Genomic DNA, 57383 nt, shown 5'->3' with positions numbered 1-57383 from the left:
GTCCCCTCATCGAGCGGGCACTCGCCCACGACGGCTTCGCGGGACTCATGTGCTACGCCGTCCGTGAGGCGCTCTGGTGGGCCGGCGCGGGCCGCACGGACGTGCTCGTCGCCTACCCGAGCGTCGACGTCCCGGCGCTGGCACGGCTCGCGACCGACCGGTCCCTGACGCCGTCCGTCACCGTCATGGTCGACAGCGTCGAGCTCGTGGACTTCATCGCCCGCGAGGTACCGGGCCACCGGGGTATGCGTGTGGCCGTCGACGTCGACGCCTCCCTGCGGCTCGGGCCGGCGCACCTCGGGGTCCGCCGCTCACCGACCCGCACCCCGGCCGACGTCGAGACCGTCATCCGGCGCGCGCAGGAGCACGGTCTGGTGGTCACCGGGCTGATGTTCTACGACGCGCAGATCGCCGGCCTGCCCGACTCCTCACCGGTCGTCCGCCGGATGAAGCGGGCCTCCGACGCCGAGCTGCGCAGCCGACGGGCCGAGGTCGTCGCCGCCGCCAGGGCGCTGGCCGACCTCGATCTCGTCAACGGCGGCGGCACGGGCAGCCTGCACGTCACCCACCACGACCCCTCGCTCACCGAGCTCGCCGCCGGGTCGGGCCTCTTCGCCCCCACCCTCTTCGACGGCTACGACGACCTCTCGCTGCGCCCGGCCGCCTACTTCGCCGCCCCGGTCGTCCGGCGTCCCGGCGACGGGTTCGTGACGGCATACGGCGGCGGCTACGTCGCGTCAGGCCCTCCCGGCTGGTCGCGGGTCCCCAGCCCGCTGCCGGAGCAGCAGCTCGCGCTGCTGCGGCAGGAGGCGGCGGGGGAGGTGCAGACGCCGCTGAAGGGTCCCGGCGCCGACCGGCTCTCACTGGGGGATCGGATATGGTTCCGGCACGCCAAGGCGGGGGAGCTGGCCGAGCGGTTCGCGGAGTTCGTGCTCGTCAGCAGCGACGGAGGCGACCGGGTCGTCGGACGGGCCGCGACCTATCGTGGGGAAGGGCAGTGTTTTGGCTGACAGCGTCAGCGGCACCACCAGCAGCATCGTGCGGGGCGTCGAGTGGTCCAACTGGGCCGGGACCGAGAGCTCGAGGCTGGCCCGCGTGGCCACTCCCCGGAGCGAGGTCGAGGTCGTCGACGAGATCCGGCGAGCGGCCCGGAAGGGCTTGCGCGTCAAGGCGATCGGCGCCGGCCACTCGTTCACCGGCGCGGCGGTCACCGACGGGCTGCAGCTGAGGCTCGGCGCCCTGACCGGGGTGACCTCGATCGACTCCACCCGCGGGGAGGCGACGGTCCGTGCGGGCACGCCCCTGCACGTCCTCAGCGAGGAGCTGGCCGCCTTCGGTCACGCGCTGCCCAACCTCGGCGACATCGACCGGCAGAGCCTCGCCGGCGCGACCGCGACGGGGACGCACGGCACCGGCCTGCGCCTTCCCGGCCTGTCGGCAGGCGTCCGGGCGCTGCGCATCGTCCTTGCCGACGGCTCGGTCGTCGACTGCTCCCGGACGCGTGAGCCGGACCTGTTCCAGGCGGCGCGCCTGGGGCTCGGCGCCCTCGGGGTCGTCACCGAGATCACCCTCGGCGTCGTGCCGGCCTTCCTGCTCCACGCCTCCGAACGGCCCGAGCGCCTGTCGGAGGTGCTCGCGCACGCCGCTGCGTCGGCCGAGGCGAACGACCATTTCGAGTTCTACTGGTTCCCGCACACCGACCGGGCCCTGACCAAGCGCACCAACCGCGTCCCCGAGGGCACGCCCAGGCGCCCGCTGCGCGCCTGGCGCGAGCGACTCGACGACGACCTGCTGAGCAACCGCGTGTTCGAGCTGACCAACCGCGTCGCGACGCGGGTGCCCCGCTCGACGAGGGGCATCAACGCCGTCGCGGCGCGGGCCCTCAGCAGCCGCCAGTACACCGACAGCTCACACCGGGTCTTCGTGACGGCGCGCGAGGTGCGGTTCGTCGAGTCCGAGTGGGCGTTCCCCCGGGCGGCGCTCGGAGACGTCCTGCAGGAGCTGCGCGAGTGGATCGACACCCACGACGAGCGGATCTCCTTCCCGGTGGAGTGCCGGGTCGCGGCGGCCGACGACGTGTGGCTCTCGACGGCATACGAGCAGGAGAGCTGCTATGTCGCGGTCCACCGCTACCACCGGCAGCCGCGCGGCGCGTACTTCGACGCGTTCGAGGCCATCGCGGTCAACCACCGCGGCCGCCCGCACTGGGGCAAGCTGCACACCCGCGACGCCGACTACCTCCGCAGCGTGTATCCGCGCTTCGACGACTTCGTCGCGGTGCGCGACCGCGTCGACCCCGAGCGCCGTTTCGCCAACCCCTACCTCGACCGGGTCCTGGGCGCCTAGACCCGAGCCGTATGCCGTGTGCCCGGGGCGCGTCTCTCAGGCCCGGGCCGAGCGCTGGCGCTCCCAGGCCAGCCGCAGGGCGCCTCGGACCGCCTCGGCGTCACCCTCGAGGTCGGCCTGCACCTTGGCGTGCGCCTCCCAGCGCGGCGGGACCCCGAACGTCTCCGGATGCGCGGACACGAGCCGCTCGCGGTCGGTCCCGCCGAGGCGCACGAGCAGCGTCCCGGGCGCGTCCGCCCGGGCCACGAGCAGGCCGTCGACGTACCACGCCGGCCGGCCGCCGGCGCGTCGGGCGCGGACGCCGTCGAGCGTGAGCAGGTACGCCTCGACCTCCTCGAGCGTCATCGCCGAGCACCGAGTCGGGAGCGCGCCGCCACGGCGGTCGTCCGCGCCGAGGCTCAGCGGGCGCCGTCGGGGCGCGTCATCGACAGGACGTCGAGGGCCTCGTCGAGCTGCTGCTCGGTCAGCCTGCCGCTCGCGACGTGCCCCTGGTCGAGAACGACCTCGCGGATCGTGCGGCGCTCCCTGACGGCCTGCTTGACCACCGCTGCCGCGGCCTCGTAGCCGATGAAGCGGTTGAGCGGGGTGGCGATCGAGGGGGAGCCCTCGGCCAGGGCCCGGGCGTGCTCGACCTCGGCCGTGATCCCGTCGATGCACCGGTCGGCGAGCAGCCGGCTCGTCGCGGTCAGCAGGCCGATCGACTCGAGGACGTTCTTGGCGAGCACCGGCAGCATCACGTTCAGCTCGAAGTTGCCCGCGGCGCCGGCGGTGGTGATGACGACGTCGTTGCCGATGACCTGGGCGCACGCCATGAGGGTCGCCTCGGGCACAACGGGGTTGACCTTGCCCGGCATGATGCTCGAGCCGGGCTGCAGGTCGGGCAGGTGGATCTCGCCGAGGCCCGTGCGCGGGCCGGAGCTCATCCAGCGCAGGTCGTTGCAGATCTTGGTGAGGCTGACGGCGACCACCTTGAGCGCCCCGGACAGCTCGACGACGGCGTCCTGCGCCGACTGGGCCTCGAAGTGGTCTGCAGCCTCGCGGAAGGTGATCCCGGTCTCCCGGGACACGCGCTCGATGACGGCGCTCGCGAAGCCCGGGGCGGCGTTGAGGCCGGTGCCCGCCGCCGTGCCGCCGAGGGGCAGCTCACTCGTCGCCTCCGCGGCCCGTCGCACCCGGCCAGCGCCCAGCTCGACCTGCCGCCGGTAGCCACCGAACTCCTGACCGAGCGTCACGGGCACCGCGTCCATGAGGTGGGTGCGCCCGGCCTTGACGACGTCGGCGAACTCGGCCTCCTTGCGCCCCAGCGCGGCGGCGAGGTGCTCGAGTGCGGGCACGAGCTCGAGCACGGCAGCGGTGGTGGCGGCGATGCGCAGCGCGCTGGGGAAGGTGTCGTTGCTCGACTGGCCGGCGTTGACGTGGTCGTTGGGGTGCACGTCGAGCCCGGTCTCGAGGTGGGCGAGCCGCGCCACCACCTCGTTGACGTTCATGTTCGTCGACGTGCCCGACCCGGTCTGGAAGACGTCGATCGGGAACTGGTCGTCGTGCCGCCCCTGCGCGACCTGCGCGGCAGCGGCCGCGATGGCCCGCGCGCGGTCCGCGTCGAGCACCCCGAGGTCGGCGTTGACCTCGGCCGCGGCCGCCTTGAGGCGCGCCAGCGCGTGCACCACCCCGGCCGGGACGGGCCGGCCGCTGATCGGGAAGTTCTCGACCGCCCGCGCGGTCTGCGCCCCCCACAGGGCGTCGGCAGGGACCTGCACCTCGCCCATGGAGTCGTGCTCGGTCCGGAACGTCTGCTTCGCGGCGTCGGTCATGTCCCCATCATCCCCACTGAGGGCGTCGTTTCACCCGAAAGCCCGTCGTATGCCGTTGCGCGAGCGCACGCTTGGAGGGCGCGGCGCCGACGCGACCCGTACCCATGCAGCACCAAAGGAGATGCCCATGGCTCATCGCCCCGTTCTCACCGCGGCCCTTGTCTCCGTCGCGACTGCCCTCGCCGGAGCCGCGGTCGCGGTGGCCACCCCGACCGACACTCGCGTGTCGTTGGGGAGCCCGTCCACCCCGTTCTCGCAGAACAAGCAGAACGAGCCGGCCGTGGCCATCGACGCGGCCCATCCCAACGTCGTCGTGGCCGGCGCGAACGACGAGATCGACATGGAGTCGTGCGCCGCCGGCGCGCCGAACGACTGTCCCTTCACTCCCGGCGTCGGGGTCTCGGGCGTCTACTTCTCGTTCGACGGCGGCACCGGCTGGAAGCAGCCGACCTACACCGGACTGACCGCGCGCGACTGCGCGGCAGGGCAACCGTGCACGGCACACGTCGGCCCGATCGGCACCCTTCCCGGCTACTACGAGCGGGGCCTGGTCTCCGACGGTGACCCGGCGGTCGCCTTCGGGCCACGGCGCGGCGCCAACGGGGCGTTCTCCTGGGCCAACGGCTCGCGTCTCTACTACGCCAACCTCACCTCGAACGTCGGGACGACCAAGCGCTCCGAGACCTTCAAGGGCTTCGAGGCCATCGCGGTCTCGCGCACCGACGACGTCGCGGGGGCTGCGGCCAACGACGCGAGCGCCTGGATGAGCCCGGTCCTGATCTCCAAGCAGTCCTCCACGACGTTCTCCGACAAGGAGCAGATCTGGGCCGACAACGCCTCGAGCAGCCGCTTCTTCGGGAACGTCTACGTCTGCTGGGCCTCCTTCCGGGGCAACAGCACGACCGGCCAGGCGATCGCGACGCCGCTGATCGTGGCGCGGTCCGTGGACGGCGGGTCCACGTGGACGAGCAAGCAGGTCGGCCCTGCGACGAGCAACGCCAACAACGCCCAGCCGGACGGTTGCACGGTCCGCACCGACAGCCAGGGCAACGTGTACGTCTTCGGCATCGGCGCCCGCAACGGCGTCAGCTACCAGATGATGTACAAGTCGGCGGACGGCGGCGTCCACTTCGCCGGCCCGCTGCTGATCACCTCGGTGAAGCAGCCCGGCGTCCCCGACCCGGTCCTCGGCCGTCCGGTGATGGACGGGATCGCGGGCGCTCGCGTCGACCTGGCGGCCGCGCCGAGCGTCGACATCGCCAACGGTGCACCGACCGGGGCCGGCGCGACGAACGAGATCGTCATGACCTGGTCCGACGGTCGGAACGGCCTCGACAACGAGCAGCTCCTGCTGACGCGCTCCGTGAACGGTGGAGCCTCCTGGGCGAGCCCGACCGCCGTCCCGCTGCAGGCGGGCGACCGGCCGGTCTACACTGCGCCGGCGCTGTCGCCCGACGGCACGGACCTCTACGTCACGGTGAACGCCTTCACGACGCCGTACCGCAACGACACGACGTCACCGCGCAACCTCGTCGGTGAGGTGCTCCACGCGAACGTGGCAGCAGGGGTGCCCACCGGCTGGACGACCCTGCACCGCGGCGCCGACGGCGACCCGCGCGGCACGTCGCAGAACGGCCTCACGGCGGAGTTCCTGGGCGACTACGTCTACGCGGCGGCGACCAACACCGGAGCCGTGGGCGTGTGGAACGACGCGAGGAACGCCGCCGACTGCCCGGCGATCGACGCGTACCGCGCGTCGCTCTACACGAGCAGCCCGATGGCGGCCCCCGACGTGCTGGGGTCCTGCCCGGCCACCTTCGGCAACAGCGACATCTACGGGAGCCACGTGTCGGACCCGACACCGTGACCCCCGGAGCCGACGGGTGACCGGCTGACCGGCCCGACCGCAGCGCGGCCGGGCCGGTCAGGCGTCCCGGGCCGGGGCCGGCTCCGCGACGCCGGTCCCGGGGCAGCCCTCGGAGCCGGCGCACGACCACCCGGCAGGGGCCGTGGGCCGGGTGCCGGCCCGAGCCGCCGACGTGACGTCCCGCTCGGGAGAGAGCTGGGGAAGGACGGCCCCGTCGGGCGTTCCGCCCGCCTCGAGCGCCGCCTCGCGGCCCGCTACGGCGGCCGGTTCGCGTGCGGGGTTGCGGATGAGCAGCCAGGAGACCAGCCCACCGAGGGCGAGGAGGCCGGCGCAGAGCAGCATCGCCATTCGGTACCCCTCCGAGAAGGCCTGCGGCACGGCATACGCGGCGCCGGTGAGCCCGACGACCGCCGGGAGGGCGGCGACGGCGAGCAGGCTGCCCGCGCGGGCCACGGCGTTGTTGACACCGCTCGCCACGCCGGCGTAGCGGTCGGGGGCGGCGGCGAGCACGGTCGCCGTCAGCGGCGCGACGAGCAGCGTCAACCCCAGCCCGAAGACGGTGACGCCGGGGAGCACGCCGGTCCAGTAGCTCGAGCCCGCGCCGACGCCGGCGAGCAGGAGGGTGCCGACACCGCACACGACCGGACCCACGGTCATCGGCAGCCGCGGGCCGATGCGCGAGGCGAGCTCGCCGCCGCGGGCGGCGAGCAGCAGCATCAAGACGGTGATCGGCAGGGTCGCCAGCCCCGCCTGCAGGGGGCCGTAGCCGAGGACCGTCTGCAGCTGCAGGGTGAGGAAGAAGAACACGGCGCCGAGCGCGGCGTAGACGAGCAGCGTCATGGCGTTCGCGGCGCTGAACTGGCGGGAGCGGAAGAGCGCCGGCGGCACCATCGGGTGGGAGCTGCGGTGCTCGACGACGACGAAGGCGACGCCGAGGGAGACCCCGAGGCCGCCGACGAGCAGCGACCCCGACAGGCCCAGGCTCTCGTGCTGGATGAGCGCAAGGGTCACCGTCCCGAGGGACAGGGTGGCGAGGACGGCGCCGGCGACGTCGAAGCGGTGGTCGGCCATCGGGTCGCGGGTCTCGGGGACGTGCCGCAGCGCGACCCAGACCGTGGCGGCGCCGAGCGGGACGTTGACGAGGAAGGCCCACCGCCAGCTGGCGTACTGCACGAGCCAGCCCCCGACGAACGGCCCCACCGCCGAGGCGACGCCGCCGAGACCCGACCACGCGCCGATCGCCCTGCCCCGGTCGGCATGGCGGAAGGAGCCCTGGATCATCGCCAGGCTCCCCGGCGTCAGCAGGGCGCCGCCGACCCCCTGGAGGACCCGGGCGACGACGAGCTGGCCGGGGGACTGCGCCAGGCCGCACGCGGCGGAGGCGACCGTGAACCAGGCGACGCCGACGACGAAGATCCTGCGCCTGCCGTAGCGGTCACCGAGCGAGCCGCCCAGCAGGATGAGCGAGGCGAGCGCGAGCAGGTAGCCGTTGGTGATCCACTGCAGGTCCGCGAGGCTGGCCGACAGCTCGTCGCCGATGCGCACGAGCGCCACGTTGACGACCGTGCCGTCGAGCAGCGCCATGCCGGAGCCGAGCACCGCAGCCGCGATGACGAAGCGGCCGGTCCGGGACGCGAGGGCGACGTCGCTCATCCCGGCAGTCTGTCACCCGGGACGACGCGCGCCCATGGGGCTGTCCAGCGTAGAGGGCTCAGCGCGGGCAGTCGTCGACGGGCAGCGCGTCGCGGCGGGCGGCCCGCGCGCCGCGCATCGACACGAGCGAGTCGACGGTCAGCACGAGCAGGGCGACCCACACGATGCCGAAGCCGATCCAGCGCTCGGCCGGCATGTGCTCGTGGAGCAGCAGCACCGCACAGAGCAGCTGCATGACGGGGGTGACGAACTGGATGAGCCCGACCGTGACCAGCGGGATGCGCCGGGCGGCAGCCGCGAAGCACAGCAGCGGCAGGGCCGTCACCACGCCCGAGAGCACGAGGAGGGAGGTGTGCCAGGCGCCGTGGTGCCCGAACTGCAGGTCGCTCTGGCTGCCGACGACGAGGAGGAGCACGACGGCGACCGGGGCGAGCACGACGGTCTCGACGGTGAGGCCGTGGACGGCGTCCAGGCTGACGCCGACCTTCTTCTTCGTCAGGCCGTAGAGCGCGAACGACACCGCCAGGGTGAGCGCCACCCACGGCACCCGTCCGCCGCTGACGCCGAGGTAGACACCGGCCGCGACACCGATGCCGACGGCCACCCACTGGAGGACGCGCAGGCGCTCGCGCAGGACGACGACACCGAGCGCCACCGTGACGAGCGGGTTGAGGAAGTAGCCGAGCGCGGCCTCGGAGGTGTTGCCGGAGGTCACGGCCGCGACGTAGACGACCCAGTTGACGGCGATGAGAATGGCCGCGACCGCCGTCCCGGCGAGCAGCTTGGGTCGCCTCAGCAGCGGGCGGACCCAGGCGAAGTCGCGCACGACGAGGAGCACGACGACGCAGAAGAGCAGCGTCCACAGGATGCGGTTGGCCAGGATCTCCCACGGCCCGGCGGGCCTGAGCGCGTCGAAGTAGAGCGGGAAGAGCCCCCAGATGCCGTATGCCGCGAAGCCGAGGAGGGTGCCCCGACCCACCTCTCCCGTAGGCGCGGTCGAGGGAGTGGTGACCGGCGCGACGGTCTGCCGGGAGCTCACGCCCCGACGGTCCAGGTGTCCCGGCCGGCCAGCAGCGCGTCGATGTCGGCGTCGGTGACCTCACCGGTGCGGGCCGAGGCGATCTGCTCGCGCAGCGAGTCGTCGTAGGTGGGTCGCTGCACGTTGCGGAAGACGCCCATCGGGACGTGGCCGAGGTCGGGGCTGTCGAGCCGCGAGAGGGCGAACGCTGCCGACGGGTCCGCGGCGGCGACGTCGTGCCGGACGATCCGGGCCGGGTCGGCCTCGGTGCGGGGGACCACGGCGAGCGAGCCGCGGTCGTCACGGACCACGACGTTGTCGCCGGCGGCGACCTCCTCGCCGTCGCTGAGGTGCAGGATGCGCGCGGCCGCCTCGGTGCGGTCCTTGAGGACGTCGAAGACGCCGTCGTTGAAGATCGGGCAGTTCTGGTAGATCTCGACGAGCGCCGACCCGCGGTGCTCGGCGGCTGCACGCAGCACCGACGTGAGGTGCTGCCGGTCCGAGTCCATCGTCCGCGCGACGAAGCTCGCCTCGGCCCCCAGCGCCAGCGACACCGGGTTGAACGGCCGGTCGAGCGAGCCGAGCGGGCTCGACTTGGTCACCTGGCCGACGTGCGAGGTGGGGGAGTACTGCCCCTTGGTCAGGCCGTAGATCTCGTTGTTGAACAGCAGGATCTTGAGGTTGACGTTGCGGCGCAGCGCGTGGATGAGGTGGTTGCCGCCGATCGACAGGGCGTCGCCGTCGCCGGTGACGACCCACACCGACAGGTCCTCGCGGGTCGCGGCGAGGCCGGTCGCGATGGCCGGGGCGCGGCCGTGGATCGAGTGCATGCCGTAGGTGTCGAGGTAGTACGGGAAGCGCGAGCTGCACCCGATGCCCGAGACGAAGACGATGTTCTCGCGCTTGAGCCCGAGCTCGGGAAGGAAGCCCTGCACCGCCGCGAGGATCGCGTAGTCGCCGCAGCCGGGGCACCAGCGCACCTCCTGGTCGGAGGTGAAGTCCCTCTTCGTCAGCGCGGTGCCGTCGCCGAGGCGGGGGACGCCCGCGGTGCCGGTGGCACCCGGCGCGGCGGACGGCATACCGAGGTCGACGGGCAGGTCGATGCTCACTTGGCGGCCTCCTTCAGGGGCGCGTCGGTCAGGGAGGTCGCGGCGGTCGCGATGACGTCGGCGAGCTCGCCCGCCTGGAAGGGCAGGCCGCGCACCGACGTGTGCGACTCGACGTCGACGAGGTACTTGGCGCGCAGCAGCATCGCGAGCTGGCCGAGGTTCATCTCGGGCAGGATGACGCGCGAGTAGGCGCGCAGCACCTCGCCGGTGTTGGCGGGGAAGGGGTTGAGGTGGCGCAGGTGCGCCTGGGCCACGCGGGCGCCGGTGGCCCGCGCCAGGCGTACGGCCGCGGCGATGGGACCGAAGGTCGAGCCCCAGCCCAGCACGAGCACGTCGGCGTCGCCCGTGGGGTCGTCGACGGTGAGCGGCTCGATCGTGTCGGCGATCCCGTCGATCTTCGCCTGGCGCAGCCGCGTCATGTGGTCGTGGTTGTCGGGGTCGTAGGAGATGTTGCCCGTGACGTCGGCCTTCTCGATGCCGCCGACGCGGTGCTCGAGGCCGGGCGTGCCCGGGATAGCCCACGGGCGCGCGAGCGTCTCGGGGTCGCGCAGGTAGGGGTGGAAGGTCGGCTGCCCCTTGTCGTCCACGGCGTTGGGCTCGGTCGCGAACTCGACGGTGAGGTCGGGCAGCTCGGCCGTGCGCGGCAGCCGCCACGGCTCCGAGCCGTTGGCGAGGTAGCCGTCGGACAGGACGATGACGGGGGTGCGGTAGGTCGTCGCGATGCGCACGGCCTCGACGGCGATGTCGAAGCAGTCGGCCGGGGTCGCCGGCGCCACGACGGCCACCGGCGACTCGCCGTTGCGGCCGAAGAGGGCCTGCAGGAGGTCGGCCTGCTCGGTCTTGGTCGGCAGGCCGGTCGACGGGCCGCCGCGCTGGATGTCGCACACGACGAGCGGCAGCTCGAGCGAGACGGCCAGGCCGATGGTCTCGGCCTTGAGCGCCAGCCCGGGGCCAGAGGTCGTCGTGACGCCGAGGGCGCCACCGAAGGAGGCGCCGAGCGCGGCACCGACGCCGGCGATCTCGTCCTCGGCCTGCATCGTCGCGACCCCGTAGCGCTTGAGCCCGGCCAGCGTGTGGAGGATGTCGGAGGCCGGGGTGATGGGATAGCTGCCGAGGAAGAGCGGCAGGTGCGCCCGGTGCGCCGCGGCCACGAGGCCGAGCGACAGCGCGACGTTCCCCGTGACGTTGCGGTAGGTGCCGGCGGCCATCGCCGCCGGAGCGACCTCGTAGGAGACGGCGAAGTCCTCGGTGGTCTCGCCGTAGTTGTAGCCGGCGCGCAGGGCGGTGAGGTTGGCCTCGAGGATCTGCGGCTTGTCGGCGAACTTCGACTTGAGGAACGCCTCGGTGCCGTCCATCGGACGCGTGTAGAGCCAGGAGAGCAGGCCGAGCGCGAACATGTTCTTCGCGCGCTCCTTCTCCTTGCGGGTCAGGTCGGTGAACTGGGCCAGGGCCTCGACCGCGATGGAGGTCAGGGCCACCGGGTGCACATCGTAGCTCTCGAGGGAGCCGTCCTCGAGGGGGTTGGTCAGGTAGCCGACCTTGGCGAGGCTGCGCTTGGTGAACTCGTCGGTGTTGACGATGACGGTCGCGCCGCGGGGCAGGTCACGCAGGTTGGCCTTCAGGGCGGCCGGGTTCATGGCGACGAGCACGTCGGGGGCGTCGCCGGGGGTCAGGACGTTGTGGTCGGCGAAGTGCAGCTGGAAGCTCGAGACGCCGGGCAGCGTGCCCTGGGGTGCCCGGATCTCGGCAGGGAAGTTCGGCAGCGTCGACAGGTCGTTGCCCAGCAGGGCGGTCTGCGACGTGAACCGGTCGCCGGTGAGCTGCATGCCGTCGCCGGAGTCCCCGGCGAACCGGATGACCACGCGGTCGAGCTTCTGGACCAGTTTGGTGCTCATGCTCAGCGACGTCCTCGAACTTCTCTGCGAAGTGCCCGTAGCCCGGTGCGGCGAGCACCTTTACATCGTAGTTCGAGTGCTATTGACATTTACGCCGGTTGCCAGGTCGTGGACAGGCGGCACGGGCGCCCGCGCCACCGTGGCGGCGACCCGCACAGCGGCCGCGCGTCTGGATAGGCTGGCGGACATGTCCGGGTACCTAGCCGTCGCAGCCGTGCTGGGAGCGGGCGTCCTGCTCGTCACGGCGGCGATGCTGGCGCGGCGCCTGCTGGCGCCCCGCGCCCCGCACCCGGCCAAGCTGACGACCTACGAGTCGGGTGTCGACCCGGTCGGGGAGGGCTGGGCCCAGACGAAGGTGCGCTACTTCGTCTTCTCCTTCCTCTACGTCATCTTCGCCGTCGACGCCGTCTACCTCTTCCCGTGGGCCAGCGTCATCCGCGACGTCGACCTCGGCCGCGCGAGCCTCGTCGAGATGGGCCTGTTCCTCGGCGTCCTGGTGCTCGGGCTCGGACACGCGGCCCGCCGCGGCCTGCTGAGGTGGGTGTGATGGCGAGCGAGCCCACCCACCAGCCGGTCAGCCTGCCGATGCCCACGGTCGGGCCGGCGTCGATGGGCGTCCTCGGCGGCCACGCGCCCAAGCCGATCAAGGTCGTGCTCAACTGGGGGCGGCGCTACTCCCTCTGGGTCTTCAACTTCGGGCTCGCCTGCTGCGCCATCGAGTTCATCGCCGCGTCGATGGGCCGGCACGACTTCATCCGCCTGGGCGTGATCCCCTTCGCGCCGGGTCCCCGGCAGGCCGACCTCATGGTCGTCTCGGGCACCGTCACCGACAAGATGGCGCCGGCGATCCGCCGCCTCTACGACCAGATGCCCGAGCCGAAGTACGTCATCTCCTTCGGCGCCTGCTCCAACTCCGGCGGCCCCTACTGGGACTCCTACTCCGTCACCAAGGGCGTCGACCAGGTCGTGCCCGTCGACGTCTACGTGCCCGGCTGCCCGCCGCGCCCCGAGGCCCTGCTGCACGGCATCATCCGCCTGCAGGAGCAGATCGCGAGCGAGCGCCTCTCGACCGCCAAGCTCAAGGGGAGGTATGCCGGCAACCGCGTCGCCAGCGCCGGCGACGTCCGACGCCCCCTCCTGCGCCGACCCGCAGCCTCCGCAGCGCCCGCAGCGCCCGCCGCGCCTGCCCGGTCGGCGGCTCCGACGGAGGCCGGCCGGTGAAGGTCACCGACGTGCGCGACGTGCCCTTCGGGGAGTGGGTCGCGACGGTGGACGCGCTCCGCGAGGAGGGCTACGCGTACTTCGACTGGCTGACCGCCGTCGACCAGACGGACGCCCCCGGCGAGGAACCCGGCAGCGAGGCCGGCTTCGACATCGTGTGCCACCTGCTCGACACGCGCGAGCCCCGGGCGCTGCGCTCTGTCCTGGTGCGCACCCGGGCGCCCGAGGGACGGGCGGTCCCGTCGCTGACCGGCGTCTTCCGCGGCGCGGCGTGGCACGAGCGCGAGACGCACGAGATGTTCGGCATCGGGTTCGACGGCTTCGACGACGGCAGCGGCCTCGGCCTGCGCCCGCTCCTGCTGCCCGACGGGTTCGAGGGCACGCCGCTGCGCAAGTCGTTCGTCCTCGCCGCCCGGGCCTCCAAGCCGTGGCCCGGCGCCAAGGAGCCGGGCGAGGGCCACGACTCCGCGCGCGCACCGGGTCGCCGCCGCGTCCAGGCACCTGGCGTGCCCGGCCCGGAGTGGGGTCCGCGGTGACCCTGCACCTGGCGCCCTGGCTCGAGGTGGTGCTGCGCGCCGCCGCGGTGCTGGCCGCCTTCCTCGTGCTGCCGCTGCTCGTCGGGCAGACCGAGCACAAGGTCATGGCGCACATGCAGGGCCGTCTCGGGCCGATGTATGCCGGCGGCTTCCACGGCTGGGCGCAGCTCGTCGCCGACGGGGTGAAGTTCGTCCAGAAGGAAGACGTCACTCCCGCCCGGGCCGACCGGTGGGCGTTCCGGCTCGCCCCGTTCGTCGCGCTGATCCCCTACCTCGTGGCGCTCGCCGTCATCCCGCTCTCGCCGCGGGTCGTCGGGGCCGACGTCGACGCGAGCGTCGTGCTCGTGCTCGCCGTCATCGGCGTCGGCATCATCGGCACGCTGATGGCCGGGTGGGCCTCGGCCAACAAGTACTCCCTGCTCGGGGCGATGCGCGCGGCCGCCCAGCTCGTCTCCTACGAGCTGCCGATGGTCCTCGCCGTCGCCTCGGTCGCGCTCGCCGCCGGCACCCTCTCGCTCGTCGGCATCGCCACCGCCTGGAACCCGTGGTGGCTGCTGTGGCAGGCGCCGGGCGCGGTCGTCTTCCTCGTCGCGGCCCTCGCCGAGCTGCAGCGGCCGCCCTTCGACATGCCGCTCGCCGACTCCGAGATCGTCTTCGGCGCCTTCACCGAGTACACCGGGCTGCGCTTCGCGTTCTTCCTGCTCGCCGAGTACGCCGGCATCGTCGTCATGTCGCTGCTCTTCGCCGTGCTCTACCTCGGCGGCTGGGCCGGGCCCCTCGAGTCGTGGCTCGGCTGGGTCTGGACGCTGCTCAAGGGCTTCCTCGTCGCCGTCGTCGTGATCTGGCTGCGCGTGTCGTGGCCCCGCATGCGCGAGGACCAGCTCCAGCGCCTGGCCTGGGTGTGGCTGGTGCCGCTCGCGCTGCTGCAGCTGGCCATCACGGCCGTCGGGGTGGTGCTCACCTCATGACAACCCCCCACCCCACACCGTCGAGAGGCCACGTTCGGCCGCCTCTCCACCGTCGAGAGGCCACGTTCGGCCGCCTCTCCACCGTCGAGAGGCCAGCGGTGGCCGCGTCGTGCGACTCGACAGGCCGGGCGTGGCCGGTCCGGGCCATCCGGACCGGTGCCACTCGACCAGCCGGAGGCGGCCACACGTGGCCTCTCGACGGGTTGGGGTGGGCCATACGTGGCCTCTCGACGGTTGAGGGTTTCGGGGACAGGTACGGGGAGCGAGCGGAGGAGGGGGTGACGGGACGTGGCTGACGGCATACTCCCGGGGCTCGTCAAGGGGCTCGCGACGACGGCGCGGTCGCTGACGCGGCACACGCACACCGCCGAGTACCCCGACGTCGCGCCGGCCCTGCCGCCGCGCTCCCGGGGCGTCATCGCGCTGACCGAGGAGAACTGCACCTCGTGCATGCTCTGCGCGCGCGAGTGCCCCGACTGGTGCATCTACATCGACTCCCACAAGGAGGAGCTGCCCCCGACGACCCCGGGCGGCCGCGCTCGCCAGCGCAACGTGCTCGACCGGTTCGCGATCGACTTCTCGCTCTGCATGTACTGCGGCATCTGCATCGAGGTCTGCCCGTTCGACGCGCTGCACTGGAGCCCCGAGTTCGAGTACGCCGAGCTCGACATCCGCGACCTGCTCCACGAGAAGGACCGCCTCGGCGCGTGGATGGCGACCGTGCCCCCGCCGCCGGCGCTCGACCCCGGCAGCGTCGACCCGGCCGAGGTCGCTGCCGCCGCCCGGCCCCCTCGCGGCCCCGCCGGTGGGAGTACGCGTGCAGCCGGCGCCGCTGCCCGCCCGACCCGGGTGCGCCGCCAGCCCGAGACCACCCCGCTCACCGAGCAGGCCGGCCCGCCGCCCGTGGAGCGGACGAAGGTGATGCCCGCCGTGGAGGCTCCGGAGCCGGCCGCCACCGGGACCGTGGCACCACCGTCCGACCCGGAGCAGACGGTGGCGCTCCCGGTCGCCGAGGCTGCCGACGCCGCTGCCGCACAAGGGAACTCGACGCAGGTCCTGCCCACGGTGTCCACCGACGAGGGCGCCGCCGACGAGGCCGACAGGCCGGATGACCCTCGCGGCACGGGCGGTGGCGAGTGACCACTCGCGACATCGTCTTCAGCGCCGTCGGGGCCATCACCGCCCTCTCGGCGCTGCTCTCGGTCACGACGAAGCACGTCGTGCACGCCGCCCTCTGGTTGCTCGTGTCGCTCGGCTCGCTCGCCGGCGCCTACCTCGTCCTGGGACAGGAGCTCGTCGGTCTCGTCCAGCTGCTCGTCTACGTCGGCGCCATCGTCGTGCTCGTGCTCTTCGCCCTGATGCTGACCCGGGCGCCGATCGGCCCGCACGCCGAGATCGACACCCCGTGGTGGCAGCGGGTGGCGGGCGCCCTGCTCGGGGCCGCGACGACCGCTTTGCTCGCATCGCTGCTCCTGCCGTTCTTCTCCGGCGCGACGGCCGACCTCGACCGCCGACCGAGCGCCACGCCGCAGATCGCCGAGGCCGTCTTCGGGACGTGGGTGTGGCCCTTCGAGCTGCTGTCGGTGCTGCTGCTCGTCGCGCTCATCGGCGCCTTCGCCGTGTCGCGCCTGGTCCTGGGCGAGCGCGGCCCCCAGAGCGTCGTCGCCGCCCGGCGAGTGGTCGACGGTGGCAGGCCGGCCGGCGACGCAGGCACTCCCGCAGCGGCTCCGGCGCCGACGGCAGGGGAGCGCGCATGATCCACCTCTCCCTCCCGGCCGCCCTCGCCGCGCTGCTCGCCGGGATCGGCGTCTACGGCGTCCTCGCGCGGCGCAACGCGGTGCTCGTGCTCATCGGCGTCGAGCTGATCCTCAACGCCGCCAACCTGCTGCTCGTCACGGCCGGCACCCGGGCCACGGGCGCCTACGCCGCCGGGCCGGTGCTCACCCTCTTCGTCATCACGATCGCCGCCGCCGAGATCACCGTGGCGCTGGCGATCATCCTGGTCATGTTCCGCCGGGCAGGGCACATCGACCTCACCGCGGTGCCCGACCTCACCGACGACCTCACCGACGACCCCGCAGACGGGCGGCAGCCGGCATCGGCGGGGGAGGGCGCCTCGTGAGCTGGGTCGTGCGACTGGTCGTGGCTCTCCCGGCGCTCGCGGCCCTGGCCGGTCTGCTCACGCGAGGCCGGCGGGTCGTGGCGGCGGGGATCGCCGTCGCCGCCTCGGCCGTCGTCACGGTGCTGGCCTTCGTCGAGTGGGTCGCACCGACGCGCAGCGCCGACATCGCCACCATCGGGCGCCTGCCCCTCGGTGACCTGTCCGTCCCGCTGCACCTGCTCTCCGACCAGCTCTCGGGCCTGACGGCGTTCGTCGTCGCCCTCGTCGTGCTCGCCATCCAGGTCTTCACGACGTGGTACCTCCACGACGACCCCCGCTACTCCCGGTTCGCCGCCACGGTGTCCCTCTTCGCCGCCGGCATGCTGCTCGTGGTCCAGTCGAGCGACCTCGTCCTGACCCTGGTCGGCTGGGAGGTCATGGGCTGGTGCTCGTGGCTGCTCATCGGGCACGACAGCGAGCGCGCGGCGGCGCGCCGGGCCGCTTACAAGGCGTTCCTCGTCACGCGGGTGGCCGACATCGGCATGGTGGTCGGCATCGTCTCCCTCTCGGTGCGGGCCCGCTCGACCGACCTCGTGGCCGTGCTGACGGCGCCGGGCAACCACACCCTGCTGACCGTCGGGCTCGTCGGTGTGGCCATCGGTGTGGCCGGCAAGTCGGGCCTCGTCCCGTTCCACGACTGGCTGCCCGACGCCATGGAGGGCCCCACCCCGGCGTCCGCGCTGATCCACGCCGCCACCATGGTGGCTGCCGGCACGTACGTCATCGCCCGGCTCTTCCCGCTCTATGCAGGGCACGACGGCGCCCGCACGCTGCTCGCGGTCCTCACCGCCGTGACGATGGTCTACGCCGCCCTGCTCGCGCTGGCCCAGACCGACCTCAAGCGGATGCTCGCCTACTCCACCCTGAGCCAGGTCGCGATCATGCTCTCGGCCCTGGCCGCGGCACCGGCCGAGATCGGACCCGACCCCGGCGTCGGGCACCTCATCGCGCACGCGTTCTTCAAGGCGCTGCTCTTCCTCGGCGCCGGCTGGCTCTCGGTCCTCGCCGGGGCGACCGCGCTCGTGGCGCTACGAGGGCGCCTGCGCCCGACCGGTGCGCTGCGCTGGGCGATGGGGATCGGTCTGGCCTCCCTCGCCGGGGTGCCGCCGCTGGTCGGCTTCTTCTCCAAGGACACCGTCGTGGGTGCCGCCATCGACGGCGCCACCAGCGGGGGCGGCCTGCGGGCCTGGCTCGTGGTCCTGGCGCTCTTCGTGACCGTCGTGCTCACCGCCGCCTACTGCACCCGCGCCTGGCTGCTGCTCGACACCCCGGTCACCGCCACCGGCATCGCGCCCCAGACCGGACCGGCCATCGTCGCCGAGGAGGACCTCGCCCTCGTGACCAGCGCCGACAGCGCCGACGACGCCGAGGTCGAGCGCGTCCACGCCCACGGCCACCCCACCATCACGCTGTCCGCGGCGCTCGTCGTCTCGGTCCTCGCCGCCCTGACCGTCGTCGGGGTCCTGCTGCTGCTCAGCCTGCCGGGCGCGGTCCACCTCGGGCTCGTCAGCGCGCTGCTGTCCGTCCTGCTCGTCGTCGGGGCCGCGTATGCCGTGTGGTCCCTCAGCGACCGCGGCCGCGTCGACGTCGCCGAGCGGATACCGGCCGGCGTGCGGGACCCGGCGGTGCGCGGCTTCGGCGCCGACACGGCATACGTGGCCTTCGGTCGGGCGGTGACCGCCCTGGCGCGCCTGGTGGTGGCCCTCGACCGTGACGTCGTCGACGCCTACCCGCGGGCGACGGCCGTCGTCGCGCGCGCCGCCGGCCGTGCCGGGGAGCGCGGCCACCGCGCCGTGCCCTCGCTCTCGGTCCTCGGCCTGCTCGTCGGCGCGGTCGTCGTCGCGATCCTGGGTGTGACCGCATGGCGGTGACCCTCATGCTCCTGCTGCCGCTGCTCGGCGCCATCGCGTGCATCGCGATCCCCGGCGAGTCGCAGGTCGAGCGCGGCATCGCCCACGGCTGCACCCTGGTGACCGCGGTGCTGGCGGTGGTCGTCGTCGCGGACCGGCAGCAGGTCGACGTGCCGTGGATCCGTTCCCTCGGGATCCGGTGGCACTTCGGCGTCGACGGCATCTCGGCTGCGCTCGTGCTGCTCACCGCGGTGCTCGCCGTTGCCGTCGTCGCGCACGCCCTCTCCGGGCCGATCCCCAAGGGAGGCACCGGCTCGACCTTCCTCGGCTGCATACTGCTCGTCGAGACGGGCGCGCTCGCGACGTTCATGGCCCGCGACGCCATCCTCTTCTTCATCGCGTTCGAGGTCGTCCTCGTGCCGATGTGGGTGCTCGTGCGCCGCTTCGGCGACGACCACGTGCCCGACGAGACGCGGGCCGACGCCGCGGGGCGCTTCGTGCTCTTCACCGCGCTCGGGTCGACGCTCATGCTCCTGGGCATCCTGCTGCTCGTGCACGAGCAGGGCACGAGCGACCTCACGCTGCTGGCCGCCCAGCACGGCGCCGGCCTGTCCCGTTCGCTGCAGGTGACGATCGCGGCGCTGCTGCTGCTCGGGCTCGGCATCAAGGTGCCGCTGTGGCCCCTGCACACGTGGCTGCCCTCCGCCCACACGATCGCGCCCACCGCCGGCTCGGTGCTGCTCGCCGCCGTGCTGCTCAAGATGGGCACCTACGGCATCGTCCGGCTCGCCGTCGGCACGGTGCCCCGGGGAGTCGCCGAGCTGAGCCCCCTGCTCGCGGTCCTCGGCGTCGTCGGCATCCTCTGGGGAGGTCTGGCCTGCCTCGTCGAACGCGACCTCAAGCGCCTCATCGCCTACAGCTCGGTGGCGCACATGGGCTTCGTCGCCCTCGCCATCGCCTCGGGCAGCGAGACCGGCCTGCAGGCCGCGCTCTTCGGCAACATCGCGCACGGCGTCGTGTCGGCCCTGCTCTTCTTCGTCGTCGGCGACCTCAAGGAGCAGTGGGGCTCGGCCGACCTGCGGGTGGCCCGGGCCGCGCTGCGCGACAAGGCTCCCCGGTTCGGGCTCGCGCTCGTCGTGGGGCTCGCCGCAGCCCTCGGTCTCCCCGGCCTCGTCAGCTTCTGGGGAGAATTCCTCGCGCTGTACGCCGCCTGGTCGCCCGCGCCCGGCCGTCCCGTCGGGCTCATGCGTGCGTGCGTCGTGCTCGGCGCCGTCGGCCTCGCCCTGGCTGCCGGCTACTCGCTGCGGGTGGCCCGCATCGTCTGGGCGGGGGAGGGCAGCGACGCGGCCGAGGGCGCCGCGGCCGAGCCGGTCGCCGACGCACGCGGCGTGCGCTGGGCCGTCGTGATGACCCTCGTCGTCGTCATCGTCACCCTCGGGGTGCTGCCGCACCTGCTGCTCGGCCTGTCCGACGCCGCGACGACCGGGCTGCTGTCCGGGATGGGGGTGGGCCGGTGAAGGGCCTGACCATCGACTACGTCACGCTGCTGCCTGCGCTCGTGCCGGTCGTCGGCCTCGTCGTGGTGCTCGTCGCCGACCTCGTCGACCCCCGGCTGCGCCGTACGCCGTATGCCGTCGCCGCCCTCGCCGCTCTCGGCTCGGCGGTCGCCACCGTCCCCGGCCTGGCCCTCGGCGGTGGCTCCGCACGGCAGACCTTCTGCCTGGCGGCCCGACCGGCCGCGGCCGGGCGGCCGGCCGGCCCCGGGCTGCAGCAGGTGTGCCTGTGGCAGGCCGACGCCCTCGCCAGCACGCTGCAGCTTGCCGCCGCCCTCTCGGCGCTGGTGTGCATCGCCCTCGCCTGGCCGAGCGCCCGGCGATCCCGTCCGGCCGACAGCACCCGCGAACCGGTGGAGGCGGTGCTGCTCCTCGCCGCACTCGCCGGCACCGTCGTCGTCGCTGCCAGCCGCGATGTCGGCACCTGGCTCATCGCGCTCGAGCTCGCGACGCTGCCGGTCATCGCGCTCGTGGCGCTCTCCGGTCGCCGTTCCGCGGTCGCCGGCGCGACGCAGCTGCTCGTGACCTCTCTCGTGTCGTTCGCCCTGCTCGTGCTCGGCACGGCCCTGTGGTTCACCGCGACGGGCAGCCCGTTCCTGACCCCCGACGCCGCGCTCTCCTCGGGCGGCGCGTTCGCGGCCGCGGGCGCCGGCGCGGGGACGACCCCCGTCGTGGCCGCTTCCGTCGCGAGCGGCCTCGTCGCCCTGGCCACCGTGCTCGTCGTCGCGGGGGTCGGTTTCAAGCTCTCGCTGGTGCCGTTCCACGCGTGGACCCCCACGGCATACTCCGGCTCGTCGGTGCCGATCGCGACGTTCCTGGCCACGGTGTCGAAGGTGGCAGCGCTCGCGGCGCTGCTCGTCGTGCTGCGCGCCGTCGCGGTGCTCGGCACCCCGGCCGTGCTGTCGATCGCGATCCTTGCGGCCCTCAGCATGACGCTCGGCAACGTCATGGCCCTGAGGCAGGACGACGTCGTGCGGCTGCTCGCCTGGTCCACGGTGGCGCAGGCCGGCTGGGTCGTCATGCCGCTCGTCAGCATCTCCGCGCTCGGCGTCGGGGCGAGCGCGACCTACCTGCTCACCTACGTCGTCGCGACGCTGGTGGCCTTCGCCGTCGTGGCGGTCACGCTGCGCGACCAGCCGGGTGACGGGCGGCGCCTCACGGCATACGAAGGCCTCTGGCAGCGCAGCCCGTGGCGGGCGGGGGCGCTCGCCCTGGCGCTCACCTCGCTCGCGGGGCTGCCTCCGGGCGTCATCGGCCTCGTCGGCAAGATCACGGCCCTGCGCCCCGTGATGGCACAGGGGTGGGTGTGGCTCGCCGTCATCGCCGCGGCCAACGCGGTGATCGGCGTGGCCGTCTACCTCCGCTGGTTCCGGGCGGTCATCACGGCGCCCACCGGGGCTGCGCCCGCAACCGGCGTGCCGACACGCGACCCCGCTGCGGCGCTCGCCGCGGCGAGGCGGCGCCCCGGGCTGGTCCTCGGCCTCGTGCTCGCGTCCGCGGTGCTCGTCGTCGTCAGCGTGCAGCCCGACCTGCTGCTGGGCCTGCTCGGCTGACCCCACGAGGCGCCGTCCCGCAAGCGATGACGGAGCGGCTGGGCAGCCGAAGAGCCCCGAGGCGGTGCTTCGGGGCTCTCGCTCCGGCCGGAGCGGCTCGCTGTTGAACCGCCGGCCTGCTCGTGGTGTCAGGCGGTCTGCGGGACCCGGCCCGACTCGGCGGTGCTGACCCGGACGTCCTCCGCGGTCTTCGCGTGGCGCAGGCCCAGGAGGCCGAGGACCAGCAGGAGTGCCCCGGAGGCGAAGGCGGCGATCGCGGCGTAGAGGGCGATGGTGCCCATGGTGCCGAAGGCGTAGGCGTTGAGGAGCAGGCCCCGGAGCGTGTTGCCCATGAAGAGCGTCTGGCGCAGCTGGCCGAGCTGGGCGACCTTGGCCTGGTCGGCGTTCGGGTCCTTCGAGAGCGTCAGGAACTCACCGGAGACGTCCTCGTAGGTCCGGCCCTTCGACGCCGCGTTCATGTGGACGAGGATGTAGCTGTCCGCGAAGGCCTTGGCCTGGTCGCCGGTCGTCATCTTCTGTCCGGCGTACTGCAGGAGCGCGTCCTTCTGCGCCTGCGTCTCGAGCGCCTTGGCACCCGGCATCGTGATGTCCTGCTGGCTCAGCTGCTGCTCGACCTGGTCGGTGATGAAGCTGTGGGCGTAGGTGAGCAGGCCGCCTGCGAGGAGGAGGACCACGGCGACGGTGATGCCGGTCCAGGAGATCAGCTTGTCGAGTGTCTTGCGCATCGTTCGCTTCCTTCGTTCCGGTGGGTTGTCGGGTTCCCCAACACCGTCAAAGTACTACCGGGCGTAGTAGACGAGTTGCGCTTTCAACGAGTCCGCGATGAGGCGTGTGTCACAGATGTCGCGGACGCCCGACCCTGGGGGCACTCCCAGCCGGCTCCCAGCGGGAACACGCGCCCACGACCACTCGTTCAACCGGCATGCACAAGCACTTCAACGGGCTCAAGACCGCCGCCCTCTTCGGCGGCATCTGGGCCCTGCTGCTCGGGCTGGGCGCCCTCGTCGGCGGCGGCCGCTACATCTGGGTGTTCGCGCTCATCGGCGTGGCGACGACCTTCTACGGCTACTGGAACAGCGACAAGCTCGCCATCCGCGCCATGCACGCGTACCCGGTCTCCGAGGCCCAGGCCCCGGCGATGTACCGCATCGTCCGCGAGCTCTCCACGGCCGCGGGCAAGCCGATGCCCCGCCTCTACATCAGCCCCACCGAGGCGCCCAACGCCTTCGCCACCGGGCGCAACCCGCAGAACGCCGCGGTCTGCTGCACCGAGGGCATCCTCGGCCTGCTCGACGAGCGCGAGCTGCGCGGCGTGCTCGGCCACGAGCTCATGCACGTCTACAACCGCGACATCCTCACCAGCTCGGTCGCTGCCGCCATCGCCGGTGTCATCACCTCGATCGGCCAGATGCTGATGTTCACGAGCATGTTCGGCGGCGGCTCCGACGACGACCGCCCCAACCCGCTCGCCCTGCTCGCCATGAGCCTGCTCGCCCCGATGGCGGCCATGATGATCCAGATGGCGATCAGCCGCACCCGCGAGTACGACGCCGACGAGGACGGCGCGAAGCTCACCGGCGACCCGCTCGCCCTCGCCTCGGCGCTGCGCAAGCTCGAGGCCGGCGTCGCCCGGGCCCCGCTCGCACCGTCCCAGGACATCGTCAACGCCAGCCACATGATGATCGCCAGCCCCTTCCGGGCCCAGGACGTCACCCGGTTCCTCTCCACCCACCCCCCGATGGACCAGCGGATCGCGCGCCTCGAGGGCATGGCCGGCGGGCCGCTGCAGCGCTGAGCAGGACGCTCCGACCCGCTCCGGGCGGGCGGTCCTGCAACCCCGACGACGGGGCGGCCGTCCATCTGGCAGGCTCGCTCCCATGCGCAGTCTCACCCTGGCCGAAGCCCGCGAGCGATCCTCGCTGATCACCGTCACGTCGTATGCCGTCACGCTCGACCTCGACCAGGGTCCCGAGGTCTTCGGTTCGCGCACCGTCATCCGGTTCACGAGCGAGACCCCCGGCGCCGGCTCGTGGGTGGACCTCAAGGCGGTCCTCGTGGACAGCGTCGAGCTCAACGGCGAGAGCCTCGACCCCGACGCCGTGTCGGACGGCCGGTTGCACCTGCCCGACCTGGCGGCCGACAACGAGCTCACCGTCGTCGCGACCATGGCCTACAGCCACGACGGCCAGGGTCTGCACCGCGCCACCGACCCGGCCGACGGGCGCGACTACGTCTACGGACACCTCTTCCTCGACGCCGCCCCCAGCGTCTACGCGTGCTTCGACCAGCCCGACCTCAAGGCTCCCTACGACGTCACCGTGCGGGCGCCGGAGGAGTGGACCGTCATCGGCAACGGCGCAGCCACCCGTGGCGACGACGGCACCTGGACGCTGGCCACGACCAAGCCGCTCGCCACCTACTTCGTGACGGTGTGCGCGGGCCCGTACGTCTCCGTGCATGACGAGCACGACGGCATACCCCTGGGCATCCACGCGCGCGCGTCGCTCCGTGAGCCGCTCGAGCGGCACGCCGCCGAGCTCTTCGACGTGACCAGGCGCTCCTTCGACTACTTCCACGGCCTCTTCGGCATCCGCTACCCGTTCGGGGAGTACCACCAGGTGTTCGTGCCGGAGTTCAACGCCGGGGCGATGGAGAACCCAGGGTGCGTCACCTTCCGGGACCAGTACCTCTACCGGGGTGCCGCCACCCGCGACGAGCTGCTCACCCGCGCCAACACGGTCAGCCACGAGATGTCGCACATGTGGTTCGGCGACCTCGTGACGATGAAGTGGTGGGACGACCTCTGGCTCAACGAGTCGTTCGCCGAGTACATGTCGCACCGCTGCCTCGTCGACGCGACCGAGTACACCGACGCCTGGGTCGACTCCTCGATCGTGCGCAAGGTGTGGGGCTACGGCGCCGAGCGCTCGCCCTCGACGCACCCGGTCGCCGGCGTCGAGGCGCTCGACGCGCAGAGCGCGCTGCAGAACTTCGACGGCATCTCGTACGCCAAGGGCGCGGCCGCGCTGCGCCAGCTCATCGCGTACGTCGGGGACGACCGCTTCATCGCGGGGGTCCGTGCGTACCTGACGGACAAGTCCTTCGGCAACGGCACCCTCGCCGACTTCCTCGGCGCGATCGAGGCGGCGAGCGGCAAGGACCTCGAGACCTGGTCGCGCGCCTGGCTGCTGACGGCCGACCGCGACACCCTCTCGGTGGAGCTCGACGAGCAGAACGGCGTGGTGGAGCGTGCCGTGGTGATCCGGGAGTCGCCGGTCGACCGGCCCGCCGACCGGCCGCACGCCTTCGACGTCGCCGGCTGGACCGACGGGCGTGAGCTGGGCCGGGTCTCGGTCACCGTCACCGACCCGATGACGCCGCTGGCCGAGCTCGAGGGCACGCCGGAGCCGGCGGTCCTCGTGCCGAACGCCTCCGACCTCACCTGGGCCCGCGTGCGCCTCTCGGACACCACCGTCGCATCGCTGCCGGCGCAGCTGCCGCAGGTGCCCGACGAGCAGGCGCGCGCCGTCGTGTGGTCCGCGCTCATCGACGGGGTCCACGGGGCGACCGTCTCCCCGGACTCCTTCCTCGACGTCTTCGACACCGCCTGGCCGCACGAGTCCAACTCCTCGATCCTGACCCGGGTGGCCGCCTACGCCGAGCACCGGATCGTGCCGTACTTCGTCCCCCGGGCCGGGCAGGACGCGGCGCTGGCGCGCCTCAACCGTGCCGGGGTCGGGCTGCTCGAGGGAGCGGCCCCCGGCACGACCGAGTCGCTCGCCGCGGCCCGCCTCGTCGCCGGCACCAGTGACGACGAGGCCCTGCTGCGTGCCTGGGCCGACGGTGAGGGACTGCCCTCGGGCCTGGAGGACGACGGCGACTTCCGCTGGATCGTGGTGCGCAACCTCGCCACGCGTGGCCTCATCGGCGCGGCGGAGGTCGACCGGTTCCGCGCCAAGGACGACACCCTGCAGGGCGGTCTCAACGCGCTGATGTGCCGGGCGAGCCTGCCGGACCCCGAGGCCAAGGCATGGGCCTGGCAGCAGCTGACGGGCCGCGAGGGGCGCTCCAACTACGAGATGGTGCACCTGGCCCGAGGCATGTGGGCCGCACCCGACGACGACCTCGTCGTCGACTACGTCCCGCGCTTCTTCACCGACGTGCCGGCGATGTCGGCGTGGGTCGGCGAGGACGCCCTCTCCCGGGTGGTGCTCGTCGCCTTCCCGCGGGTGTTCACCGAGCAGACGGCCACGCTGAGCGCCGAGACCATCGGCCGGGACGACCTCACCCCGGCCGTACGCCGCTCGCTCGTCGACGCCGACGCGGAGCTGCGCGAGGCTCTCACCTCCCTCCAGACGTTCGGCGCCGCGGTCTGAGCGGCGACGCGGTGGTGGGCCGGGTGGAGCTGCCGGACGTGGTCGTGGCGGTGTGCCACGGCCACGCGTCGCTGCTCGACGAGCAGGTGCCGGGGCTGCTGGACGGGCTCTACCTGCACGGGTCGCTCGGGTTCGGCGGTGAGTTCCACGGGGGCAGCGACATCGACTTCGTGGCGGTGACGAGCCGCCGGCCGACGGCGTCCGACGTCGAGGTGCTGCGCGGCGTCCACGCCGAGCTGGCCAGACGGTGGCCAGAGCCGCACTACGACGGCTTCTACGTCACGGCCGCCGACCTGGCGGGCAGCCCCGACGTCGTGCCCGACGTGCCCGGGGTGCTGCACCAGTGGTTCGACGTCGGCACGCACAGCGACGTCAAGCGCATCACCTGGCGTGAGCTGCGCGACCACGGGATCACGGTGCGGGGCACGCCGCTCGACGACCTCGCCGTCTGGAGCGACGACGCCGCCCTGCACGAGGCCACCCGCCAGGACCTGCTGACCTACTGGCGTTCCCAGCTCGAGGCCATGGAGCACCATCCCCGCGAGGCGTCGCTCCCGCAGGCCGCCGAGTGGGGAGCCCTCGGTGCTGCGAGGCTGGTCCACCTGCTCCGCACGGGGCGACCGACGTCGAAGTCGGGCGCCGGACGCTGGGCGCTCGAGGCCTATCCCGCCCACCGCGAGCTCCTCGAGGAGGCGCTGCGCGTGCGTGAGCAGCCCGACGCCCCGACGACGTATGCCGCCGACCCGGGGCGCCGTCGACGTGACCTCGTCGCCTTCATGACCGAGGTCATCGACGACGGCCTCGCGGCCGGTCCGGCCGCGACGTCCGGAGGAGAGCTGCGAACGTGAGTGGCCTCGACGGCATGGACGCAGCGCCCGGTCCGGACGGCTCGCCGGTCGCTGGGTGGGTCATCGAGCTGGGCGACGTCCGCGACCCCGCGTGCGAAGAGCTGCTGCGCGCGTACTACGTCGAGGTGAGCGACCGCTACCACCGGTTGCACGAGGGCCGGGACTCCACGCCCGAGGAGATCGAGACCGGCTACCCGCAGATGCGCAGCGACGACCTCGCGCCGCCGACGGGCGAGTTCCTCGTGGCACGGCGGTCGGACGACCCCACCGTCCTGGGCGGGTGCGTGGGCCTGCGCCGCCTGCGGGACGCGTCGGGGGCGCGGGTGGCCGAGCTGCGCCGGCTCTACGTGCGGCCGGACCTGCGTGGGGCCGGCCTCGGCACCAGCCTGCTGCTCTGCGCTGAGGAGGTGGCGCGCGTCTGGGGTGTCGGTGCGATGCGGCTCGACACCCGGCTCGACCTCGTCGAGGCGCGCTCGCTCTACCTGGCGCAAGGGTGGGTCGAGGTGCCCGCGTTCTCGCACGAGCCCTACGCCGAGGCGTGGTACGCCAAGAGGCTCGACTGACCGGTCGAGGGCCACGCGCCCGACGGCCTCTCCCGACGAGCCGAGACCGGGCGAGTCACCAGGGGCTGGGCTCGTAGTCCTTGACGAAGCAGCCGTAGAGGTCCTCGCCGGCCTCGCCCCGCACGATGGGGTCGTAGACCCGGGCCGCTCCGTCGACGAGGTCGAGTGGGGCGTGCCAGCCCTCGGCCGCGATGCGGAGCTTCTCGTCGTGCGGCCGCTCGTCGGTGATCCAGCCGGTGTCGACGGCCGTCATGAGGATCCGGTCGGTCTCGAACATCTCGCCCGCGCTGGTGCGGGTCATCATGTTGAGCGCCGCCTTGGCCATGTTGGTGTGCGGGTGGCCGGGGCCCTTGTAGCGGCGGGAGAACTGGCCCTCCATGGCCGACACGTTGACGACGTAGGCCCGGCGCGCGCCCGCCGCGACCGCCGCCCGCATCGCCGGGCGCAGGCGCGAGACGAGCAGGAACGGGGCCGTCGAGTTGCACAGCTGCACCTCGAGCAGCTCGAGCGGGTCGACCTCCTCGACCTTCTGCGTCCACGAGTTGGTGCGCTGCAGGTCGGGCAGCAGGCCACCGGCGTCGACGGCGGTGCCGGCCCGGTGGGCCTCGAGGCTGGCGTGGCCGGCTGTCAGGGCCAGCGCGGTCATCGAGGCGGCGGTCTGGGCGGCCAGGGCGTGCTCGACCGACTCGCCGTCGTGGTGCGCGACGGCGTGCTCACGCAGGGCGCCGGCGATGGAGGCGGGGTGCGCCTCGCTGACCCTGTCGAAGGTCACCATCTCGGGCAGGGCGACGCCGTCGGGCAGCGGCGCCGACTCGAGTTCGACGAGCTGGCTGTAGGCGCCGGGGGAGCGGCGCACGGTCTGGGCGGCGTTGTTGACGAGGATGTCGAGGGGGCCTGCGGCGGCCACCTCGTCGGCGAGGGCGATGACCTGGGTGGGGTCGCGCAGGTCGATACCGACCACCTTGAGCCGGTGGATCCAGTCGGCGCTGTCCTCCATGGCCGCGAAGCGGCGCATCGCGTCCTTGGGGAAGCGGGTCGTGATGGTGGTGTGGGCCCCGTCGCGCAGGAGGCGCAGGGCGATGTACATCCCGATCTTGGCGCGGCCTCCGGTGAGCAGCGCCCGCCTGCCGGTCAGGTCGGTGCGCTGGTCACGCTTGGCGTGGCTCTTGCTCGCGCAGGCGGGGCACAGCCAGTGGTAGAACGCGTCGACCAGCGTGTAGTCGTGCTTGCAGATGTAGCAGCCGCGCGGGTTGACGAGCTCGCCGGCGAAGGCGCCGGTCGCGGTGGAGACCAAGGGGATCCCCTTGGTCTCGTCGTCGATCCGCATCGGTGAGCCGGTGGCGGTCGACTCGATGACCTGCCGGTCGGCCTTGCGCTCGGCCCACGTCTTGGCGTTGCGCCGGTCCTTCTTCAGCCGCTTGTACATCAGCGACGCCGCCCGCTTGAGCGTCTCGAAGTCGGGGTCGTCCAGGTCGAGCGAGGGGGCCAGGGCGAGCACGCGCACGGCCGTCGCCACGTCCTCGGGGTCGAGGCGCACGACGGCGGAGGGGTCGAGCTCGGTTTCGGTCAGACTCACCGCGCAAGGGTACGGGCGAGCACCGCCGGCGCCCCAATCGCCGGAGTCCTCCCGGAGACGAGGTATGCCGCCGGGCCGGCGACCGCCCGAGCCACCGGGAGCGTGGTGGCGGGGACGGCCGCGAGCCCGACGGCATACGCGGGGAGGCGGAGGTCAGCTTGCGGGCTTGACGGCGAGGGTCACCGAGACGTCCTTGCGGGCGCCGTCGCGGATGATCGTCAGCGTGGTCTTGTCGCCGGCCTTCATCTCGCGGATCTGGCCGACGAGGGCGATGGCGGAGTCGACGCGCTGGCCGTCGACGGCGATGACGACGTCGCCGTTCTGGAGTCCGGCGTTGGCGGCCGGGGTGCCGCCGCTGACGGACATGACCTGGGCTCCTGCTCGCTTGGCGTTGCCGTCGGTGACCACGGTGTCGCGGGTGCCGACGCCGAGGAAGGCGTGCTGCGCCTTGCCGCTGTCGATCAGCTGCTCGGCGATGGACTTGGCCTCCTTGACGGGGATGGCGAAGCCGATGCCGATGTTGCCGCTCTGGCTGCCGCTGCTCTGGCCGAGCGAGGCGATCGAGCTGTTGATGCCGACGAGTTCGCCCTTGGCGTTGACGAGGGCGCCACCGGAGTTGCCGGGGTTGATCGCGGCCGAGGTCTGGATGGCGTTGGTCACGACCTCGTCACTGGGGGACTGCTGCCCCGAGGGCGACTCGCTGGAGCCGGTGCTGACCGGGCGGTTGAGCGCCGAGACGATGCCGGTGGTCACGGTGCCCGACAGGCCGAGCGGGTTGCCGACCGCCATGACCGGGGCGCCCACCTTGAGCGCGTCGGAGTTGCCGAGGCTGATCGGCACCAGGTCCTTGGGGGCGCCGGTCAGCTTGACCACCGCGAGGTCGGTCGACGGGTCGGTGCCGACGACCGTGGCGGGGTAGGTGCGCCCGTCGCTGAGCGTCACCGTGATCGAGCCGCCGCCCCCGGCGCCCTCGACGACGTGGTTGTTGGTGAGCACGTGGCCCTGGTCGTCGAAGACGACGCCCGACCCGGCGCCGGCTCCCTGCGCGGTGGTGACGTCGATGCTGACGACGCTCGGTGCGACCGCGCCCGCGACGGTGGTCCAGTCGGGGGCGGAGGCGCTGCCCTGGGTGACCGTGGGGGAGGTGTTCTGGTTGCTGTTGGTCGTCGCGGTCGCGGTGGGCGTCGTGGAGGTGGAGCTGCCCGACTCACCCGCGTGGGTGAACGCATACGTCCCACCGCTCGCGAGGACCGCGGCGAGCAGGGCTGCACCGAGCGTCTGGCCCAGGTGGCTGTCGCGCCGGGGCTCGGGGCGCGGCTCCGTGCGGGTCGCCGTGCCGAGGGGCGTCGTCGGCTCCGACGGGGGCTCCGGCGTCGCCGGACGGCTGTAGTAGTCGGCCTGCGGGATCTGCTGGGTCTCGTTCTCAGGTGCCATGGGACTGGCTCCTCCTTGCTCTGGTGTCTTGATTCCATGACACCTACCCAGCATTGGTCGCTGTTGTGGCGTTCCTAAGAATCGGCTGTGCCTTGGGCCGGGGTCCGGCGGGGGCCGGCGAGCCGTTTCCCGGGAGCCACCGGCAGCTCGACGACGAACGTCGCACCCCCACCGGGGGTCTCCCGGACGGTGACCGTCCCGCCGTGCGCCTCGACGATGGCGTGCACGATGGCGAGGCCCAGGCCGTTGCCGCCGCCGCTGCCGCGGCTGCGTGACCGGTCGGCGCGGTAGAAGCGCTCGAAGACGTCCGCCCGCTCCTGAGGGGGTATGCCGTGCCCGTGGTCGCGCACGTGCAGCGCGACGTGCTCGTCGTCGGTGCGGCCGACGAGGATCTCGACCGGCGTGCCGGCGGGGGTGTGGACGCGGGCGTTGGTGACCAGGTTGGTGACGACCTGGCGCAGCTGCTGCTCGTCGGCCTGCAGCTCGGTCGGCTCGATCGGGCCGTGGATGCCGCTCGCCACGATGTGCCGGTCCGGGGCGATGGTCCGGGCGTCCTGCGCCGCGTCGGCCGCGAGGACGGCCAGGTCGACGGGCTGGAGCTCGAGCGGGCGCTCGCCGTCGAGACGCGCCAGCGTCAGCAGGTCCTCGACGAGCCCGCTCATCCGGTGCGCCTCGGACTCGATGCGTCCCATGGCGCCCGTGACCGCCTCACCGGTGGGCAGCGCCCCCTGGCGGTAGAGCTCGGCGTAGCCGCCGACCGCGGCCAGCGGGGTGCGCAGCTCGTGTGAGGCGTCCGCGATGAAGCGCCGCATCTTCGCCTCGTTGGCCTCGCGCACGGCGAAGCTCTGCTCGATGCGCGCGAGCATCGCGTTGAGCGACCGGGACAGCGACGCGACCTCGTCGTCGGAGTCGGGCACGTCGATGCGCTGCGTCAGGTCACCGACGGCGATCTGGGCCGCGGTGTCCTCGATCCGGGTGAGCGGACGGAAGGTGCGGCGCACGAGGAACCAGCCCACCACGCCGGTGACGAGCAGCGTGATGGCCCCGATGCCGGCGGCGTAGAGAAGGAAGGTGTCGACGGTGCGGTCGAGCGGGCCCAGAGGAAGGGCCAGGACGTAGATCTCGGTGCGCGGCTCGTTGAGCTGGGCGATGGCGAGCCACTGTGCGTCACCGTCGGACGAGCCGATCTCGAAGGGAGTGTGCTTCACGACCACGGCGCTGGCGGGCGTCAGCGGCGGCGGCTCGGCCTGGTTGTTCTCCGTCGCAGCCTCGCCGAGCGACCGGCTCCTACCGGTGCGGACGTCGATCACCCGTGTGGTGAAGTTCGTCGGCAGCTGGGGCCGGGCAGCGTGCAGCTCCGTCGGGTCGATCGAGCTGAGGCTCGCGGAGTAGACCTGCAGCTCCTGCTTCGTCTGGTTGAGCAGGTAGACACGCAGCAGGGCGCTGACGACGAGCGAGGTGACGGCGAGCGCGACGGCGATGAGCCCGAGCGTGACCACGAGCAGACGCCAGCGCAGCGGCATGGCCTGCAGGCGGGTCGCCGCAGGCTGCCGACCGGCCCGTCTGGGGTCCGGCTGCACGGTCGGGTCGACCATGCGGTCAGGTCGTGGTCAGCTCAGGGGGCACGCGCAGAACGTAACCCACACCGCGCTTGGTGTGGATGAGCGAGGGCCCGTCGGCGTCGATCTTGCGCCGCAGGTAGGAGATGTAGGACTCGACGATGCCGGACTCGCCGCGGAAGTCGTAGTCCCAGACGTGGTCGAGGATCTGCAGCTTGGACAGCACCCGGTTGGGGTTGAGCAGCAGGTAGCGCAGCAGCTTGAACTCGGTCGGCGACAGGTCGATGACCCGGCCGCCCCGGCGCACCTCGTGCGAGTCCTCGTTGAGCTCGAGGTCGTGGAAGCGCAGCGTCGCGCCGTCGTCGGCCTGGCCGCGGGTGCGGCGCAGCACCGCGCGGATGCGGGCGATGACCTCCTCGAGGCTGAACGGCTTGGTGACGTAGTCGTCGCCGCCCACGGTGAGGCCCTGGATCTTGTCGCCCGTCGCGTCACGCGCGGTCACGAAGACGATGGGCTGCTGGCGGCCGCGGTCGCGCAGCCGGCGGGTCACCTCGAAGCCGTCGACGTCGGGGAGCATGACGTCGAGCACGACGAGGTCGGGCTCGGACTCCTCGGCGAGCGCCAGTGCCGTCGTGCCGTCGCCGGCCGTCTCGACCTCGAAGCCGGCGAAGCGCAGTGACGTCGCGAGGAGCTCGCGGATGTTCGGCTCGTCCTCGACGACGAGCAGACGGGCCTCGGGGGCCGGTGCTGTCTGGGTGTCCACGACGACAGTGTCGGCGCGTTTGCTGGGAGTTGTCTGGGAGTTGGTCGGACCTGTCCTCGGCAGACGGTGCACGCCCCAGCCCGCCCCGGGCCGTGGCCTCAGAGGTCGTCGGCGTCGACGATGCGGTAGGCGTAGCCCTGCTCGGCGAGGAAGCGCTGGCGGTGTGCGGCGAAGTCGGCGTCGACCGTGTCGCGGCTGACGACGGTGTAGAAGTGCGCGGTGCGCCCGTCGCCCTTGGGCCGCAGGACCCGGCCGAGGCGCTGGGCCTCCTCCTGCCGCGACCCGAAGGTGCCGCTGACCTGGATGGCGACGCTGGCCTCGGGCAGGTCGATGGAGAAGTTCGCGACCTTGCTGACGACCAGCGTGGTGAGCTCGCCGGTGCGGAACGCGTCGTAGAGGCGCTGGCGCTCCTTGACCGTGGTCTCGCCGGTGATGACCTCGGCACCGAGCCGCTCGGCCACCTCGTGGAGCTGGTCGAGGTACTGCCCGATGACGAGCGTCGGCTCGCCGGCGTGCTGCTGGGCCAGCTTCTCGACGACGGGCAGCTTGGCGTCCGAGCACGACGCGAGGCGGTAGCGGTCGTCCGGCTCGCTGACGGCATACGCCATGCGCTGGCCGTCGGGAAGGCTGACCCGCACCTCGACGCAGTCGGCGGGAGCGATGTAGCCCTGGGCCTCGATGTCCTTCCACGGCGCGTCGAAGCGCTTGGGGCCGATGAGGCTGAAGACGTCCGCCTCGCGCCCGTCCTCGCGCACGAGGGTGGCGGTCAGGCCGAGGCGGCGGCGGGCCTGCAGGTCCGCGGTCATGCGGAAGATCGGCGCGGGGAGCAGGTGCACCTCGTCGTAGACGACCAGGCCCCAGTCGCGGGCGTCGAGCAGGTCGAGGTGGGCGTAGGCGCCCTTCCGCTTCGTCGTCAGCACCTGGTAGGTCGCGATCGTGACGGGCCGGATCTCCTTGCGGGCCCCGGAGTACTCGCCGATCTCGTCCTCGGTCAGGGTCGTGCGCTTGATGAGCTCGTCCTTCCACTGCCGCGCGCTGACGGTGTTGGTGACGAGGATGAGCGTCGTCGCCTTGGCGGCCGCCATGGCGCCCGCGCCGACGAGCGTCTTGCCCGCGCCGCAGGGGAGCACGACGACCCCGGAGCCGCCGTGCCAGAAGCCGTCGACGGCGTGCTGCTGGTAGGGGCGCAGGTGCCAGCCGTCCTGGTCGAGCTCGATGGGGTGGGCCTCGCCGTCGACGTAGCCCGCGAGGTCCTCCGCGGGCCAGCCGACCTTGAGCAGCTCCTGCTTGAGGGTGCCGCGCTCGCTCGGGTGAACGACGACGGCGAGGTCGTCGATGCGCTCACCGGTCAGCGGCTTGATCTTCTTGTGCCGCAGCACCTCCTCGAGCACCGGGCGGTCCGTCGTGCGCAGCACGAGGCGGGTGCCCTCGGCGGAGTCGGCGAACCCCTCCTTCTCGAGGGTGAGGCGGCCGTAGCGGTCCATCGTGTCGGCCACGTCGACGAGCAGCGCGTTCGGGACGGCATACCGGCTGTGCGTCATGAGGGCGTCGACGACCTGCTCGGCGTCGTGCCCGGCCGCGCGCGCGTTCCACAGGCCGAGCGGGGTGATGCGATAGGTGTGGACGTGCTCGGGGGCGCGCTCGAGCTCGGCGAACGGCGCGATGGCGCGCCGCGCGGCCTCGGCGGTCGGGTGGTCGACCTCGAGGAGGAGGGTCTTGTCGCTCTGGACGATCAGGGGTCCGTCATTCATCGTCTGGTGACAACCCTCCCTGGCCTTCGATGTATTCCGCGGTGCACCCGTGACCACGGAACACATCGCTCCGGGGCCACGTGGGCGTGGTGACAGTATGGGCGCATGCGATCCCCACAGGTCGAGGCGGCGACGGGGCTGCCCGCGAAGGTGACGATCTACGAGGTGGGTCCGCGCGACGGGCTCCAGAACGAGAAGACCGTCGTGCCCGCGGCCACCAAGGTGGAGTTCATCCGGCGCCTGGAGGCTGCGGGGCTCGGCACCATCGAGACGACCTCGTTCGTGCCGGCCAGGTGGGTGCCGCAGATGGGCGACGCCGAGGAGGTGCTCGCTGCCCTCGGACCCGACGGTGTGGGCCGGCGCCGACCCGCGCTCGTGCCCAACGAGCGTGGTCTCGACCGCGCCGAGGAGCTCGGGCTCCGAGCGATCGCGATCTTCGGCTCGGCCACCGAGACGTTCGCCCGGAAGAACCTCAACCGGTCGGTCTCCGAGCAGTACGCCATGTTCGAGCCGGTGGTGAAGCGCGCGCTCGAAGCCGGGATGTGGGTGCGCGCCTACGTCTCCATGTGCTTCGGCGACCCGTGGGAGGGGCCGGTGCCCATCGGACAGGTCGTCGAGACGGCCGAGCGCCTCATGGACCTCGGCTGCCACGAGCTCAGCCTCGGCGACACCATCGGGGTCGGGACCACCGGGCACGTGCACCGCCTGCTCGAGGCGCTCTCGGCTCGGGGCATCGGCACCGACCGGGTCGCCGTGCACTTCCACGACACGTACGGCCAGGCGCTCGCCAACACCATGGCGGCCCTGCGCGACGGGGTCTCCGTCGTCGACGCCTCGGCAGGAGGCCTCGGTGGCTGTCCCTATGCGAAGTCGGCCACCGGCAACCTCGCCACCGAGGACCTCGTGTGGGCGCTGCACGGTGCCGGCGTCGAGACGGGCGTCGACCTCGAGAAACTCGTGGGGACCTCGGTGTGGATGGCGGGTCAGCTGGGCCGTCCCAGCCCCAGCAACGTCGTCCGCGCCCTCGCCGGAGCCTGAGGCGCCGGACGGTCCGACTGGCCGGACCGAACGCCGATTCTGGGCCCCGGAGGCGCCTTTCCGGCGTTCGATCCGGTCGGTCGAACCCGCGGAACCGGATCCACCGAGGGCGCGGCAGCCAGGTCGGGCTCGATCGAGGTCAGGTCTCGAGGGTGGCGCCGGTGATCCGGTGCACCGAGAAGGACTTCTCGTGCCCGGCCTCGTCGGTGGCCCGGACCCGGCCGCCCTCCACGCGCTGCGGGTGGATGAGGTGCCGGCTCGTCGAGCCGTGCCCGTCGGAGTAGCCGATCCACACCCCGTGCCGCTCGGCGACCGCGTCGCGCAGCAGCGACAGCGTCACGACCGGGTCCATGGCCTGGATGCGCGGGCCGGGCCGACCCTCGTCCTCGGCGCGCCGCTGGTCGGCCGTCGCCTCCGCCGCGCGCAGCCCGTCGACGAGCGACTGGGTGTAGTCCCGGTCGACGGGGGCGACCATGGGCCCGGGTCCGCGGCGCCGTGACCCGGCCCGGCGGCGCGGCGTCTCGGCATGGACGACGGTGCCGTCCTGGCTCTCGTGGACCGGGGCGAAGCCGTTGTCGCGCAGCAGCTCCACGAGCACGCGCGGGTCGGCGGACGACACGAGGACGGTGGAGGCGAGGCGCCGCAGCCGCAGCGGGGCGAGGTCGCGGGAGGCGAGCATCGTGTCGAGCACCGACTCGTCGTCGGAGCGGATGTATGCCGCCGCGCCGCCGATGCGGGTCTGCCCGTGCTTGCGTGCCACGTCGGACACGAGGTACTCGAGCGGCTGGGGGAGCGGGGTGCGGCTGGACCGTCGCACGGTGTCGACGAAGTCGGCAGCGGTCCACCCCGCGTCGAGCGCCCGGCGGACCGACTCGGGGGTGAAGCGGTAGACGGTGGCCCCGCCGCGGGACTCGACGTCGGCCGCGAGCCGCATGAACGACCCGAGGCCGCCGACGAGGGGCCCGGGCGCCACGGCCGTGAGGTCGGCCTGCACGAGGATGTGGTCGACCGGCGAGGGCAGGTGGGCCGACATCGCCGCAGCCACGTCGTCGAGCGAGCCGGGGGAGGCCACGAGCGCGCGCCCGGCGTCCGACAGCGCGCCGCGACCGGTCACGCCGAGCCATTCGCACTCACGCAGCACGGCCTCGACCGCCTCGTCCAGGACGGCAGCGGACCGGTTCGGCCGGCGCCAGGCGAGGCGCTCGCGCAGCGATGCGTGGTCCGCGGCCGAGCCCGGTTCCAGCGACGACAGCTCGCGCAGGACCTCGCGCCGGATCGCGCGGATGGCCGGCCACTGCACGTCCGGCCCGAGGGCGTTGGCCGGGCCCGTCCCGGTGCTGCGGCGCCCCACCAGGTGCGGGGCGCGCGTGGAGGCGAGCCACGCGGTGGCCAGGGCCGCCCACCGGTGGCCACCCTCGCTCGAGCTCCACTCGTCGAGCTCGGACGTGGGAGCCCACACCGGCTCCACCTCGCCGTCGTCGGCGACGAGCCCGGCGGCATACGCGAGCTCGACGACGAAGGCGGTGTGCTCGGGGTCGAGGTCGAGCGACTGCTGCGTGACGCGCAGGTCGCGCACCGACAGGCCTCCGGCGCGCAGGACGCGCGGCGGGGCGGCGCCCCAAGCGGCAGCGAGCTCGTCGACGTGCGTGAGCGACTCGCTCGCCGCCCCACCCGCCGCGGCGTCGACGAGGGAGACGTGGCGCGCGGTGATCTCCGGCGGCGTCAGGGCGAGCGACCGGTGCAGCCGGCCCTCGCGCAGCACGAGCCCGACCTCGCGAGGCAGCGCGACACGGTCGACCGACACGGGCACGAGCAGGTGGTGCTCGAGGAGCCAGCGGGCGGTCGTGTGGCCGGGCCCGCTGGTCGGGAGCACCCCGAACGCGGGTCCCCACGTCATGCGCTGCAGCATCGCGCGGGCCTCGTCGGGCGCCTCGTCGAGAGTGGCCCTGATGTGGTCGGCGTCTGCCTGCTCGGGCGGTGACGAGGGGCGCAGCTCGCGCATGGGCGCCCCGAGGCCGGCGACCGAGCTGCCGAGCACCTCCGGGACGGTGCGCACCACGTGGTCGCCGTCGGCGCCGCGCCACAGCAGCGCCGAGCGCCAGAGGTCCTGCAGGATCGTCTCGACCGTCACGGCGTCCTTCGTGCCGAGGAGGTCCAGCAGGGCGCCACGTCTGGCGGCGTCGCCCGCCACGACGACCGCCTCGAGCACCTGCAGGTGACCCCGGTCGAGGGCCTCGACCGCCCGCTGGACGCTGGCCCGTGTGCCGGCCCGGGCAGCGAGGCTCGTCAGGTCGGCCGGCGCCGGACGGGCGAGGTCGGGACGCGCGAGCACGAGGTCGATGAGCTCTGCGTCGCTGCGGCCGCGGATGTCGTCGGCGAGGCTCCGGCTCGAGTTGGCCATCCTCCCAACCTACTTCCCCGCAGTTCGCAGCCCGTGCTGCGACAGCGCCGTGCCCGAATGCCGTCGCCCCGCGCCGGCCCCGCCGCGCCGCCCGATAGCGTTGCCCCCATGAGCGCGCTCTCTCCCGCCGCACCGGCCGACCCTGCCAGGGCGCAGCCGACCGGGGAACAGTGGACCATCGGCCACGGCGCGTTCGAGGCCACCGTCGTCGAGGTGGGCGGTGGGCTGCGCACGCTGACCCGCGACGGCGTCGACCTCGTCGCGGGGTATGCCGCCGACGAGCCCTGCGCGTCGGGCCGCGGACAGCAGCTGATGCCGTGGCCCAACCGGCTCCGCGACGGCCGCTACACCTTCGGCGGCACGGAGCACCAGCTGCCGATCACCGAGGTGCCCCGTGGCAACGCGAGCCACGGCCTCGTGCGCTGGGCGCTGTGGGAGCTCGTCGAGCTCGAGGACGACCGGGTCACGGTGGGCTACCGGCTGCACCCGCAGCCCGGCTGGGACCACTTCCTCGACCTGCGCACCACCTACCTGCTCGACGACTCGGGGCTCGTCGTCACGGCCGCCGCGCTCAACGTCGGCCCGTCGGCCGCGCCCTTCGGCTACGGCGCGCACCCCTACCTCGCGATCGGTGACACGCTCCTGCCCGACGTCGAGCTGCAGGTCCCGGCCGCCACCTGGGTCGAGGTCGACGACCGCCTCCTGCCTGCCGCCACGCACCCGGTCGACGGGAAGCCGTGCGACTTCCGCGAGGCCCACCGGGTGGGCCCGGCGACGCTCGACACCGCCTACACCGACGTCCTGCGCGACGAGGACGGCATGTGGCGGTGCACCGTCTCGGCCGGCGACCGGGCGACGACCCTGTGGGCCGACGCCGCCTTCCCCTGGCTGCAGGTGTTCACCGCCATCGCCGAGGACCGCAAGGGCGAGGTCGGCATCGCCGTCGAGCCGATGAGCTGCCCGGCCGATGCGTTCAACTCCGGCCGGGACCTCGTCGTCCTCGGGCCGGGTGAGGAGTGGACGGGCACCTGGGGCATCAGCCCTGCGTGAGCCGGCCCCACGGCATACGCCCTCGGTGGCGGCCTGCGCCGCGCGGGAATTCGCGTTGCGTGATGCAGCTAGTCTGGACAGGAGCGCAAGGAGCGCCATCGTGTCGCGCCGTCGGACGGCCGACCGGGATCTGAACGAGGTGGACAGTGCCGACTGGCAAGGTCAGGTTCTACGACGCGGACAAGGGCTTCGGATTCATCTCCGAGGACTCCGGCGCGGACGTCTTCCTGCACGCGAACGCCCTCCCCGCGGGCGTCACGTCCCTGAAGAAGGGCGTGCGGGTCGAGTTCGGCATCGTCGAGGGCCGCAAGGGAGCCCAGGCGCTGTCGGTCAAGGTGCTCGACCCCATCCAGTCGGTGGCCGCCAACAAGTCGGCGCGTGAGCGCAAGACCCCCGAGGAGCTCGTCGTCATCATCGAGGACGTCGTGCAGCTGCTCGACGGGGTCGGCAACGGCTACCGCGGCGGGCGCCGCCCCGACCGCAAGCTCGCCTCCAACGTCGCCCGTGCCCTGCGCGGGCTCGCCGACGAGCTGGAGAAGTGAGCGCATGACCGTCACCGCCCCCAAGTCCGACGCCGTGCTGCTGGCCGCCTCGGACCTCGCCCGCAGCGTCCTCGGGGAGATCGCCGAGCCCGGCACCGTCGGCGCCCACCTCGGCATGGACCTGCTCGACGAGCGCCTCGGCATGCACTGGTTCGAGTGCACGTCGCCGGGCTACCGCGGCTGGCGGTGGGGCGTCAGCGTGGCCCGCGTGCCGCGCGCCAAGGTCGCCACAGTCTGCGAGACGAACCTGCTGCCCGGCCCCGACGCGGTCCTCGCCCCCGAGTGGCTGCCGTATGCCGACCGGCTGGCTCCCGGCGACCTCGGCGCCGGTGACGTGCTGCCCTACCGGCCCGACGACCCCAACCTCGAGGCCGGCTTCGAGGCGACGGGGGAGGAGGACGTCGACCAGATGGCCTTCTTCGAGCTCGGCCTCGGCCGCCCGCGCGTCCTGTCCGCCGAGGGCCGCGAGGCCGCGGCCACCCGGTGGTACGACGGTGACGGCGGCCCGAGCTCCGAGGTCGCGCTCAAGGCGACGGCGCGGTGCACGACGTGCGGCTACTTCCTGCCGATGGCGGGGGCGCTGCGGGTCACCTTCGGGGTCTGCGCCAACGAGTGGAGCCCTTCGGACGGCCGGGTCGTCTCGCTCGACCACGGCTGCGGCGCGCACTCCGAGACCGACATGGAGCACCCCGAGCCGACCCCGGTGGGGGAGCCGATCGTCGACGAGTTCGCGGTCGACGTCGAGCCGTCCGAGCACGCCGACGAGGTGGAGCCGCCGGCCGAGCAGCCCGTCGCGAAGGAGGGCGAGCAGCCGGCCGACGGCGAGCACACAGCGGGTGAGGGTGAGCCGACGCCCGGGACCGATGCCCCGGTGGAGGAGCAGCACGGCTCGGACGACCCGGTCACCGACTGACGCGGGGGCCGTCCGCGTCGGTGGGAGAGCCGGCAGCCGCTCAGGCGGCGCCGCGAGCGTTGCCGCGCCCCCGGCGTACGTAGGCCCAGCCCAGCACCCCGAGCAGGAACCCGGCCACGCACGTCCACGGCCACCACGAGCGGTCACCCTCGTGCAGCGCGGGCACCACGAGCGTGACGACGAGCGCGACGACCCAGGCGACCAGCCCGGCCTCGATGATCCGCAGCATCGGCACGTGCAGCGGCTCGACCTCCTCGGTGCGGACGTCCTCGGGGCGGGGCTGCCCAGCCGCCGGCCTGGACGGCGTGGAGGGCGCGGAGTCCGCGGCGGGGGTGGTCTCGTCGGTCACGCAGACAGCCTAGGGTCTGGTTTCCTGCCCTTGACATGCCGCCACTAGGGTGTGCCGCATGTCGACGCAAACGCGCACCAACACCCCGACGCCGACACGGTCGGGGCTCGACGGCTTCTTCAAGATCACCGAGCGCGGGTCGACCGTCGCGCGCGAGGTCCGCGGTGGCGTCGTCACGTTCTTCACGATGGTCTACATCGTCGTGCTCAACCCGATCATCCTCTCCGGCGTCATCGACGGGTCGGGGACCATGATCGGCGGCACCACCGACCTCAAGCAGAGCAAGCTGCTCGTCGCCGTCGGCACGGCTGTCGTCGCCGGCGTCATGTCGATCCTCATGGGGCTGGTGGCCAACTTCCCGATCGCGCTCGCCGCCGGCCTCGGCATCAACGGGCTGATCACCGGGATGGTGCTCACGCACTCGAGCGAGAAGATCACCTTCGCCGACCTCATGGGCCTGGTGGTCATCGAGGGCATCATCATCCTCGTCCTCGTGCTGACCGGCTTCCGCAAGGCCGTGTTCAAGGCCATCCCCGGCCCGCTGAAGGTCGCGATCTCGGTCGGCATCGGCCTGTTCATCGCCTACATCGGCGTCATCGACGCCGGCTTCGCGCGCCGTCCGTCGACCCCCGGCACCGTGCCGAGCGAGCTCGGCATCGGCGGCAGCCTCGACGGCTGGCCGACGCTCGTCTTCGTCGTCGGTGTCTTCCTCATCGCGATGCTGCTCATCCGCAAGGTCAAGGGCGCGATCCTCATCGGCATCGTGGCGGCCACTGCCCTCGCCATGGTGCTCGAGGCGATCTTCCACATCGGCCCGCGCGTCTTCGACAGCAAGGGCGCCCTGACCAACCCGTCCGCGTGGGCCCTGACGGTGCCCAGGCTGCCCGACAGCATCACCAACACCCCCGACCTCGGCATCCTCGGGCAGTTCAGCCTGCTGGGCTCGTTCGGCAAGATCGGGATCGTCACGTCGGTGATGTTCGTCTTCTCGCTGCTGCTGGCCGACTTCTTCGACACCATGGGCACCGTCGTGGCGATCGGCACGGAGGCCAAGCTCCTCGACGAGGACGGCAACCCGCCCCACACCGACCGCATCCTCGTCGTCGACTCGGTCGCGGCCATCGCCGGTGGCGTCGGCGGCGTCAGCAGCAACACCTCCTACATCGAGTCCGCCTCGGGCGTCGAGGAGGGGGCCCGGACCGGACTCGCGTCGGTCGTCACCGGCGTGCTCTTCCTGCTCGCGACGTTCCTCGCGCCGCTGTTCGCGGTCGTCCCCTCGGAGGCCGCGGCGCCCGCGCTGGTCATCGTCGGCTTCCTGATGATGACGCAGGTCAAGAACATCGAGTGGGACGACATGGACATCGCCCTGCCCGCGTTCCTGACGATCGTGCTGATGCCGTTCACGTACAACATCACCGTGGGCATCGGCGCCGGCTTCATCGCCTGGGTGCTCGTCAAGATGGTCCGCGGCAGGACCCGCGAGATCCACCCGCTGCTGTGGATCGTCGCAGCGTTCTTCGTCCTCTACTTCGTCAAGGCGCCGCTGCAGTCGTTGTTCTCCTGACCCACCGGACGCGTACGCGTCCACGCCCCTCCCGCTCGCACGCCGGGCTCCGAAGCGGGCTGGGTCGCCCACGAGAGAGCGCCGTCCCCGCACGCCGACCTGCTGGTCGGTCGTGCAGGGGCGGCGCTCCTGTCGTTCCCGGTGCCGGGCCCGGCCTCGCACCGGGCGGCCCCGGACACCCCGGGAATGCTTAGCAGAGGTAATGAGTTAGGGTAACTATCACCAGACAGCACTTCCGAGGACCTCACCACCGTGCGTACCAAGACTCCGACCACTCCGCTCTCGCGGGCTGAGCTCGTCTCCCTCTCCAACGACATCCGGCTCGCCTGCATGCGCATCTCCCGGCGCGTCCGTTTCGAGTCCGACCGTGAGCTGCCGCCGCACCTGTACTCCGTGCTCGTGCGCCTCGAGGAGACCCCGCGCACCAACAGCGAGCTGGCGGACATCGAGCGCGTCTCGGCCCCGAGCATGAAGCGCACCACGAGCGCCCTCGTCGAGCTCGGCTACGTCTCCCGCGCCGACGACCCGACCGACGGCCGGCAGGTGATCCTGTCGCTGACGCCCGAGGGCCAGAAGGTGCTGAGGCGCGTCCGGCGCCACCGCGACGAGTGGATGCTCTCCCGGTTCGAGCACCTGACCGACGAGGAGCGCGAGCTCCTGCAGCGAGCGGCCGCCGTGCTCGCGAAGGTGGCGAGCAAGTGAGCCCCACCTTCCACTCGCTCTCCATCCCCAACTACCGGATCTACGCCTCGGGCGCCATCGTCTCCAACGTCGGCACGTGGATGGGCCGCGTGGCGCAGGACTGGCTGGTCCTCACGGTCCTGACCGACCACTCCTCCTCGGCCCTCGGCATCGTCACCGGACTGCAGTTCCTGCCCTTCCTGCTCCTGGCGCCCTTCGCCGGCATGCTCGTCGACCGCTTCCCCAAGCGGCGCCTGCTCTTCCTCACCCAGAGTGCGTTGCTGCTGACCGCACTGGCGCTCGCCATGCTCACCGCGACCGGCGTGGTCCAGCTCTGGCACGTCTATGCGCTGGCCTTCCTGCAGGGCGTCGCGACGGCCGTCGACAACCCGGCGCGGCAGACCTTCGTCTCCGAGATGGTCGACACCGAGCACCTGCCCAACGCGGTGGCCCTCAACAGCGCCTCCTTCAACCTCGGCCGCCTCATCGGCCCGGCCGTCGCCGGCCTGGTCATCGCCTGGTTCGGCCTGGCCCCGGCGCTCTTCGCCAACGCCGCCACCTTCGTCTTCGTGCTCGTCGCGCTGCTGCGGATGAACGCGAGCCTGCTGACGCCCGCGCCCCGGGCTCGGGGCAAGGGCCAGATCCGCCAGGGGCTGCGCTACGTCAAGGGCCGTCCCGACATCATCCTCGTCATGATGCTCGTCTTCGTGCTGGGCACGTTCGGCATGAACTTCCAGCTCACGATGGCCCTGATGGCCACGAAGGTCTTCGACAAGGGCCCGGGTGAGTACGGCCTGCTCGGCTCGATCATGGCCGTCGGCTCGCTCACCGCCGCCCTGCTCTCGGCCCGCCGGGCCAGGCCGCGGCTGCGCGTGCTCCTCGTCGCCCTGGCCGGCTTCACCGTGTCCACCGCCCTGCTGGCGACCGCTCCGAACTACGTCCTGTTCGCGCTGTTCCTCGTGCCGACCGGCCTGTCGGCGCTGACCGCGCTGACGACGGCCAACGCGATGGTCCAGGTCAGCGTCGACCCTGTCATGCGAGGCCGCGTCATGGCCCTCTACATGGCGATCTTCATGGGCGGCACCCCGGTCGGAGCCCCGGTGATCGGCTGGATCGGCGACGTGTGGGGACCTCGCTGGACGATCGCGATCGGCACGGTCGCGGTGGGCCTCAGCCTGGTGGCAGTGGCCGTCTGGTTCACACGTCGGCAGAATGTCGCGGTGACCATCCAGACCCAGCGGCGGCCGCGACTGCACATCCAGCTCGCATCGCCCGTTCCCACGTCTCCCGAGGTGACGAAGTGAGCTTCAAGTTCCGTCACCGCATCACCGTCGCAGCGCTGGTGCTGTTCCTGCTCATCGCGGTCGTGGCGGCGGTCGTCAACCGCTGAAGCCCGGCAGCCGCCGGCAGGACGCGGGCACAGCCCCTCGACGCACACGACGAAGCGGCCACCCGGATGCGGTGGCCGCTTCGCCGTCTGTCGGGAGCGCTGTGGTGCACCCCGTCAGGGGAGCAGGCCTCCCGCCGACGGGCACGTCACGACCTTGTCGACGAGGACGCAGACGACCTGGCCCTTGAGCGGGTCGAGCACGCGCACCAGGTCCTTCGGGTCGCCGGCCAGCAGCGGCAGGTGGGGGAGGGCGAGCAGCCGCACGATCTCGGCGGGGAGCGTCGGCGAGGGCAGGCCCGGCACGGGCACCGTCACGGAGGGCAGCGGCACCGCGGGCACCGGCGGCAGCGGGACCGGCAGGCCCGGCGCCCCCTTGCCCGGGGTCGGCGCCGGCTTGGGAGCGGGGTTCGGCTTGGGCGCCGGCTCTGCCGTGGAGGACGGCTTGCTGTGGGCGGGGGCGGGAGACGGCTTCGCCGAGGAGCGTGGTGTGGGGTCTGCGCTCGGCGAAGCCGTCGACTGGGGGGCCGGTCCGGCATACGCGAACCCGGAGCCGGCTGGAGTGGCCGTACCGGTCCCGGAGGCGGGACGGGCGGCGGGCAGCGCGCTCATCGGCACGACCGTGACGCCGCGTCGGTAGGCGTCGGCGATGGACAGGACGGTGCGCACGTAGCTGTCGGAGTGGTTGTAGCGCAGCACGGCCTGGTATGCCGCGCCCGGCCGGCGCAGGTCGGTGTCGCCCGAGCACAGCAGGACACCGGCACCCGTCACGGCGTCGGTCAGGCTCTGCGGGTTGGCGACCCCGTCGCCGTCGCCGTCGCGACCGGCCATCCGCCACGAGGTCGGGATGAACTGCATCGGGCCGACGGCACGGTCGAAGACGGAGTCGCGGTCGAGCGAGCCGCCGTCGGTGTCGGAGATGCGGGCGGTGCCGTTGGAGCCGTCGAGGGGGATGCCGATGATCCCGGGCCGGGCGATGCCGCTGGCGTCGAGGACGTTGCCGCCGAACTGGGCGTGGTTGCTCTCGACGCGCCCGATGGCTCCCAGGAGGGCCCAGTCGATGCCACAGCCGGGCTTGATGCCGTCGAGCACCCCGGCCGCCCGCTGGTAGGCGGCGAGGGCCGCCGCGGGTATGCCGTTCGCGTCCAGGCGCACGGGCGCGAGTGAGTCGATGGCGGTGACCGCTCCGCGTGCCTCGCTCGGCACGCCGACGCGGGCGTAGTCCCCGGTGAACGTCTGGTAGATCGGGGGCAGCTGCATCGGTGCGGGCGCCGGCCCGGCCTGCGGGTAGAGCGGGCTGCCCTCGGTGATGGCCTGGTCGGGCACCGTGATCGCGGGCGCCGAGGTCGGCGCGGTGTCGGTGCCCCGGGTGGCGGCGAACGTGATGCCGGCCGTGGCCAGGGCGATGACCGGAACGGCAGCAGCGACCCGTCGCGCGGTCGTGCCTGCGCGGACGATGCGGACCATGGGAACTCCTCGTGCGTCGGCCGCCCCCGTTGGCGGTCTGGACGGGTCAACGAGGCACGTACCCGGAAGGTCACGCCACCGGGCCGTCGGGTGCGCGAGGGCGGATGCGGGTGGGCGGGTGCGCGAGAGGGCCGGCACCCGGCATACGGGTGTCGGCCCTCTCGGGGCGCGCGGCGGTCGGTGACCGGGAGGTCAGCGAAGCTGGGAGACCACGTGGTCGATGGACTGGGTCAGCCGGGTCACGTCGTCCGGCTCGACGGCGGGGAACATGGCGATCCGTAGCTGGTTGCGGCCGAGCTTGCGGTAGGGCTCGACGTCGACGACCCCGTGCGCGCGGAGCGCCGCGGCGACGAGCGCTGCGTCGACGGACTCGTCGAAGTCGACGGTGCCGACGACCTGCGACCGGGCTGCGGGATCTGCGACGAAGGGGCTCGTCCAGTCCGTCTGCTCGGCCCAGGCGTAGAGCCTGCTCGAGGAGTCCTTCGTGCGGGAGACCGCCCAGTCGAGGCCACCGTGGCCGAGCATCCACTGCAGCTGGCTGTCCAGGAGGGCGAGCGTGCTGATCGACGGGGTGTTGTAGGTCTGGTTCTTCAGCGAGTTGTCGATCGCCGTGGGGAGGCTGAAGAAGTCGGGGACCCAGCGGCCGGACGCTGCGATCTCGTCGACGCGGTCGAGGGCGGCGGGGGAGAACGCGGCGAGCCAGAGGCCGCCGTCGGAGGCGAAGCACTTCTGGGGCGCGAAGTAGTAGACGTCGGCCTGCGTAATGTCCACCGGCAGCCCACCCGCGCCGGACGTGGCGTCGATGAGCACGAGCGCATCGACGTCGGCACCGGCGACGCGCTGCACGGGGGCCATGACGCCGGTCGAGGTCTCGTTGTGCGGCCACGCGTAGACGTCGACGCCGGCCTCGCCGTGCGGGCTGGCGAGCGTGCCGGGGTCGGCAGCGACGACGGTCGGGTCGCCGAGGAACGGGGCGGCCTTGGTGACGGCGGCGAACTTGCTCGAGAACTCGCCGAACGCGAGGTGCTGCGACCGCTCCCGCACGAGCCCGAAGGCGGCGATGTCCCAGAATGCCGTGGAGCCGCCGTTGCCGAGGACGATCTCGTAGCCCTCGGGGAGGGAGAAGAGGTCGCGCAGGCCCTGGCGCACCTCGCCGACCAGGTTGCGGACCGGCGCCTGGCGGTGGGACGTGCCGAGGACCGTGCGGCCGAGGGAGGCGAGGTGGTCCAGCTGCTCGGGGCGCACCTTCGAGGGCCCGGAGCCGAACCGTCCGTCGGCCGGGAGCAGCTCGGCCGGGATGGTGATGGGCTTGGTCACGGCGGGTGCGTCGGTCACGGCGCCCATTCTCGCCCAGCTGCCCACGTGGTGGACAACCCTGCTCGGTCCCTGGACTCCCGTGCGCGGCCGCGCAGGAGTGCGAAGTCCGGCCGGGCCGCACCGGTGGGCGCGGCCCGACGGCCGGCGGTTCGTCAGTGGGAGATGGCGGGGGTCCAGCCCGCGACGTCCTCGGGCTTGCGCGGCCCCTCACCGATGTAGCGCGACGAGGGCCGGATGAGACGGCCGGTCTTCTTCTGCTCGAGGATGTGCGCCGACCAGCCGGCCGTGCGCGCGCAGGTGAACATCGGCGTGAACATCGACGCCGGCACCTCGGCGAAGTCGAGGATCACCGCAGCCCAGAACTCCACGTTGGTGGCCAGCACCCGGTCGGGGCGGCGTGCGTGCAGCTCGTCCAGGGCAGCCTTCTCGAGCGCGGCCGCCGCCTCGTAGCGCGGGGCCCCGAGGCGCTCGCAGGCCGAGCGCAGGACGCGGGCCCGGGGGTCCTCGGCGCGGTAGACGCGGTGGCCGAAGCCCATCAGCCGCTCGCCGCGGTCGAGGACGCCCTTGACGTATGCCGTCGCGTCGCCCTGCTGCTCGACGCCGTCGAGCATGTGGAGCACGCGCGACGGCGCCCCGCCGTGCAGCGGGCCGGACATGGCGCCCACGGCTCCGGACAGCGCGGCCGCCACGTCGGCGCCGGTGGAGGTGATGACGCGGGCGGTGAAGGTGGAGGCGTTCATCCCGTGCTCGGCGGCCGAGACCCAGTAGGCGTCGACGGCCTCCACGTGCTTGGGGTCGGGCTCGCCGCGCCAGCGGATCATGAACCGCTCGGTGATGGTCCGGGCCTTGTCGACCTCCTTCTGCGGCACCATCGGCTTGTCGAGACCGCGCGCGGACTGCCCGACGAACGACAGAGCCATGACGGCGGCACGGGCGAGGTTGTCGCGGACCTCGTCGGCATCGATGTCGAGCGTCGGCTTGAATCCCCAGACCGGCGCGAGCATGGCGAGGGCGGACTGGACGTCGACGCGTACGTCGCCGGTGTGCACGGGCAGCGGGTAGGGCTCGGCCGGCGGCAGGCCGGGGTCGAACTCGTTGTCGACGAGCAGGCCCCAGACGTGCGCGAAGTCGACGTGGCCGACGAGGTCGTTGATGTCGACGCCGCGATAGCGCAGCGCCCCACCCTCCTTGTCCGGTTCCGCGATCGTCGACTCGAAGGCGATGACGCCTTCGAGGCCGGGCTTGAAGTCGGGGTCGGGCGTGTTGTCGGCCATCTCGATCCTCGCTGTGCAGGCGGTACCACCGCGGTGTGGAGACCCAGCAGCAGCCGAGGCTCACGTGTCGGTCCCGGCTGCCAGACTCACCGTATGCCGTCAGCCGCCGACCAGACCCCCTTTGCGGACCCGCTTTTCGACACCCGAGACCAACATCACGACGGGGTGCGCTTCGAGGGCACCGACTTCACCGGCGCGCACGCCGAGGGGCACTCGTTCCTCGAGTGCTCGCTGATCGGGGCCACCCTCGACGGGGCGCACCTCGAGGGGTCGCGCTGGTCCGAGTGCGAGTGGGATCGCGTGGACGGGGTCGGCCTGACGTTCTCCGAGGCCAGCCTCGCCGACACGACGGTCGAGGGCTGTCGCCTGGCGGCGGTCTCGGCGTGGGGCTCGACGTGGCGTGACGTCACGGTCCGCGGTGGCAAGGTCGACTTCCTCAACCTGCGCGGGGCCCGCCTCAAGGACGTCGCGTTCGTCGACTGCGTCGTCGTCGAGCTCGACCTGCAGGAGGCGACCGTCGACGGGCTGACCTTCGAGGGCTGCACGCTCGCGGCGCCGACCTTCGGTCGGGGGACGTATGCCGGCCTCGACCTCTCCGGGGCCACACTCCGCTCGCCGGTGGGGCTGGCCGGGCTCAGGGGAGCGACGCTGAGCCGCTTGCAGGTCATCGACCTCGCCGACGCCCTCGCCGCCGAGCTGGGCATCCGAGTGGCGGACTGAGCGTCCGGCGCCCGCCGCCCGGGGCAGCGAGGCGGCGGGTGGCCCGGGTGGCGCGTCAGCGTTTCGTGGGCGGAACAGTGTCGTAGGGCACCGGCGCGACCGGGCTCAGTTGATCTGGTTGGGCTTCCCCCGCCGCAGGGCCGTGGCCGCGGCGTCCCGTGCGCGGTCGGTGGCGCTGAGCTTGTCCTGCGGCCGGATGCGCCTCGTCAGGTCCGCGCCCGCCGCGAGCGTGTCGAGCGGCATGTCGGTCTCGGGGTGCACGGCGACCGGCTGGTCACCGTCGAAGACGAGCCAGTGCGCGGAGTCGCCCTTGTAGACCTTGAGGATGCTGCCGTCGGTCAGGGACGTCGCGTGCTCCATCGCGAGGCGCCTGGCGCGCTCGCTCGAGATGGCCTTGTTGACGGCCTCCTTGGCCGGGGCGCGCAGCGCCTGGGTGGCCACCCAGATCTGGGGGCCGTACTTGATACCGAGCTTGACGGTCTGGGTCACGAGCTTGCCCTTGCCTGCCATGCCCCAACCCTAGTCTGACCTCATGGACACCCCCGCCTCGTCGCCGCCCTCGAACGCTCCCGAAGGACTCGCGGCCGTGCGCCGCGTCGACTACACCGGTGACGGGCTCGTCGAGTCCGACCTCGCCGCCTCGCCCTACCTGCAGGCCCGCGCCTGGGTCGACGACGCGGTGGCCGCGTCGCACGAACGGGAGGACGTGCCCGAGCCAACGGCGATCTCCGTCGCCACGGTCGACCCCACCGGCACCCCGGACGTGCGCACCGTCCTCATGCGCTTCTTCGACGAGCGCGGGCCGGGCTTCGTCACCAACCTCGACTCCGCCAAGAGCCGGCACCTGCAAGCCAACCCGCGCATCGCGGCCGCCCTGACCTGGCCCTCGCTCTACCGGGCGGTCCGCTTCCGGGGGACCGCCGAGCTGATCGCGCGTGAGGAGGTCGAGGCGTACTTCGACTCGCGCCCCTACGGCTCGCGCCTGTCGGCGTGGGCGTCCGACCAGTCGAGCCCTGCCGCCGACCGCGGCGAGCTCGAGCGGAGGTGGCAGGAGGTCCTCGAGCGCTTCCCCGACACCGGGAGCGATCACGACGTGCCGGTGCCGGACTTCTGGGGTGGCTGGCGGGTGGTGTGCGACGAGGTCGAGTTCTGGGCCGGTCGCCGCAACCGCCTGCACGACCGCATCCTCTTCCGCCGCACGGGTGACGGCGACCTCGCCGACCCCGGCTCGTGGGAGCGGCTGCGGCTGCAGCCCTGAGCGGCGCCCCCCGACGACGCCGCCTCCAGCCCCCCCGCGGACGCGGACGCGGCCGGGTCCCGGGACAGGAACAGGGCAGCCCGACGAGGTCGGACTGCCCTGCTTCATCCATGGGTGTGGATGGGGCGCGACTATCGCGTGGCCACCTCACACGCTCCGGAAGAAATCACTTCTCGGATCACCTCCCTTCGGGTTCGACCCTTCGACCGTACGTCGCACCCACGCCAGGCGGCAAGACCATTTACGCGGAATGTCGTCCGGCCTCGGCGGGGGCCTCGTTCGGGGTCCCGGCCGGTAGCTCGGTGGTCACCGTCCGGGTGCCGGGGAGAGGGATGACGGTTCCTCCCGACCCGCCCGCTGCGGGCGCTCCTCCGGCGAGCAGCACGAGCAGCACGGGCAGCTCGAGGTAGGTCGTGCAGCTCGCCAGGGCGGCATACAGCGCCTTGCCCTGGTCGAAGTCGACGCCGAAGAGGACGGCGAAGACGGCTGCTGCGACGAAGCCCGCGGCCCACAGCCGCGGTCCGGTCGCCCACGGCACGCGCGCCTCGAACGCGGCCGAGGCGTCGGGCGCGACGCGGGGCAGCAGGGCCACCCAGACGACGTAGTGCATGGTCTGGGCGAAGGCGAAGACCACGAGCACCCGGACGGCGAGCGCACCGGCTGCGCCGGGCGGGGTGACCGAGGCGAGGAAGGACTCCCCGTCACCGACGACGCTGCTCACCATGCCGGGGTGGGCGCTCAGCGCCCACGGAACCAGGCCGGCGAGGAGGGCGACCGGCACGACGACCGCCCACAGCACCTGCACGGCCCGGAACGCGCGCCGGCCGCGCGGCGAGGCGATGCGCCTCGACCAGTCCCACAGGAAGAACAGCGGCACGACGTTGTGCAGGTGCGTCAGTGCGAGGAAGTGGTATGCCGGGAAGGCCAACGACACGACAGCCGCGAGCGCCAGCAGGACCCACGCGGTCACCCGGCGGCGGCCGTCGAGACCGTGCTGTGCAGCGGCGGCGAGGATGGCGTAGCCGAGCACGATCTCCGCGAGCCGCGCCGGCCCGGGCGCCATCCCGGAGACGAGGCGGCTGACGGCCACCGCCGCGACGAGGGCCGCGAGCAGGTAGAGGAAGGGCGGCGTCAGCAGGGAGGAGAAGCGGCCCACGACGTAGCGGATCTCGAGGAGGTTGTGCAGGACCCCGAAGAGGATCAGCCCCACGACCGCGGTCGCCATCGGCGCCACCGTCGAGACCAGCAGGGACGCGGCGACGGCGGCGAGCATCAGCAGCGTCACGGTGCGGGACCGCAGCACCGGGCTCGCCTCGCTCGTCACCTCGCCTCCAGCCACCCGCCCATGCTTTCGTCGGCCCACCGGGGCGGCCACCCGAGTAACCCGATCGTTAGGGTCCTGTGGCGTGACCGAGACTCGGGGGGAGAGCCCGCGCGGGCGGGACGCCGGCCTGCGCGCGATCGCGCTGTCGGCATACGGCCCGACGCTGCTCGGCTCGATGGGTGCGGGCGCCGTCACCCCGATCGTCGCGGTCTCGGCGCGCGAGCTCGGCGCCTCCGTCGGGGTGGCCGCCCTCCTCGTCGCCATGATGGGCGTGGGCCAGCTCCTCGGGGACCTGCCCTCGGGAGCGCTCGCCGCGCGCATCGGGGAGCGGCGCGCCCTTCTCATCGCGGCCGTGGTCGAGGCGGCCGGCATGCTGATCGCGGCCCTCGCCGGCGGCCTCGTCATGCTCTTCGCCGGCGTGCTCGTGGTGGGACTGGCCGGTTCCCTCTTCGGGCTGGCCCGGCAGGCCTACCTCACCGAGGCCGTTCCCGTCGCGATGCGGGCCCGCGCCCTGTCGACGCTGGGCGGCGTCAACCGCATCGGCTCCTTCGTCGGCCCGTTCATCGGCTCGCTCGTCATCGTGCGCTGGGGCACCGACTCGGCGTATGCCGTCGGCGGTGTCGCCAGCCTGGCGGCGTTCGTCCTCGTCCTCCTCGCACCCGACATCACGGCCGAGGCGCACCGGGTCGTCGGCCGGGGAGCCCCCCGTAGCGTGGCCTCCGTGCTGCTGCAGCACCGGCACGTGCTCCTCACCCTCGGCACCGGCGCGATGTGCGTCGCCGGCGCGCGGGCGATCCGCGAGGCACTGATCCCGCTCTGGGCCGAGTCGGTCGGCTTCTCGCCGGCGCAGACCTCACTCGTCTTCGGCGTCGCCGGGGCCATCGACATGGCGCTCTTCTACCCCTCGGGCTGGCTCATGGACCGCTACGGCAGGGTCGCGGCTGCGGTCCCGAGCATGGTCGTGCTCGGGCTCGGCATGGCGCTGCTGCCGCTCGCCACCAGCCTGGTCGCGGTGACGGCGGCGGCGACGGTGCTCGGGGTGGGCAACGGGCTCGGTGCCGGGCTGATCATGACGCTCGGTGCCGACGCGTCGCCGGCCGAGGGCCGGGCCCAGTTCCTCGGTGGCTGGCGGCTCTGTGCCGACCTGGGAAGGGCGGCGGGTCCGCTGGCGTTGTCCGGGCTGAGCGCCGTCATGTCCCTCGGCGCCTCCGCAGTCGTCCTCGGTGCGGGCGCCCTGGTCGGGGCGGGCTGGCTGCGCGTCTGGGTGCCACGCCACGACCCCACCCGAGCACCAGCGACGGGCGGCCGGTGACGCGGGCGCTGACGCGGGCGCTGACGACGACGCGACTCTGAGAGGGTATGACCGTGACAGACCTGATCGACACCACCGAGATGTACCTCCGCACGATCTTCGAGCTGGAGGAGGAGGGCATCGTGCCCCTCCGCGCCCGCATCGCCGAGCGTCTCGGCCACTCGGGCCCCACGGTGTCGCAGACGGTGGCCCGGATGGAGCGCGACGGCCTCGTGGCCGTGTCGGGCGACCGCCATCTCGAGCTGTCCGACCGTGGCCGGCTGCTGGCCACCCGGGTCATGCGCAAGCACCGCCTCGCGGAGCGGCTGCTCGTCGACGTCATCGGCCTCGAGTGGGAGTACGCCCACGACGAGGCCTGCCGCTGGGAGCACGTCATGTCGGAGAAGGTCGAGCGCAAGATCCTCGGCCTGATCGGCGACGGCCTCGAGTCCCCCTACGGCAACCCCATCCCGGGGCTGGCCGAGCTCGGCGTGCAGCAGGGGGAGGACTTCCTCGCCGGCCTGCGGACCCTGGCGGCCGTCGTCGGTGACGCCCCGTCCGTGGTGACCATCCGCCGCATCGGCGAGCCCGTCCAGGTCGACCCCGAGGCGCTCGCGCTGCTGACCAGTGCCGGCGTCGTGCCCGGGGCCCGGGTCGAGGTGGTCCGCGAGGGCGGCAGGGTGCTCGCGGTCCGTGAGGGAGGCGAGCCCTCCGACGGCGTCTCGCTGCCCGACGACGTGGCGGTCCACGTCTTCTGCCAGGCCGCCTGAGGCCTTCTTTACGCGTCCGCGGACAAGCCTTTGACGTGCCGCAACCCGGACGTGACAAGAATGGGGGAGTTGGGTACGGTTGGCCCCACTTGCTCTCCCCGTCGAGCAGGTGCCACGGGTCGGACCGCCTAGTCCTGCCATCGACCCGGGGCTCGGCACGAACCGCATGGCAGGAGCGGGGGAACCACGTTCTCCGGGCGTCGTGAGACGTCCTCGGGGTGAAGCCTTCCGTGGACCGAACTCGGTCCGAGCGAAGGCCGGGCAGCTACCTCCAGCCCGAACCCGACAGCTCACCTCGCCGGCGTCGAGAGGTCTAACAGTGGCTCAGAACGTTCCCGGGCGCCACCGCGCCCCCGGTCGATTCAGCGCGATCTCAGAGCTGAAGACGATCGCCAAGGAGTCTGCTCAGCCCGCCGTCAAGGGCGCAGCCATCGTGGCTGCCTCGGGTGGTCTCGTGGCCTCGTTCGCCGGCACGGCGAACGCCGCCGACGGCTCGAGCAGCGTCGTCGCGGCTCCGGCCGCCGTCGGGCCCGCAGCCGGCACGCTGACGGCAGGCAACGCGCTGTCGGCCATCGGCTACGCCAACCCCGCACTGAAGCAGGCCACGTCCCAGCCGGTCGTCATCGAGGACATCGCGGTCAAGGCCCGACGCGCCCAGCAGAAGGCTGCCGAGGAGGCTGCGGCCAAGGCTGCCGCCGACCGCCAGGCCGCCGCTGAGCGCGCCTCGCGCTCGACGCAGCGCGCCGCCCTCAACCCGGTGCCCGCCCCGGCTCCCAGCGCCTCGGGCATCGTGGGCATCGCCCAGTCGCTCTTCGGCATCCCCTACGTCTACGGCGGCACCACCCCGTCCGGCTTCGACTGCTCGGGCTTCACGTCCTACGTCTACCGGCAGGCCGGCATCTCGATCCCGCGCACGGCCTCCGCGCAGCAGGCGGCGGCGACTCCCGTCAGCAGCCCGAGCCCCGGCGACCTCGTGTTCTTCGGCTCGCCCGCCTACCACGTGGGCATCTACGTCAGCCCGGGCCGCATGATCGACGCCCAGCGCCCCGGCACCGTGACCGGCAACCACTCCATCTGGACGACGCCCTCCGGCTACGGCCGCTTCTGAGCGACCCCTCTCGCGCCACGCCCTGTGCCCCCACCGACTCCGGTGGGGGCACATCGCATTCCCCGGCGGGTGCGACGGTCCGTGGTTGACTGACGTGATGACGACAGTCCAGCCTGCCGCCGAGTCCACGACCCACATCGAGCTCCACCTCTGGAGCGACCTGGTCTGCCCCTACTCGTGGGTGGCCAAGCGCCGCGTCGAGGCGGCCATCGCCGCCTTCGAGCGCCCGCACGACGTGATGCTGCGCCTGCGCTCCTTCGAGCTCGACCCCGACGTCCCGGTGGGCGGTGCGGTGCCCGTCCGTGAGCACCTGTCCATGCGCTACGGCGGCGGCGACGCGGGCACCGGCCGGCTGATGAACGCCAAGGCCAGCGAGGAGGCGCAGGCCGACGACCTCGTCTTCGACTGGGACCGTGCCGTGCGGGCCAACACCTTCGACGCGCACCGCCTGTGCGCCCTCGCCGGCGAGATGGGCGGGCCGGCGCTGCGCTCCGCGGCGGTCGAGCGCTTCCACTGGGCGCACTTCGGCGAGGGCCTCGCGATCGACGACCACGAGGTGCTCCAGCGCCTGGCCGCCGAGTGCGGCATGGATGAGCGGCGGGTGGCCGCGGTGCTGGCCTCGGACGACTACTCCGAGCAGGTCCGTGCCGACGAGCGAGAGGCCGGATCGATGGGCGTCACCGCGACGCCCTTCCTCCTCGCCAACGGGTATGCCGCCCTGTCGGGGGTGCGTCCCGTCGACGACTACCTCGCCCTCCTCCGCGGCGTCGCGACCCAGTCGGTCTGACGCACCCGCGCCAAGGGACTCCGGCCGGGGCGCGGACTACGGGAGGGCGGCATACGCCCTCATGGTGTCGAGCAGCTCCGGCGGGCTGTCGTCGACCGGGACCACCTGGCTGAGGCGGGTGAGCTCGACGACCGCCCGGATGGGCGCCTCGCGCGGGATGACCATGCGCAGGTCCTGGCGGCGGTTGCGCAGCCGCTCCGAGAGCCGGAAGAGGGAGGCGATGGCGGCGCTGTCCAGGAAGGTCGTGCCGGCGAGGTCGAGGACGACGAGGGTCACCTGCTCCGGCACGGTGTGGCTGACGGAGTCGGTCACGGCCCTCGCGTTGGACAGGTCGAGCTCACCCGTGACCCGGACGACCTGGGTGGCGTCCACACGGCTGGTCTCGACGCGGGCGAGGTCACTCATCGGAGGCCTCATCCGATGCGGACACCGGCGGACGTTCCGGCGGTGCGGCAGCGAGCGGTGGGGCAGCCGGGCTCGGCGCCGGGTCGGGTGGCGCGTCGCGGGTGACGCGGCGGCACAGGTGCACGGTGGTGCCGGTTGCGGTGTGCTCGACCTCGACGTCGTCCATGAGCGCGTGCATCAGCTGCAGACCCCAGCCGCCCCCGCGCTCGGCCGCACGGCGCCACTCGCCGTCGTCGTGGACCCACAGCTGGAGGGACTCGTCGTCCAGCCGCGCCTCGACGAGGAGGTCGCCGGCGTCGGGGCTGCCGCTGTAGGCGTGCTGGACCACGTTGGCGCAGGCCTCTCCGCACGCCACGAGCGCCTCGTTGGTCTGCTCCTCGGGCACTCCGGCGTCCTGCAGCCACCGGCGCAGGGCGCTTCGGACGTGCACGAGGTTGCGCGCCTCGGCGGGCAGGCGCACCTCGAGCCGGCCCTCGACGGAGGGTGCGGCGCGCATGGCGAGGACGGCCACGTCGTCCGTGATCCTGGTGTCGTCGAGGAAGGTGTGGAGCAGCCGGTCACAGAGGCTCTCGAGCCCGTCCTCGGTGGGGACGGCGGCCGCCTCGCGGCCCAGCTGGTCGATCCCGTCGAGCAGGGACACGCCCCGACGCTCGACGAGCCCGTCGGTGTAGAGCAGGAGCGTGGCCCCGGGCGGCAGGTGCGTCTTGCCCTCGGCGAAGGAGCCGTTCGGCGTGACGCCCACCGGCGGGGTGAGGGCGCCGGAGAGCGGGGACCCGGCGCCGTCGTGGATGACGAGCGCAGGCGGGTGACCGGCGTTGGTCCACCGCAGCTCTCCGCTGGCCGGGTCGAAGACCAGGTAGACGAGCGTCACCATCTCCGGTCCGGGAAGCCGGGCGACGAGCTGGTGCACGCCGCGCATGACGGCGGCGGGCGTGGGGTCCTGCAGCGCGTAGGCGCGCAGGGCCACACGGACCTGCACCATGGTCGCGGCCGCCTGCAGGCCGTGACCGGCGACGTCGCCGACCGCGAGCCCGACGAGGCCGCCGGGCAGCTGCACGACGTCGTACCAGTCGCCGCCGACCTGCACGTCCGTCGTCGCGGCCACGTAGCGCGCGGCGAGCTCGATCCCGGGCACGTCGGGGAGCCGGTCGGGCAGCAGGCTGCGCTGCAGGGTCTCGGCGACGTCGTGCTCGTGCCGCGCCCGGGCCTCCTCGCGGATCAGCAGCTCCTGCGCCTGGGACCGCTCCTGGATCTCCTGCACGAGGCGGGCGTTGGCGGCCGACAGCTGCCGGGTGCGCTCCTCGACGCGCCGCTCGAGCTGTGCGG

General features: G+C 72.8%; 51 protein-coding genes and 1 riboswitch (1 of these 52 running past the window's edge). Of the genes, 30 read left to right on the top strand and 21 right to left on the bottom strand.

All coding sequences use genetic code 11. The features are described 5' to 3' along the window. On the top strand, window positions 1-1010 hold the 3' portion of the coding sequence (locus ABD241_RS20445; RefSeq protein WP_344067312.1) for an alanine racemase. Its footprint begins 172 nt before the window's first position; 1010 of the gene's 1182 nt are visible here — the last part of the coding sequence; the start codon falls outside the window, past its left edge; it ends in the stop codon at window positions 1008-1010. Next, window positions 1003-2346 carry a D-arabinono-1,4-lactone oxidase gene (locus tag ABD241_RS20440; protein WP_344067310.1) on the top strand — a complete coding sequence of 448 codons (1344 nt, stop codon included), beginning with the start codon at window positions 1003-1005 and terminating at the stop codon, window positions 2344-2346. The genes ABD241_RS20445 and ABD241_RS20440 overlap by 8 nt, the downstream gene beginning before the upstream one ends. Before the next feature lie 36 nt (window positions 2347-2382). Here the strand turns inward: ABD241_RS20440 and ABD241_RS20435 are convergent, their stop codons facing one another. Together ABD241_RS20435 and ABD241_RS20430 are read right to left on the bottom strand one after the other, a co-directional pair. Then, window positions 2383-2691, bottom strand: coding sequence for a hypothetical protein (locus ABD241_RS20435; RefSeq protein ID WP_344067308.1), 309 nt, complete (start codon window positions 2689-2691; stop codon window positions 2383-2385). Between the two features lie 53 nt (window positions 2692-2744). Beyond that, the gene (locus ABD241_RS20430; protein ID WP_344067306.1) at window positions 2745-4157 is read right to left on the bottom strand and encodes a class II fumarate hydratase; all 1413 of its coding nucleotides are present in this window, start codon (window positions 4155-4157) and stop codon (window positions 2745-2747) included. Window positions 4158-4284: 127 nt separating this feature from the next. Here ABD241_RS20430 and ABD241_RS20425 point away from each other — a divergent pair, with 127 nt between their 5' ends. Beyond that, on the top strand, window positions 4285-6024 hold the full coding sequence (locus ABD241_RS20425) for a sialidase family protein (RefSeq protein WP_344067304.1): 1740 nt from the start codon (window positions 4285-4287) through the stop codon (window positions 6022-6024). A gap of 57 nt (window positions 6025-6081) precedes the next feature. Here the strand turns inward: ABD241_RS20425 and ABD241_RS20420 are convergent, their stop codons facing one another. The 4 genes from ABD241_RS20420 to ABD241_RS20405 are packed head-to-tail and all read right to left on the bottom strand — an operon-like array spanning window position 6082 to window position 11699. Further along, window positions 6082-7677: an MFS transporter gene (locus ABD241_RS20420; protein ID WP_344067302.1), complete on the bottom strand. Its 1596-nt coding sequence runs from the start codon at window positions 7675-7677 to the stop codon at window positions 6082-6084. A gap of 58 nt (window positions 7678-7735) precedes the next feature. Further along, window positions 7736-8716: an EamA family transporter RarD gene (rarD, locus tag ABD241_RS20415; protein WP_344067300.1), complete on the bottom strand. Its 981-nt coding sequence runs from the start codon at window positions 8714-8716 to the stop codon at window positions 7736-7738. Continuing rightward, window positions 8713-9792: a 2-oxoacid:ferredoxin oxidoreductase subunit beta gene (locus tag ABD241_RS20410; RefSeq protein WP_344067382.1), complete on the bottom strand. Its 1080-nt coding sequence runs from the start codon at window positions 9790-9792 to the stop codon at window positions 8713-8715. The genes rarD and ABD241_RS20410 overlap by 4 nt, the downstream gene beginning before the upstream one ends. Before the next feature lie 8 nt (window positions 9793-9800). Next, window positions 9801-11699, bottom strand: coding sequence for a 2-oxoacid:acceptor oxidoreductase subunit alpha (locus ABD241_RS20405; RefSeq protein WP_344067298.1), 1899 nt, complete (start codon window positions 11697-11699; stop codon window positions 9801-9803). Between the two features lie 187 nt (window positions 11700-11886). Between ABD241_RS20405 and ABD241_RS20400 the strand changes: the two genes are divergently transcribed. The 10 genes from ABD241_RS20400 (at window position 11887) to ABD241_RS20355 (ending at window position 21541) form a co-directional block, all read left to right on the top strand. Then, the gene (locus ABD241_RS20400; RefSeq protein WP_142182625.1) at window positions 11887-12246 is read left to right on the top strand and encodes an NADH-quinone oxidoreductase subunit A; all 360 of its coding nucleotides are present in this window, start codon (window positions 11887-11889) and stop codon (window positions 12244-12246) included. After that, on the top strand, window positions 12246-12920 hold the full coding sequence (locus ABD241_RS20395) for an NADH-quinone oxidoreductase subunit B (protein WP_425580854.1): 675 nt from the start codon (window positions 12246-12248) through the stop codon (window positions 12918-12920). The genes ABD241_RS20400 and ABD241_RS20395 overlap by 1 nt, the downstream gene beginning before the upstream one ends. Then, window positions 12917-13456, top strand: a complete 540-nt coding sequence (locus ABD241_RS20390) for an NADH-quinone oxidoreductase subunit C (RefSeq protein WP_344067296.1) — start codon at window positions 12917-12919, stop codon at window positions 13454-13456. The genes ABD241_RS20395 and ABD241_RS20390 overlap by 4 nt, the downstream gene beginning before the upstream one ends. Beyond that, window positions 13453-14424, top strand: coding sequence for an NADH-quinone oxidoreductase subunit NuoH (gene nuoH / locus ABD241_RS20385; protein ID WP_344067294.1), 972 nt, complete (start codon window positions 13453-13455; stop codon window positions 14422-14424). The genes ABD241_RS20390 and nuoH overlap by 4 nt, the downstream gene beginning before the upstream one ends. Before the next feature lie 288 nt (window positions 14425-14712). Next, entirely contained in the window at window positions 14713-15564 is an 852-nt protein-coding gene (locus tag ABD241_RS20380; RefSeq protein WP_344067292.1) for a NuoI/complex I 23 kDa subunit family protein, read from the top strand. After that, window positions 15561-16181: an NADH-quinone oxidoreductase subunit J family protein gene (locus tag ABD241_RS20375; protein ID WP_344067290.1), complete on the top strand. Its 621-nt coding sequence runs from the start codon at window positions 15561-15563 to the stop codon at window positions 16179-16181. Before ABD241_RS20380 ends, ABD241_RS20375 begins: the two co-directional genes overlap by 4 nt. Beyond that, on the top strand, window positions 16178-16546 hold the full coding sequence (gene nuoK, locus ABD241_RS20370; RefSeq protein WP_344067288.1) for an NADH-quinone oxidoreductase subunit NuoK: 369 nt from the start codon (window positions 16178-16180) through the stop codon (window positions 16544-16546). The genes ABD241_RS20375 and nuoK overlap by 4 nt, the downstream gene beginning before the upstream one ends. Then, window positions 16543-18456, top strand: a complete 1914-nt coding sequence (locus tag ABD241_RS20365; RefSeq protein ID WP_344067286.1) for an NADH-quinone oxidoreductase subunit 5 family protein — start codon at window positions 16543-16545, stop codon at window positions 18454-18456. The genes nuoK and ABD241_RS20365 overlap by 4 nt, the downstream gene beginning before the upstream one ends. After that, window positions 18447-19952, top strand: coding sequence for a complex I subunit 4 family protein (locus ABD241_RS20360; RefSeq protein ID WP_344067284.1), 1506 nt, complete (start codon window positions 18447-18449; stop codon window positions 19950-19952). The genes ABD241_RS20365 and ABD241_RS20360 overlap by 10 nt, the downstream gene beginning before the upstream one ends. Continuing rightward, window positions 19949-21541 (top strand): NADH-quinone oxidoreductase subunit N, encoded by a 1593-nt coding sequence (locus ABD241_RS20355; protein ID WP_344067282.1) that lies wholly within the window; start codon window positions 19949-19951, stop codon window positions 21539-21541. The genes ABD241_RS20360 and ABD241_RS20355 overlap by 4 nt, the downstream gene beginning before the upstream one ends. A gap of 128 nt (window positions 21542-21669) precedes the next feature. Here the strand turns inward: ABD241_RS20355 and ABD241_RS20350 are convergent, their stop codons facing one another. Then, the gene (locus ABD241_RS20350; protein ID WP_344067280.1) at window positions 21670-22266 is read right to left on the bottom strand and encodes a hypothetical protein; all 597 of its coding nucleotides are present in this window, start codon (window positions 22264-22266) and stop codon (window positions 21670-21672) included. 197 nt (window positions 22267-22463) lie between these two features. On the opposite strand from ABD241_RS20350, the gene htpX reads away from it, so the two are divergent. From htpX to ABD241_RS20330, 4 genes are all read left to right on the top strand, one after another. Continuing rightward, on the top strand, window positions 22464-23336 hold the full coding sequence (gene htpX / locus ABD241_RS20345) for a zinc metalloprotease HtpX (RefSeq protein ID WP_344067278.1): 873 nt from the start codon (window positions 22464-22466) through the stop codon (window positions 23334-23336). 82 nt (window positions 23337-23418) lie between these two features. Next, window positions 23419-25917 carry an aminopeptidase N gene (gene pepN / locus ABD241_RS20340; RefSeq protein WP_344067276.1) on the top strand — a complete coding sequence of 833 codons (2499 nt, stop codon included), beginning with the start codon at window positions 23419-23421 and terminating at the stop codon, window positions 25915-25917. Window positions 25918-25940: 23 nt separating this feature from the next. Further along, window positions 25941-26765 carry a DUF4111 domain-containing protein gene (locus ABD241_RS20335; protein WP_344067273.1) on the top strand — a complete coding sequence of 275 codons (825 nt, stop codon included), beginning with the start codon at window positions 25941-25943 and terminating at the stop codon, window positions 26763-26765. Further along, entirely contained in the window at window positions 26762-27328 is a 567-nt protein-coding gene (locus ABD241_RS20330) for a GNAT family N-acetyltransferase (RefSeq protein ID WP_344067270.1), read from the top strand. Before ABD241_RS20335 ends, ABD241_RS20330 begins: the two co-directional genes overlap by 4 nt. 55 nt (window positions 27329-27383) lie before the next feature. Here ABD241_RS20330 and ABD241_RS20325 read toward each other — a convergent pair whose 3' ends face one another. From ABD241_RS20325 to ABD241_RS20305, 5 genes are all read right to left on the bottom strand, one after another. Beyond that, complete coding sequence (locus ABD241_RS20325) at window positions 27384-28904, bottom strand: SDR family NAD(P)-dependent oxidoreductase (RefSeq protein WP_344067267.1); 1521 nt, start codon at window positions 28902-28904, stop codon at window positions 27384-27386. A gap of 153 nt (window positions 28905-29057) precedes the next feature. Continuing rightward, window positions 29058-30338 (bottom strand): S1C family serine protease, encoded by a 1281-nt coding sequence (locus ABD241_RS20320; protein ID WP_344067264.1) that lies wholly within the window; start codon window positions 30336-30338, stop codon window positions 29058-29060. A gap of 74 nt (window positions 30339-30412) precedes the next feature. Continuing rightward, on the bottom strand, window positions 30413-31933 hold the full coding sequence (locus ABD241_RS20315; RefSeq protein ID WP_344067261.1) for a sensor histidine kinase: 1521 nt from the start codon (window positions 31931-31933) through the stop codon (window positions 30413-30415). 4 nt (window positions 31934-31937) lie between these two features. Further along, a complete protein-coding gene (locus ABD241_RS20310) occupies window positions 31938-32660 on the bottom strand; it encodes a response regulator (protein ID WP_142182655.1) in 723 nt (240 codons plus the stop codon). A gap of 98 nt (window positions 32661-32758) precedes the next feature. Beyond that, window positions 32759-34411, bottom strand: a complete 1653-nt coding sequence (locus ABD241_RS20305; protein WP_344067257.1) for a DNA repair helicase XPB — start codon at window positions 34409-34411, stop codon at window positions 32759-32761. A 105-nt stretch (window positions 34412-34516) separates the two neighbouring features. On the opposite strand from ABD241_RS20305, the gene ABD241_RS20300 reads away from it, so the two are divergent. After that, window positions 34517-35449 carry a hydroxymethylglutaryl-CoA lyase gene (locus ABD241_RS20300; RefSeq protein ID WP_344067254.1) on the top strand — a complete coding sequence of 311 codons (933 nt, stop codon included), beginning with the start codon at window positions 34517-34519 and terminating at the stop codon, window positions 35447-35449. A gap of 139 nt (window positions 35450-35588) precedes the next feature. On the opposite strand, the gene ABD241_RS20295 is transcribed toward ABD241_RS20300, so the two are convergent. Beyond that, window positions 35589-37850: a helicase-associated domain-containing protein gene (locus ABD241_RS20295; RefSeq protein ID WP_344067251.1), complete on the bottom strand. Its 2262-nt coding sequence runs from the start codon at window positions 37848-37850 to the stop codon at window positions 35589-35591. A gap of 108 nt (window positions 37851-37958) precedes the next feature. On the opposite strand from ABD241_RS20295, the gene ABD241_RS20290 reads away from it, so the two are divergent. From ABD241_RS20290 to ABD241_RS20280, 3 genes are all read left to right on the top strand, one after another. After that, window positions 37959-38900, top strand: a complete 942-nt coding sequence (locus tag ABD241_RS20290; RefSeq protein ID WP_344067248.1) for an aldose 1-epimerase family protein — start codon at window positions 37959-37961, stop codon at window positions 38898-38900. Window positions 38901-39046: 146 nt separating this feature from the next. Beyond that, window positions 39047-39442, top strand: a complete 396-nt coding sequence (locus tag ABD241_RS20285; RefSeq protein ID WP_142182667.1) for a cold shock domain-containing protein — start codon at window positions 39047-39049, stop codon at window positions 39440-39442. Window positions 39443-39446: 4 nt separating this feature from the next. Beyond that, window positions 39447-40355 carry a DUF3027 domain-containing protein gene (locus tag ABD241_RS20280; RefSeq protein ID WP_344067239.1) on the top strand — a complete coding sequence of 303 codons (909 nt, stop codon included), beginning with the start codon at window positions 39447-39449 and terminating at the stop codon, window positions 40353-40355. Window positions 40356-40395: 40 nt separating this feature from the next. On the opposite strand, the gene ABD241_RS20275 is transcribed toward ABD241_RS20280, so the two are convergent. Continuing rightward, the gene (locus ABD241_RS20275; protein WP_344067236.1) at window positions 40396-40704 is read right to left on the bottom strand and encodes a DUF2530 domain-containing protein; all 309 of its coding nucleotides are present in this window, start codon (window positions 40702-40704) and stop codon (window positions 40396-40398) included. Window positions 40705-40762: 58 nt separating this feature from the next. Here ABD241_RS20275 and ABD241_RS20270 point away from each other — a divergent pair, with 58 nt between their 5' ends. The 3 genes from ABD241_RS20270 (at window position 40763) to ABD241_RS20260 (ending at window position 44253) form a co-directional block, all read left to right on the top strand. Beyond that, on the top strand, window positions 40763-42268 hold the full coding sequence (locus ABD241_RS20270; RefSeq protein WP_344067233.1) for an NCS2 family permease: 1506 nt from the start codon (window positions 40763-40765) through the stop codon (window positions 42266-42268). 252 nt (window positions 42269-42520) lie between these two features. Further along, window positions 42521-42970, top strand: coding sequence for a MarR family winged helix-turn-helix transcriptional regulator (locus tag ABD241_RS20265; protein ID WP_344067230.1), 450 nt, complete (start codon window positions 42521-42523; stop codon window positions 42968-42970). Then, window positions 42967-44253, top strand: coding sequence for an MFS transporter (locus tag ABD241_RS20260; protein WP_344067227.1), 1287 nt, complete (start codon window positions 42967-42969; stop codon window positions 44251-44253). The genes ABD241_RS20265 and ABD241_RS20260 overlap by 4 nt, the downstream gene beginning before the upstream one ends. A gap of 200 nt (window positions 44254-44453) precedes the next feature. Here ABD241_RS20260 and ABD241_RS20255 read toward each other — a convergent pair whose 3' ends face one another. The 3 genes from ABD241_RS20255 to ABD241_RS20245 all read right to left on the bottom strand — a co-directional run bounded on the left by ABD241_RS20255 (window position 44454) and on the right by ABD241_RS20245 (window position 48394). Continuing rightward, complete coding sequence (locus tag ABD241_RS20255; protein WP_344067224.1) at window positions 44454-45803, bottom strand: lytic transglycosylase domain-containing protein; 1350 nt, start codon at window positions 45801-45803, stop codon at window positions 44454-44456. 192 nt (window positions 45804-45995) lie between these two features. Then, complete coding sequence (gene serC, locus ABD241_RS20250; protein WP_425580853.1) at window positions 45996-47138, bottom strand: phosphoserine transaminase; 1143 nt, start codon at window positions 47136-47138, stop codon at window positions 45996-45998. 134 nt (window positions 47139-47272) lie between these two features. Beyond that, window positions 47273-48394, bottom strand: a complete 1122-nt coding sequence (locus ABD241_RS20245; protein ID WP_344067220.1) for a citrate synthase 2 — start codon at window positions 48392-48394, stop codon at window positions 47273-47275. 93 nt (window positions 48395-48487) lie between these two features. Between ABD241_RS20245 and ABD241_RS20240 the strand changes: the two genes are divergently transcribed. Beyond that, entirely contained in the window at window positions 48488-49114 is a 627-nt protein-coding gene (locus ABD241_RS20240) for a pentapeptide repeat-containing protein (protein ID WP_344067217.1), read from the top strand. A 105-nt stretch (window positions 49115-49219) separates the two neighbouring features. Here ABD241_RS20240 and ABD241_RS20235 read toward each other — a convergent pair whose 3' ends face one another. Further along, window positions 49220-49624, bottom strand: a complete 405-nt coding sequence (locus tag ABD241_RS20235) for a hypothetical protein (RefSeq protein WP_344067214.1) — start codon at window positions 49622-49624, stop codon at window positions 49220-49222. Window positions 49625-49646: 22 nt separating this feature from the next. Here ABD241_RS20235 and pdxH point away from each other — a divergent pair, with 22 nt between their 5' ends. After that, window positions 49647-50372 carry a pyridoxamine 5'-phosphate oxidase gene (gene pdxH / locus ABD241_RS20230; RefSeq protein ID WP_344067211.1) on the top strand — a complete coding sequence of 242 codons (726 nt, stop codon included), beginning with the start codon at window positions 49647-49649 and terminating at the stop codon, window positions 50370-50372. A gap of 241 nt (window positions 50373-50613) precedes the next feature. Here the strand turns inward: pdxH and ABD241_RS20225 are convergent, their stop codons facing one another. Next, a complete protein-coding gene (locus tag ABD241_RS20225) occupies window positions 50614-51711 on the bottom strand; it encodes a hypothetical protein (RefSeq protein WP_344067208.1) in 1098 nt (365 codons plus the stop codon). Window positions 51712-51778: 67 nt separating this feature from the next. On the opposite strand from ABD241_RS20225, the gene ABD241_RS20220 reads away from it, so the two are divergent. From ABD241_RS20220 to ABD241_RS20205, 4 genes are all read left to right on the top strand, one after another. Next, a complete protein-coding gene (locus ABD241_RS20220) occupies window positions 51779-53008 on the top strand; it encodes an MFS transporter (protein ID WP_344067204.1) in 1230 nt (409 codons plus the stop codon). A gap of 53 nt (window positions 53009-53061) precedes the next feature. Continuing rightward, the gene (locus tag ABD241_RS20215) at window positions 53062-53757 is read left to right on the top strand and encodes an iron-dependent transcriptional repressor DtxR (protein WP_344067200.1); all 696 of its coding nucleotides are present in this window, start codon (window positions 53062-53064) and stop codon (window positions 53755-53757) included. 150 nt (window positions 53758-53907) lie between these two features. Beyond that, window positions 53908-54073: riboswitch (cyclic di-AMP (ydaO/yuaA leader) on the top strand. Window positions 54074-54076: 3 nt separating this feature from the next. Beyond that, window positions 54077-54865 carry a C40 family peptidase gene (locus ABD241_RS20210; RefSeq protein ID WP_344067197.1) on the top strand — a complete coding sequence of 263 codons (789 nt, stop codon included), beginning with the start codon at window positions 54077-54079 and terminating at the stop codon, window positions 54863-54865. Between the two features lie 97 nt (window positions 54866-54962). Continuing rightward, window positions 54963-55652, top strand: a complete 690-nt coding sequence (locus tag ABD241_RS20205) for a DsbA family oxidoreductase (protein WP_344067194.1) — start codon at window positions 54963-54965, stop codon at window positions 55650-55652. 36 nt (window positions 55653-55688) lie between these two features. Here the strand turns inward: ABD241_RS20205 and ABD241_RS20200 are convergent, their stop codons facing one another. After that, window positions 55689-56057: an STAS domain-containing protein gene (locus ABD241_RS20200; RefSeq protein ID WP_344067191.1), complete on the bottom strand. Its 369-nt coding sequence runs from the start codon at window positions 56055-56057 to the stop codon at window positions 55689-55691. Further along, a partial coding sequence (locus ABD241_RS20195) for an ATP-binding SpoIIE family protein phosphatase (protein WP_344067188.1) occupies window positions 56050-57383 on the bottom strand: 1334 nt, incomplete at its 5' end. The genes ABD241_RS20195 and ABD241_RS20200, both read right to left, overlap by 8 nt.

It is taken from the genome of Terrabacter lapilli, assembly GCF_039531305.1.
In the GTDB taxonomy this organism is placed as follows: Bacteria; Actinomycetota; Actinomycetes; order Actinomycetales; family Dermatophilaceae; genus Terrabacter; species Terrabacter lapilli.
Note: the sequence above shows the minus strand (reverse complement) of the source record. Positions and strands in the feature narration are given on the sequence as shown.

Coding starts and splice junctions, on each gene's coding strand:
- ABD241_RS20320 (WP_344067264.1), bottom strand. CDS start 30,338: ATGGCACCTGAGAACGAGACCCAGCAGATCCCGCAGGCCGACTACTAC.
- ABD241_RS20435 (WP_344067308.1), bottom strand. CDS start 2,691: ATGACGCTCGAGGAGGTCGAGGCGTACCTGCTCACGCTCGACGGCGTC.
- ABD241_RS20360 (WP_344067284.1), top strand. CDS start 18,447: ATGGCGGTGACCCTCATGCTCCTGCTGCCGCTGCTCGGCGCCATCGCG.
- ABD241_RS20245 (WP_344067220.1), bottom strand. CDS start 48,394: ATGGCCGACAACACGCCCGACCCCGACTTCAAGCCCGGCCTCGAAGGC.
- ABD241_RS20200 (WP_344067191.1), bottom strand. CDS start 56,057: ATGAGTGACCTCGCCCGCGTCGAGACCAGCCGTGTGGACGCCACCCAG.
- ABD241_RS20395 (WP_425580854.1), top strand. CDS start 12,246: ATGGCGAGCGAGCCCACCCACCAGCCGGTCAGCCTGCCGATGCCCACG.
- ABD241_RS20405 (WP_344067298.1), bottom strand. CDS start 11,699: ATGAGCACCAAACTGGTCCAGAAGCTCGACCGCGTGGTCATCCGGTTC.
- ABD241_RS20300 (WP_344067254.1), top strand. CDS start 34,517: ATGCGATCCCCACAGGTCGAGGCGGCGACGGGGCTGCCCGCGAAGGTG.
- ABD241_RS20235 (WP_344067214.1), bottom strand. CDS start 49,624: ATGGCAGGCAAGGGCAAGCTCGTGACCCAGACCGTCAAGCTCGGTATC.
- htpX (WP_344067278.1), top strand. CDS start 22,464: ATGCACAAGCACTTCAACGGGCTCAAGACCGCCGCCCTCTTCGGCGGC.
- nuoK (WP_344067288.1), top strand. CDS start 16,178: ATGATCCACCTCTCCCTCCCGGCCGCCCTCGCCGCGCTGCTCGCCGGG.
- ABD241_RS20350 (WP_344067280.1), bottom strand. CDS start 22,266: ATGCGCAAGACACTCGACAAGCTGATCTCCTGGACCGGCATCACCGTC.
- pdxH (WP_344067211.1), top strand. CDS start 49,647: ATGGACACCCCCGCCTCGTCGCCGCCCTCGAACGCTCCCGAAGGACTC.
- ABD241_RS20255 (WP_344067224.1), bottom strand. CDS start 45,803: ATGGTCCGCATCGTCCGCGCAGGCACGACCGCGCGACGGGTCGCTGCT.
- ABD241_RS20420 (WP_344067302.1), bottom strand. CDS start 7,677: ATGAGCGACGTCGCCCTCGCGTCCCGGACCGGCCGCTTCGTCATCGCG.
- ABD241_RS20280 (WP_344067239.1), top strand. CDS start 39,447: ATGACCGTCACCGCCCCCAAGTCCGACGCCGTGCTGCTGGCCGCCTCG.
- pepN (WP_344067276.1), top strand. CDS start 23,419: ATGCGCAGTCTCACCCTGGCCGAAGCCCGCGAGCGATCCTCGCTGATC.
- ABD241_RS20305 (WP_344067257.1), bottom strand. CDS start 34,411: ATGAATGACGGACCCCTGATCGTCCAGAGCGACAAGACCCTCCTCCTC.
- ABD241_RS20270 (WP_344067233.1), top strand. CDS start 40,763: ATGTCGACGCAAACGCGCACCAACACCCCGACGCCGACACGGTCGGGG.
- ABD241_RS20240 (WP_344067217.1), top strand. CDS start 48,488: ATGCCGTCAGCCGCCGACCAGACCCCCTTTGCGGACCCGCTTTTCGAC.
- ABD241_RS20430 (WP_344067306.1), bottom strand. CDS start 4,157: ATGACCGACGCCGCGAAGCAGACGTTCCGGACCGAGCACGACTCCATG.
- ABD241_RS20400 (WP_142182625.1), top strand. CDS start 11,887: ATGTCCGGGTACCTAGCCGTCGCAGCCGTGCTGGGAGCGGGCGTCCTG.
- ABD241_RS20295 (WP_344067251.1), bottom strand. CDS start 37,850: ATGGCCAACTCGAGCCGGAGCCTCGCCGACGACATCCGCGGCCGCAGC.
- ABD241_RS20425 (WP_344067304.1), top strand. CDS start 4,285: ATGGCTCATCGCCCCGTTCTCACCGCGGCCCTTGTCTCCGTCGCGACT.
- ABD241_RS20315 (WP_344067261.1), bottom strand. CDS start 31,933: ATGGTCGACCCGACCGTGCAGCCGGACCCCAGACGGGCCGGTCGGCAG.
- ABD241_RS20290 (WP_344067248.1), top strand. CDS start 37,959: ATGAGCGCGCTCTCTCCCGCCGCACCGGCCGACCCTGCCAGGGCGCAG.
- ABD241_RS20205 (WP_344067194.1), top strand. CDS start 54,963: ATGACGACAGTCCAGCCTGCCGCCGAGTCCACGACCCACATCGAGCTC.